Origin of the sequence: Photobacterium sp. MCCC 1A19761, assembly GCF_037389125.1 — a bacterium.
Lineage (GTDB): Bacteria > Pseudomonadota > Gammaproteobacteria > Enterobacterales > Vibrionaceae > Photobacterium.
On record NZ_JAZGTF010000029.1, the window covers coordinates 57,672 to 107,814 of the forward strand.

General features: G+C 55.6%; 43 protein-coding genes (1 of these 43 running past the window's edge). 24 read left to right on the forward strand and 19 right to left on the reverse strand.

Annotation, left to right across the window (positions count from 1 at the left end; all coding sequences use genetic code 11):
• Positions 1-1,086 carry the 5' portion of a 2-oxoacid:acceptor oxidoreductase subunit alpha gene (locus VV869_RS20170; protein ID WP_337736727.1) on the reverse strand. 756 nt of this gene lie to the left of the window's left edge, so only the first 1,086 of its 1,842 coding nucleotides appear in the window; its start codon is at positions 1,084-1,086; its stop codon lies off the left edge, out of view.
• Between the two features lie 282 nt (positions 1,087-1,368).
• Here VV869_RS20170 and VV869_RS20175 point away from each other — a divergent pair, with 282 nt between their 5' ends.
• From VV869_RS20175 to VV869_RS20195, 5 genes are all read left to right on the forward strand, one after another.
• Positions 1,369-2,319 carry a LysR family transcriptional regulator gene (locus VV869_RS20175; RefSeq protein WP_337736728.1) on the forward strand — a complete coding sequence of 317 codons (951 nt, stop codon included), beginning with the start codon at positions 1,369-1,371 and terminating at the stop codon, positions 2,317-2,319.
• A gap of 234 nt (positions 2,320-2,553) precedes the next feature.
• Complete coding sequence (locus VV869_RS20180) at positions 2,554-4,086, forward strand: long-chain-fatty-acid--CoA ligase (protein ID WP_337736729.1); 1,533 nt, start codon at positions 2,554-2,556, stop codon at positions 4,084-4,086.
• A gap of 208 nt (positions 4,087-4,294) precedes the next feature.
• Complete coding sequence (locus tag VV869_RS20185; protein ID WP_337736730.1) at positions 4,295-4,672, forward strand: STAS/SEC14 domain-containing protein; 378 nt, start codon at positions 4,295-4,297, stop codon at positions 4,670-4,672.
• A 232-nt stretch (positions 4,673-4,904) separates the two neighbouring features.
• On the forward strand, positions 4,905-5,573 hold the full coding sequence (locus tag VV869_RS20190) for an outer membrane protein (RefSeq protein ID WP_337736731.1): 669 nt from the start codon (positions 4,905-4,907) through the stop codon (positions 5,571-5,573).
• 135 nt (positions 5,574-5,708) lie between these two features.
• A complete protein-coding gene (locus VV869_RS20195) occupies positions 5,709-6,584 on the forward strand; it encodes a 6-carboxytetrahydropterin synthase (protein ID WP_337736732.1) in 876 nt (291 codons plus the stop codon).
• 84 nt (positions 6,585-6,668) lie between these two features.
• Here VV869_RS20195 and VV869_RS20200 read toward each other — a convergent pair whose 3' ends face one another.
• Positions 6,669-7,169, reverse strand: coding sequence for a DUF3016 domain-containing protein (locus VV869_RS20200; RefSeq protein WP_337736733.1), 501 nt, complete (start codon positions 7,167-7,169; stop codon positions 6,669-6,671).
• Positions 7,170-7,384: 215 nt separating this feature from the next.
• Between VV869_RS20200 and VV869_RS20205 the strand changes: the two genes are divergently transcribed.
• Entirely contained in the window at positions 7,385-9,547 is a 2,163-nt protein-coding gene (locus VV869_RS20205; protein ID WP_337736734.1) for a PAS domain-containing sensor histidine kinase, read from the forward strand.
• Here the strand turns inward: VV869_RS20205 and VV869_RS20210 are convergent.
• Complete coding sequence (locus tag VV869_RS20210) at positions 9,470-10,615, reverse strand: MFS transporter (RefSeq protein ID WP_337736735.1); 1,146 nt, start codon at positions 10,613-10,615, stop codon at positions 9,470-9,472. The two genes, VV869_RS20205 and VV869_RS20210, sit on opposite strands and share 78 nt — an antisense overlap.
• Positions 10,616-10,829: 214 nt before the next feature.
• On the opposite strand from VV869_RS20210, the gene VV869_RS20215 reads away from it, so the two are divergent.
• The 5 genes from VV869_RS20215 to VV869_RS20235 all read left to right on the forward strand — a co-directional run bounded on the left by VV869_RS20215 (position 10,830) and on the right by VV869_RS20235 (position 17,798).
• A complete protein-coding gene (locus VV869_RS20215; RefSeq protein ID WP_337736736.1) occupies positions 10,830-11,597 on the forward strand; it encodes an ATP-binding cassette domain-containing protein in 768 nt (255 codons plus the stop codon).
• Positions 11,598-11,639: 42 nt separating this feature from the next.
• Positions 11,640-12,506 carry an ABC transporter substrate-binding protein gene (locus tag VV869_RS20220; RefSeq protein WP_443147347.1) on the forward strand — a complete coding sequence of 289 codons (867 nt, stop codon included), beginning with the start codon at positions 11,640-11,642 and terminating at the stop codon, positions 12,504-12,506.
• 8 nt (positions 12,507-12,514) lie between these two features.
• Positions 12,515-14,509, forward strand: coding sequence for a Fe(3+)-hydroxamate ABC transporter permease FhuB (fhuB, locus tag VV869_RS20225; protein ID WP_443147348.1), 1,995 nt, complete (start codon positions 12,515-12,517; stop codon positions 14,507-14,509).
• Between the two features lie 239 nt (positions 14,510-14,748).
• Positions 14,749-15,510, forward strand: coding sequence for a (2Fe-2S)-binding protein (locus VV869_RS20230; RefSeq protein ID WP_337736739.1), 762 nt, complete (start codon positions 14,749-14,751; stop codon positions 15,508-15,510).
• A 59-nt stretch (positions 15,511-15,569) separates the two neighbouring features.
• A complete protein-coding gene (locus VV869_RS20235) occupies positions 15,570-17,798 on the forward strand; it encodes a TonB-dependent receptor (RefSeq protein WP_337736740.1) in 2,229 nt (742 codons plus the stop codon).
• Positions 17,799-17,906: 108 nt separating this feature from the next.
• On the opposite strand, the gene VV869_RS20240 is transcribed toward VV869_RS20235, so the two are convergent.
• Positions 17,907-18,776: a DMT family transporter gene (locus VV869_RS20240; protein ID WP_337736741.1), complete on the reverse strand. Its 870-nt coding sequence runs from the start codon at positions 18,774-18,776 to the stop codon at positions 17,907-17,909.
• Between the two features lie 250 nt (positions 18,777-19,026).
• Positions 19,027-19,740 carry an AraC family transcriptional regulator gene (locus VV869_RS20245; RefSeq protein ID WP_337736742.1) on the reverse strand — a complete coding sequence of 238 codons (714 nt, stop codon included), beginning with the start codon at positions 19,738-19,740 and terminating at the stop codon, positions 19,027-19,029.
• Between the two features lie 156 nt (positions 19,741-19,896).
• Between VV869_RS20245 and VV869_RS20250 the strand changes: the two genes are divergently transcribed.
• On the forward strand, positions 19,897-20,430 hold the full coding sequence (locus VV869_RS20250; protein WP_337736743.1) for a GNAT family N-acetyltransferase: 534 nt from the start codon (positions 19,897-19,899) through the stop codon (positions 20,428-20,430).
• A gap of 120 nt (positions 20,431-20,550) precedes the next feature.
• Here the strand turns inward: VV869_RS20250 and lhgO are convergent, their stop codons facing one another.
• From lhgO to VV869_RS20270, 4 genes are all read right to left on the reverse strand, one after another.
• Complete coding sequence (lhgO, locus tag VV869_RS20255; RefSeq protein WP_337736744.1) at positions 20,551-21,822, reverse strand: L-2-hydroxyglutarate oxidase; 1,272 nt, start codon at positions 21,820-21,822, stop codon at positions 20,551-20,553.
• Positions 21,823-21,843: 21 nt separating this feature from the next.
• Positions 21,844-24,006 carry a TRAP transporter permease gene (locus VV869_RS20260; RefSeq protein ID WP_337736745.1) on the reverse strand — a complete coding sequence of 721 codons (2,163 nt, stop codon included), beginning with the start codon at positions 24,004-24,006 and terminating at the stop codon, positions 21,844-21,846.
• Positions 24,007-24,066: 60 nt separating this feature from the next.
• Positions 24,067-25,080, reverse strand: coding sequence for a TAXI family TRAP transporter solute-binding subunit (locus VV869_RS20265; RefSeq protein WP_337736747.1), 1,014 nt, complete (start codon positions 25,078-25,080; stop codon positions 24,067-24,069).
• Between the two features lie 376 nt (positions 25,081-25,456).
• Positions 25,457-26,806: a sigma-54-dependent transcriptional regulator gene (locus tag VV869_RS20270; RefSeq protein ID WP_337736748.1), complete on the reverse strand. Its 1,350-nt coding sequence runs from the start codon at positions 26,804-26,806 to the stop codon at positions 25,457-25,459.
• A 901-nt stretch (positions 26,807-27,707) separates the two neighbouring features.
• Between VV869_RS20270 and VV869_RS20275 the strand changes: the two genes are divergently transcribed.
• The 3 genes from VV869_RS20275 to VV869_RS20285 all read left to right on the forward strand — a co-directional run bounded on the left by VV869_RS20275 (position 27,708) and on the right by VV869_RS20285 (position 31,309).
• Positions 27,708-29,315 carry an ABC-F family ATP-binding cassette domain-containing protein gene (locus VV869_RS20275; protein WP_337736749.1) on the forward strand — a complete coding sequence of 536 codons (1,608 nt, stop codon included), beginning with the start codon at positions 27,708-27,710 and terminating at the stop codon, positions 29,313-29,315.
• A gap of 271 nt (positions 29,316-29,586) precedes the next feature.
• Positions 29,587-30,936 (forward strand): DUF2254 domain-containing protein, encoded by a 1,350-nt coding sequence (locus VV869_RS20280; RefSeq protein ID WP_337736750.1) that lies wholly within the window; start codon positions 29,587-29,589, stop codon positions 30,934-30,936.
• A 91-nt stretch (positions 30,937-31,027) separates the two neighbouring features.
• A complete protein-coding gene (locus VV869_RS20285) occupies positions 31,028-31,309 on the forward strand; it encodes a hypothetical protein (protein ID WP_337736751.1) in 282 nt (93 codons plus the stop codon).
• 62 nt (positions 31,310-31,371) lie between these two features.
• On the opposite strand, the gene VV869_RS20290 is transcribed toward VV869_RS20285, so the two are convergent.
• The 4 genes from VV869_RS20290 to VV869_RS20305 form a co-directional block, all read right to left on the reverse strand.
• A complete protein-coding gene (locus VV869_RS20290; RefSeq protein WP_337736752.1) occupies positions 31,372-31,944 on the reverse strand; it encodes a histidine phosphatase family protein in 573 nt (190 codons plus the stop codon).
• A gap of 337 nt (positions 31,945-32,281) precedes the next feature.
• A complete protein-coding gene (locus tag VV869_RS20295; protein ID WP_337736753.1) occupies positions 32,282-33,535 on the reverse strand; it encodes an NAD(P)/FAD-dependent oxidoreductase in 1,254 nt (417 codons plus the stop codon).
• Positions 33,532-34,917: an FAD/NAD(P)-dependent oxidoreductase gene (locus VV869_RS20300; protein ID WP_337736754.1), complete on the reverse strand. Its 1,386-nt coding sequence runs from the start codon at positions 34,915-34,917 to the stop codon at positions 33,532-33,534. The genes VV869_RS20295 and VV869_RS20300 overlap by 4 nt, the downstream gene beginning before the upstream one ends.
• Positions 34,910-35,224 (reverse strand): (2Fe-2S)-binding protein, encoded by a 315-nt coding sequence (locus tag VV869_RS20305; protein ID WP_337736755.1) that lies wholly within the window; start codon positions 35,222-35,224, stop codon positions 34,910-34,912. The genes VV869_RS20300 and VV869_RS20305 overlap by 8 nt, the downstream gene beginning before the upstream one ends.
• Before the next feature lie 226 nt (positions 35,225-35,450).
• On the opposite strand from VV869_RS20305, the gene VV869_RS20310 reads away from it, so the two are divergent.
• The gene (locus VV869_RS20310; protein ID WP_337736771.1) at positions 35,451-35,792 is read left to right on the forward strand and encodes a LysR substrate-binding domain-containing protein; all 342 of its coding nucleotides are present in this window, start codon (positions 35,451-35,453) and stop codon (positions 35,790-35,792) included.
• A gap of 57 nt (positions 35,793-35,849) precedes the next feature.
• Here VV869_RS20310 and VV869_RS20315 read toward each other — a convergent pair whose 3' ends face one another.
• The 4 genes from VV869_RS20315 to VV869_RS20330 all read right to left on the reverse strand — a co-directional run bounded on the left by VV869_RS20315 (position 35,850) and on the right by VV869_RS20330 (position 38,930).
• Positions 35,850-36,632 carry a protein-tyrosine phosphatase family protein gene (locus VV869_RS20315; RefSeq protein ID WP_337736756.1) on the reverse strand — a complete coding sequence of 261 codons (783 nt, stop codon included), beginning with the start codon at positions 36,630-36,632 and terminating at the stop codon, positions 35,850-35,852.
• A 275-nt stretch (positions 36,633-36,907) separates the two neighbouring features.
• Complete coding sequence (locus VV869_RS20320) at positions 36,908-37,723, reverse strand: alpha/beta fold hydrolase (RefSeq protein ID WP_337736757.1); 816 nt, start codon at positions 37,721-37,723, stop codon at positions 36,908-36,910.
• Positions 37,724-37,778: 55 nt separating this feature from the next.
• Positions 37,779-38,147 carry a VOC family protein gene (locus VV869_RS20325; RefSeq protein ID WP_337736758.1) on the reverse strand — a complete coding sequence of 123 codons (369 nt, stop codon included), beginning with the start codon at positions 38,145-38,147 and terminating at the stop codon, positions 37,779-37,781.
• A gap of 81 nt (positions 38,148-38,228) precedes the next feature.
• Positions 38,229-38,930: a helix-turn-helix transcriptional regulator gene (locus VV869_RS20330; RefSeq protein ID WP_261603155.1), complete on the reverse strand. Its 702-nt coding sequence runs from the start codon at positions 38,928-38,930 to the stop codon at positions 38,229-38,231.
• A gap of 294 nt (positions 38,931-39,224) precedes the next feature.
• Between VV869_RS20330 and VV869_RS20335 the strand changes: the two genes are divergently transcribed.
• The 8 genes from VV869_RS20335 (at position 39,225) to VV869_RS20370 (ending at position 47,441) form a co-directional block, all read left to right on the forward strand.
• Positions 39,225-40,241 carry a TRAP transporter substrate-binding protein gene (locus VV869_RS20335; RefSeq protein ID WP_337736759.1) on the forward strand — a complete coding sequence of 339 codons (1,017 nt, stop codon included), beginning with the start codon at positions 39,225-39,227 and terminating at the stop codon, positions 40,239-40,241.
• A gap of 66 nt (positions 40,242-40,307) precedes the next feature.
• Entirely contained in the window at positions 40,308-40,865 is a 558-nt protein-coding gene (locus VV869_RS20340; RefSeq protein WP_337736760.1) for a TRAP transporter small permease subunit, read from the forward strand.
• Entirely contained in the window at positions 40,858-42,183 is a 1,326-nt protein-coding gene (locus VV869_RS20345) for a TRAP transporter large permease (protein ID WP_337736761.1), read from the forward strand. Before VV869_RS20340 ends, VV869_RS20345 begins: the two co-directional genes overlap by 8 nt.
• An 80-nt stretch (positions 42,184-42,263) precedes the next feature.
• A complete protein-coding gene (locus VV869_RS20350) occupies positions 42,264-42,767 on the forward strand; it encodes a gluconokinase (RefSeq protein ID WP_337736762.1) in 504 nt (167 codons plus the stop codon).
• Positions 42,760-44,253: an NADP-dependent phosphogluconate dehydrogenase gene (gene gndA / locus VV869_RS20355; RefSeq protein WP_337736763.1), complete on the forward strand. Its 1,494-nt coding sequence runs from the start codon at positions 42,760-42,762 to the stop codon at positions 44,251-44,253. Before VV869_RS20350 ends, gndA begins: the two co-directional genes overlap by 8 nt.
• 165 nt (positions 44,254-44,418) lie before the next feature.
• Positions 44,419-45,420, forward strand: a complete 1,002-nt coding sequence (gene gntR / locus VV869_RS20360) for a gluconate operon transcriptional repressor GntR (protein ID WP_337736764.1) — start codon at positions 44,419-44,421, stop codon at positions 45,418-45,420.
• Between the two features lie 168 nt (positions 45,421-45,588).
• Positions 45,589-45,894, forward strand: coding sequence for a hypothetical protein (locus VV869_RS20365; RefSeq protein ID WP_337736765.1), 306 nt, complete (start codon positions 45,589-45,591; stop codon positions 45,892-45,894).
• Positions 45,895-46,151: 257 nt separating this feature from the next.
• Complete coding sequence (locus tag VV869_RS20370) at positions 46,152-47,441, forward strand: cytochrome-c peroxidase (RefSeq protein ID WP_337736766.1); 1,290 nt, start codon at positions 46,152-46,154, stop codon at positions 47,439-47,441.
• A gap of 67 nt (positions 47,442-47,508) precedes the next feature.
• Here VV869_RS20370 and VV869_RS20375 read toward each other — a convergent pair whose 3' ends face one another.
• Both VV869_RS20375 and VV869_RS20380 read right to left on the reverse strand, forming a co-directional pair.
• Complete coding sequence (locus tag VV869_RS20375) at positions 47,509-48,147, reverse strand: DUF1190 family protein (RefSeq protein ID WP_337736767.1); 639 nt, start codon at positions 48,145-48,147, stop codon at positions 47,509-47,511.
• A gap of 489 nt (positions 48,148-48,636) precedes the next feature.
• Positions 48,637-50,143 (reverse strand): ATP-binding protein (locus VV869_RS20380; RefSeq protein WP_337736768.1); only part of this gene is annotated, 1,507 nt, incomplete at its 5' end.

A 50,143-nucleotide genomic window follows, 5' to 3' on the forward strand; every position in this document is an offset into this window, starting at 1 on the left:
GTTACGACCATACATGGCAAACATAAGATCGGACTGCTCTGTTTTCGTGGGTAACCCGGTCGACGGGCCGCCTCGCTGCACATTAATCACCACCAGAGGCAGTTCTGTCATCACCGCCAAGTTGAGTGTTTCGGCTTTTAAACAAAGTCCGGGACCGGAAGTGGACGTTATGCCCAAAGCTCCGGCATAAGAAGCCCCAAGCGCAGCACAGGCAGCCGCTATCTCATCTTCAGCCTGAAAGGTTTTGACACCGAAATTCTGATAGTTTGATAAGGTATGCAAAATATCCGACGCAGGGGTTATGGGGTAAGAGCCTAGAAACAAAGGGCGCTGCAATTTTCCTGCTGCGCAAATAAAGCCCAGTGATAATGCCTCATTTCCCGAAATCGTACGATACAGCCCGCTTTTCTCGGGTACAGCTTCCACTGAAAAACTTTCACCAAATATTTCTGTTGTTTCGGCATAATTGAAGCCTGCATTTAATGCCAGAATATTGGCTTCCATCACTTGATGGTTGTCCGAAAACTGTTCTTGCAGCCATTTGACGGTCGGGGCCAGTGGGCGGTTGTAGATCCACAAGACGATACCGAGTACAAAAAAGTTTTTGCTTCGCTTGACTTGTTTAGAAGGTAAATTCAGCTCCTGAAGCGACTGAACCGTTAAACGGGTAAAATTATCGACAATGATACGATGGTCAGCCAGGCTGCCATCATTTAAAGGGTTATCGTGATAGCCGGCTTGTGCAATGTTCTTTTTACTGAACCCTTCTTCATCTGCCAGGATTAAACCACCAGGCACCAAGTCGGTGATTTTGCTTTTCAGTGCCGCTGCATTCAGAGCGATCAATACTGAAAATTCGTCACCTGCTGTATAGATGTCAGTTGTAGAAAACTGCATCTGGAATGCGGAAACTCCCGAAATTGTGCCAGCAGGCGCCCTGATCTCTGCCGGATAATCAGGTAACGTCATCACGTCGTTTCCCAATGTCGCGGCGTGATGTGAGAACCGAGCACCGAGTAACTGAATGCCATCTCCTGAGTCACCGGCAAAGCAGATCACGTCACGCTCAAGTTGAATTAATGTCATGAAAACCTCCGAGTACGGGTAGGTGCTTTGGTGCGCTTGTTTGAGTGAATCAGTTTGTTTTATGTTTCTTTCAATATTTTAAAAGAATCACCACAACTAACTGATAAGAATGAATTATCTTTGTCAGTTTGGACTTGTCATGCTTTAAGGTACGACTGAACAATCTGGCGTGACGAGTAAGTCGTGCGATATTTCTGCGCTATATTAAAAAAGATCAGGTGGTATAAAAATACGCTGTATGTCACTTTACTAATGAAGATTTTTCACCAATCTGAGTCTGCGATGGATAAACTAAACTTGTTACAGCTCTTTGTCTCACTGGTTGAGCACGGCAGTTTTGTTGCCGTGGCCAACCAGTCCGGCCAATCACCCTCGACGATCAGCAAGGCCATCTCAAGACTGGAGAAAAGCCTGGGCGTGCGACTATTACACAGGACAACACGTCAAATACAACTGACTGAGGCAGGCGCCAACTACTTGCAAACTGCGCGTGAGGTCCTCGCTTTGCTCAAGAGCGGCGAAGCGCAATTGACACAAAGTTCGATCGCACCGACAGGTACGCTGAAGGTGAGTTTGCCCCATTCATTTGGGCAGCATTACGTGGTTCCTTTACTCCCTGAGTTTTGCCGGCGATATCCGGATATCAAGCTCGATCTCAGCTTCTCAGATGAATATACGGATATCGTGGAAGGCGGTATTGATATTGCGGTGCGCAGCGGAAAATTGAATGACAGCAGCCTGATCGCAAGACGACTTTGTCCTATTGATATGGGGATGTTCGCGAGTCCGTCCTATCTGGCGCAGTTCGGCAGACCCAATTCCCCAGAGCAGCTCACTCAGCATCGCTGGATACTGTACCGGTTCAGACAATCGGGACGCATACTTGGGATCACCTACCCCCAAAATGATCAAGCGGTTGAGATTCAGCCCGACTATCAAATTATTGTCGACAACGGATATGCGTTGGCACAGCTGGCCAGCCAAGGGGTCGGCATCGCATTGATGCCTCACTTTCTTGCGCGAGACCTTGTCAGAGAAGGCAAACTGACGCTGATTTCTCCACCGCAGCGTACGCCCGATCAAGCGGTATATTTATATTATCTCAGCCGGGACTATATGCCGATGAAAGTAAAAGTGTTTATTGAATATCTGGTCCAGATGCTTGAGGAGCAGGGAGAAACAGCTCACAGCAGCTGGATGTCGAGTCGCGCGACACAACCTTCGGAGTATTGAAGTCTATGATGTGGATGTCATACCGCTGTATCAGTGTAAATCACAGATTTGCACACGGTTGAGTCACCGGTGGTTATGCCGATCACAGATTATTAACAATCGGCTCAGTGTCCGTTGACAGCACGCCTGGGCTTCTTTAGTTATTATTTGGATAGAAACGCTAAATATCCCTGAATATCAGGGATATTTAATTTATATTTCAACGAAATTCAAACAATGACAAGGTAGTCACCTATGATGAATCTTGCTGCCGCGCTGCAAAGAAATGCCCGTTGTAAACCGGATAAACCTGCCGTGATCTGTGGCGATACCCGGCTCACTTATGCTCAGCTTGATGCGCTGGCCAGTCAGGTTGCCCACGGATTGGTCGCCAAAGGGATCCAGCCAGGGGACCGCGTGGCGCTGAGTTGTCCGAACCTGCCGTTTTTCCCCATCATCTACTACGGGATCCAGAAAGCCGGGGCGGTGGTGGTGCCGTTGAATGTCTTACTGAAAGAGCGGGAAATCAAATTCCACTTGGAAGATTCTCAGGCCAGGTTTTATTTCTGCTTCGAAGGCACCGATGCCTTGCCGATGGGGGCCGCCGGAGTCGCCGCTTTTGCACAAGTTGACGCATGTGAGCACATGATCGTGATGACGGCTGATCAGGCCCAGCTGTCGTACAACGGGCAACCGACGTTCTCCGCTTTTATCCAAGATCAGCCGGGTGAATTTGATTACCTTTCCCGCTCCGGGGAAGATACGGCGGTGATCCTGTATACCTCCGGTACGACCGGGCTGCCCAAGGGCGCCGAACTGACGCAAAGCAACATGGTCTGCAACGCGCTGGTGACGGAAAATTTGATGGCGGCTCAGGGCGATGACGTCCACTTGGTGACCTTGCCGTTGTTCCACTCCTTTGGCCAGACAGTCAATATGAATGCGGCGGTGCTGGCTGGCTCGACCATGGTTCTGGTGCCTCGCTTCGAGCCGCAGACGGTGCTTGAGCTGATCAAAACGCATCAGGTCACGGTGTTTGCCGGTGTGCCGACCATGTATATCGCCCTCAATCATGCCTTTGCCGATCATGATGTCTCTTCGCTCCGGGTGGCGATCAGCGGCGGCTCATCAATGCCGAAAGAGGTGATCCACGTATTTGAGCGTCAGTTCCGGGTGCCGATCCTTGAAGGCTACGGCTTGTCGGAAACCTCGCCGGTGGCGTGTTTCAACCACTTGGATCGCGAGCGGATCCCGGGCTCGATTGGTCAGCCGATCCAGGGGGTAGAAATCCGTTTGTTCGATCTCGAAGGCAACCCGGTGCCCGTCGGTGAAGACGGCGAAGTGGCGATCCGCGGCCATAATGTGATGAAAGGGTATCTGAACCGGCCGGAAGAGAGCGAGCGGTCGCTGCGCAACGGCTGGTTTTTCACTGGAGATATCGGGCGTTATGATGAGCAGGGCAATCTGTATATTGTCGATCGGGTGAAGGATATGATCATTCGCGGTGGATTCAACGTGTATCCGCGCGAGATTGAAGAGGTGTTCATGACCCATCCGGCGGTGTCGATGGTGGCCGTACTCGGGATCCCGGATCAGGAATACGGTGAAGAGATCCGGGCCTATGTGGTTCTGAAAGAAGGGGCATTTGCCACGGAAGCCGAGTTACAGGCGTGGGGGAAAGCGCAGTTCGCATCTTATAAGTATCCGCGTAGTGTCGTGATCCGCCAGCAGTTGCCGATGAGTGCCACGGGGAAAATCCTGAAAAAAGATCTCCGCGCTGAAATTTAAGTGACGGTGTCACTCATTGGGTTCGGCCACATCAGCTCGTCATGCGTCAAGCCTCCGGCAGAGTACCTGCCGGAGGCTTTGTTGTTTCCGGGGACCACGCTGTCTTCCCGTATCCGTATTACACTGAAAAGAAACCCGGAAGATGTGGCATACAGAGTCGTGTGGCTTGCACATTTCAGCCGGAAACCAATGTGTTTGAGGAGGTGTAATGAGTAACTTACATGGTCTGTCAATGGATATTGAAAAGGTGAACGGGGTCGTCTTTATGGAATTTAAAGTGATTGGCACCCTGACGCATGCCGATTACGAGAAAATCACCCCGATGGTGGATGAGGCGCTGGAAGGGATTGATAGCCCGGTGGTGAATGTCTATGTTGACGGGACGGACTTTGAAGGCTGGCAGTTGCAGGCGGCCTGGGATGATCTCAAGCTGGGCCTGAAACACGGCAAGAAATTCAACAAAGTGGCGTTTTACGGCAATAGCCGCTGGCAGGAAGTGATGACCAAGGTCGGCAGTTGGTTTGTGGCGGGGGAAATTCGCTATTTTGACGATCCGCTGGAGGCGCTGGGCTGGTTGCGAGCCTGATCCCAGGACCACTGGGATGTGATTATAGTATTGATATAGCGAATGAATTAAGATACCCGGTAATTGGGGTATGGCAGGCGTTGTGCCTGCCATATTTTTGCGCGCTTTGGTTGCCATGAATCCGGCGACCACGGATTAGGCGACCACAAATGAGATGGCTCCGAGTGAGATAGCTTCGAATGCAGTCGCTCCGAATGAGGTTGCCACGGAAGTGAGACAGAACAGGTTTATCATGGATAAAAAGACAGTCGCGGCAGGATGTGTATTGGCCCTGCTTCCTCTGACCGGTTGGGCACAAACGCCACAACCGCAGGCAACAGCCACCCCGGCACAGGCACCTTATTCGTATTTTGCCAGCCTGAAGGGCGGCATGAGCCAGATCAGTAACTCCGATCAGTTGGTGATCAGCGAGACGAATAAGCAGGAAGCTGACACCACGCGTAGCGAAGGATTCGGCGGGTTGGATATCGGGATTTTTTCTCCGGATGGTCGGAGCCGACTGTACTACAGCTATGAGCATCACCGCTCGGAGAGCGAATTTGCCAATGATCTGAGTTTTGAGACGGTGGCGAACCTGCATCTGCTCAGTGGCGATTACATGTTCCGAAACGGACAGGACATTCGGCCGTTTGTCGGGTTGCACTTCGGCTATGCCTGGGTGGAGTCAGAGTCAGATCTCCATGGCGGGTTCGATGTCAGTGGAACCGTGTTCGGTGTCCAGGCCGGGGTCAACTGGACCGTGATGGATCAGTTTGCCATGGAACTGGGGGTTCGCCATTCCCGCCTGCCGGCAGACATTAAAACCTGGGACGGGGTTGACAGTAACGGCAATGCCGTTCGCTTTGAGTCTCAGCAAAACGGCGTTTCTTCCATGTACGCCGCGGTGAGTTATCGTTTTTAGTCGGCAATGCCCGGCTTGCCTGACGCAGCGGACGATCTTCGCAGGGATGGTTGTGTCCATAGGTTTACTACCGGCTTGAGCTGCGTATAATGCCGCTCTGGTTTTATGACAACGATTATCAATAAGGACTTCAGTTTGAAGCTATTTGTCAGAGATCTAACCGTGATTGACGCCTCATACCTGTGTGGTCAGCGGGGGATGGTCGGGGAGAGCTGGATTCTCGATGTGGTGATGTCGGGTGAGCTGAACGAAATGAGCATGGTGCTCGATTTCAGTCGGGTCAAAAAGCAGATCAAGCAACTGGTTGACACATATGTGGATCACCGCCTGATTGTGCCGACCCAGAATGCCCGGATCCATATTGCAGGCAGTCAGCCGGGGTATACCACGGTGGATCTGTTGCGTGACGAGAAGAGTATTCACCTGCATTGTCCGGATCAAGCGTATTGCTTCATTGAAGATGAGGCGGTGACGATTGAGTCGGTCACCCGCCACCTGCATCAGGTCCTGAAGGGGAACCTGCCGGAGAATGTTCAGGGGCTGGAACTGAAGTTACGCCATGAACAACTTGACGGTGCGTTTTATCACTACAGCCATGGTCTGAAAAAGCATGACGGCAACTGCCAGCGGATTGCCCATGGCCACCGTTCGCCGGTCGAGTTGCTGGTGGATGGTCACCGGGATGCGGCGCTGGAGCAGCAATGGGCCCAGCGCTGGCAGGATATTTACCTGGGGACCCGGGAAGATCTGGCCGAGCTGAGTGAGCTGAATTTAAGCCAGCATGCGGCGGCAGCGACGCCGCAAACCCATTACGGTTTCCGTTACACCGCACCGCAGGGTGAGTTTGAGCTGGCGATTGCCAAAGCGGAAACGGAGATCCTCGAGACTGATACCACGGTTGAGCTGCTGGCCCATTACATTGCCGAGCAAGTCAAGCCGCTGGTGGCTGATAAAACCCTGGAAGTTGTCGCTTACGAAGGGGTGGGCAAAGGGGCGATGGCGACGCGTTAAGCCGCCGGCCGACACTTCAGAAAAACCGCAGACCGTGAGCGACGGGGCTGCGGTTTTTTTATGCGCCGGATACCGGATGAACCTTCAGTTACGGAACGTCTTTTGAATCCAGCGCTGGATCATCACTTTTTCATACATCAGCGGAGCACGATGGCTCAGCCCGGTGACGCTGGACTGATAGTTGAGGTCTGTAAGCCAGACTTTGTCTGATTTGACGACGGTCTCCCCCTCCAGCAATTGATAGCTCAGGCTAATCGCCGGTGAAGAGATAATGGTCAAGATCCGCAGGGGTTGGCCGCTGGTGTTGATCCGGACATCACCGGCCAGGTCCAGGTCGACAACCGTGATTTCCAGGGTCTGTTCGGCTGTCAGAAAGCGCTTGGCCGCATCCTGAAAATAAACCGAAAGCGTTTCAAAAACCTGTTGTTCGAAACGGCTCTGGCTCCCGGCTGTTGTCCGCATATCACGATACTTGTCGGGACTGGCCCAGGTGATCGAGACAGGCGGCATGTCAAAGGTTTCATCAGCCCAGGACGGCGTGGCGAGCCAGAGCAGGCAGGGGAGCAACCAGTATCGTCGTTTCATGTGCGAGCGTCTCCGACTGTGGGGTATATGACTGCTGCCGGGATGTGCAGCGCCATGATGATTTCGGTTTTGTGTCATCGTTAAGTGTATCAAACCCCCGGTAAGCCGTTTCTCGACACACAGACAGTGACCTAGCTTGTTGTTATTCCGGGCGTTGCTCGACTTTACGCCCTCCGCCCAGCACACTAGGGGCATGGTATTGCGTGGATCAAGGAATGATGTTGTCCCGTCGAATGAAACGCTTGCTGGTGGCTGTCGCGTTTGTGTTACTGATGGCTGCCGGTGTTCAGGCAACTCGCGAGTTGTGTCGTCAATGGCTGCTGGAAGCAGCGCAGACGGCCGGGGAGGATCGGCTGCTCAGTTATGTCGGCGATATTCGCCGGGCATTGCAGCGTTATCACTATTTGCCTTATCTGGTGGCTGAGCACCAGGACAGCCGCCGCTTGCTGGCCGGTGAGCAGGAAGTCCGGGCGCAGGTTTCGCTGTATCTGGCGCAACTCGATAAAGCCGCCAACACCAAAGGCTGGTATATCCTGACCGCGGCGGGAGATCTGGTCGCCTCCAGCCAGCAGCCGGCTCACTGGCGGGATGCCGACGGCCGGTTGATTGCCGACACGTTGCGCCAGCAGGGCGGGGATGTGGTAACCCTCAGCAAAATGGTGGACGGCCAGGCCCGGTATTTTCTCGCCGCCCCGGTATACACGCCGTCAGGGATCATCGGCATTGCGGTGGTGAAAGTGGGGCTCGGCACGCTGACGGAGTCCTGGCTGGCAGAAAATGAGCTGGTGCTGATCAGCGATCCGGCCCATACCTTTTTCCTCTCCAGCAGCGAGAAATTCAGTGCCGCATGGCTTAATGACGCGGCCAAAAGCTGGCCCGACAATCCCATGCAGGCGATCCGGCTCTATAGCGGGGCCAATCTGGCGACCTGGCAACTTGGCCAGGCATCGTATCTGGTGCAAACGGTGGCGCTTGATGATCTGCACTGGAATATTTACTACCTCACCCCGCTAGCCGAACTGAATCAAACCGTGTTCTGGTTCGGGATCAGTGCGGCGATGATTTTTATTGCCCTGTTGGGACTCGGGTTGTTCGTGGCCGAGCGGCGGCAGAAGCTGCGCTCCAGGCAGCAGTTGCAGCAATTGGTGGCTGAATCCGAAGCCCGGCTGCGCCGGATGTTCAGCAAAACCCACGTCGGACTGTTGCTGGTCGACAGCCGGGGCAAGATCAGTGAAATCAATCCGACAGCCATGCGTTATTTCAGCCTGTCGCCTTCAATGATCCGCCATCTGTTGGCCTGGCAGTTATTTGAAACCCATACCGGTAACTCGACGGTCATGCTGCTTTTGAAAAATCTCACCAAACCCCAGGAATGGGGGGAGATCTCCGGGGTGGAGGCGATGGCCCAGCGCAGCGACGGTTCGCGCTTTCCGGTGCTGTTTTCGCTGAGTACGTTGCCCTGGTATGGCGAGACCCAGTCGCTGATCACCGTGATCGATATCAGCAAACGGAAGAAGGCCGAAACTGCCTTACGGGCGGCCAATGCGTCGTTGGAATTACGGGTACAGGAGCGGACCAAAGCGTTGCAGGCAGCGCAGGAAGAGCTGGTGCAGACCAGCAAAATGGCCGCTCTGGGCCGAATGTCGAGCGCCATTACCCACGAGCTGAACCAGCCGCTGACCGGGCTCAAAACCTTGCTCTCGAGCAACGCGCTGCTGATCGAGCGGGGGGAGACCCAGCGGCTGATGGCCAACACCCAATTGGTGAATATCTTGCTGGATCGGATGGCGAACATGACCAGCCAGTTGAAGACGTTTGCCTTCAACCGGCCGGAGCAGTTACGGCCAACGTCGTTGCCCGAAGCGTTGCAGCAAGTGCTGCGCATTCATCAGCAGCGGCTGGACAGGGTGCAGGTTCGGATCCGGATCCCGGCTCAGCTGCCGGCAGTGCTGGGGGAGCCGCAACGCCTGATGCAGGTGCTGGGCAACCTGATTAGCAACGCACTGGATGCGATGGCCGAAACGACTGAACCGAGCCTGGTGGTCACGGCGGCCGAACAAGGGGCGCAGCTCGTGATCCAGGTGACCGATAACGGCACCGGGATCAGCGAGGACAAGCTGGGCAGCATGTTTGAGCCATTCCAGACCAGCAAAAAAATGGGTGAAGGTCTGGGGCTGGGGCTGTCGATCACCGCTAACAGTATGCGGGATATGCAAGGCAGCATCAGCGCGGCAAACAACACGGATGCGCGTGGTGTGCGCCAACCCGGGATGATGTTTACGCTGGTCCTGCAACAGGCCTTAGCGGCTGACTCGAATGGCGATCCCGAGGATCAGGCCGGCAAAGCCGAGGCAGAGCCCGATCGGCAACTGAACTGAATAGCTGCTGGTTGCTGCCAGCAATGCGGCCAGCCCGTAGCCCACGGTATGGGACATCGCCAGATACCCGGCAACCAGGCCATGCCCGCCGGGTTGGGCCTGGGTGGCCCGGGTTGTGTAGGCCGGTACCAGCATGGCGGCACCGGCCGAGAGAATGGCCATGGCCGGGATCAGGGCCATCCAGGACGGAAACAGACACAGGGCAAAGCCTAGGGTCAGCGCGACCGCACCACCGCGATACAGGGTATGGCTGTGCAGATGTTGTTTTTTGAGCACGGTGAGCTGTACCAGCAGGGTCACCGCGGCACTGAGGGTCAGTAACAGCCCGATCGCGCGGGTAATTTCCGGGGTCGACCATGTCGTGAGCGCCGCCAGGAGCGGCGAGAGTGTGTATTGCAGCAAGGAAATCGTGCAGCCCAGGGCAGCGCCGGTCAGCAGGAAAGGCAGTAACGCACCGCCGGGCCGGCTGTTGGCTGTTTTGTCGGCCGGTGACGGGGCGCTCGGAAGCGCCGGTACCTTCAAGGGCAGTGCCAGGACCAGCGCGATCGCCGGGAACACCGTCATCAGGACAAACGGTGCCAGTGGATGCCACGCAATGGCAAGCATCGCCAGCAACGGACCGGCCAGGCGACCGGTGCTCAGCCCGGCGCTGATGGTGGTGACGGCCTGAAGCCGGTGGGCTTCGCCGCAACTGGCGATGGCCCAGTGCTGGGCGGCCGGGACCATTCCGGCCACGGTACAGCCGTAGATGATCCGTGCCAGCGCCAGACCGGCAATGATCCCAGCCTCCGGCCAGCGGTTCTGTCCGGCCAGAATCACCCCGACCAGTAACCCGCCGAAACTCACCAGTAAACCGCACAATGCCGTGAGCACCACCGGCTTGGGACCAATTCGATCGCTCATCCGTCCCCAGAACGGCGCGGCAGGCAAAAATAAGACACTGCCGAGGGCAATCAACACCGACCAGGTGCTCAGGCTGAGCCCGGACTGTTCGACCAGCACCGGGAGAGAGACCAGCAAACTGCTTTGACCGATCCCCATCAGGGCAGCAATGGCGGCAATGAACAAAGGTCGGGCTCCTCGGGGGAGGTCTGCTGTAGGTGTTTCGGTTGCACGAGCATTCGCCATGGTGGAGAGATCTCAGCTTGATCAGTCAGTGAATGACAGCGGTAATGATATTTTTTACAATGAAAATACAAATTATTGCTATTTATATCAAGGTTGTTAGGCCGTAAGGGAAACAACGGCTCCTTGAAGCAGACACGGAGTACACAAATCCAAGATGTTTACCTTAGTCGATGCCGCATTCCAGGCCGGTGAGCGAACCATTCTCCATCCGACATCCTTGTCATTTGCCGAGGGGCAGGTGACCACCCTGCTGGGCCATAACGGCAGCGGAAAATCCACATTAATCAAATTGCTCAGCCGCCAGCAGGCACCCAGTCAGGGCCAGGTATTGCTGCAATCGCAGCCGGTTGCGGCACTCAATGCCCGTGAGTTTGCCCTAAAAGTGGCCTATCTGCCGCAGCACCCGCCCCTGACGGACGGCGTAACGGTACGCGAACTGGTGCGTTTCGGTCGCTATCCCTGGAAAGGGGCGCTGGGGCGCTACTCTGCGGAAGACGAGCAACTGGTCGACGACGCCATTGAGCGGGTGGGGCTGGTGAAATTTGCCAACCGGTTTGTCAGTACTTTGTCCGGCGGGGAGCGCCAGCGCGCCTGGGTGGCGATGCTGCTGGCCCAGCGCAGTCAATGCATTTTGCTGGATGAGCCGACCTCGGCGCTGGATGTGGCGCACCAGTATGAGTTGTTGTCGCTGATCCGCGAACTGAACCAGAGCCTCGGGCTGACGGTGATTATGGTGCTGCATGATATCAACATGGCCGCGCGGTTCAGCGACCATCTCATCGCGATGCACTCTGGTGCGGTGCTGGCTTCCGGCGCGCCGGAGGATTTGATGAAAGAGACGGTTCTGGAATCGGTTTACGGGGTGCCGCTCGGACTGTTCAACCATCCGGAAACCGGTCAGCCCATCAGTTATGTACGCTAAGAAAGGAAACGACAAGTGCGTGTGATTTTTGCAATTTTATTGATGTTCAGCGCCGGGGTTACGGCGAAAACCTACCAGCACGAGCTGGGCACCGCGGAATTTTCAACGCCGCCGAAAAAGGTGGTGTCCCTGGATTGGGTGTTGACCGAAACCCTGCTGACGCTGGACGTCGCCCCGCAAGGCATTGCCGATGTTGCGGGGTACCGGGAATGGGTCAGCGTGCCGGTGTTGCCGCAGGACGTGATTGATATCGGCTCGCGTCGTGAGCCGAATCTGGAGCTGTTGGCGCAGATCAAGCCGGATGTGATCCTGATGAGTCAACACCTGGCCCCGGCGTACGAGAAGCTGTCGGCCATCGCGCCGACTCTGGTGTACTCGGTCTATTCCGAGAAAAAAGCGCCGTACCAGGAGGCGGAAGCCATGACCCGTCAGCTGGGTGCCCTGTTCGATCGCGAGGCACAAGCGGAGCAAGTGATTGCCGCCACGCGTGAGAAACTGGCAGAAAATGGCCAGCGTCTGAAGGCGGCCGGCAAAGCCAGCCATCCGCTGCTGTTGGTGCGGTTTATCGGCGATAAACATTTGCGGATTCACGGTGAAGGCTCCCTGGCGGTGAATACGCTCACCCGCATGGGGCTTGAAAGCGGCTGGCACCAGGACACCAACCTGTGGGGCTTTTCGTCTGCAGGGATGGAGAAACTGGCGCAGTTGCAGCAAGCCAGCGTGGTGTACTTCGGCCCGGTTGATGCCAAAGTGCAGCAAGCGGTGTTCAAAACGCCGCTGTGGCGTGCACTGGCCTTCAGCCGGGAGCAGCGGGTCTATGAGCTGCCGGCGATTTGGTCGTTTGGCGGCCTGAAGGCTGCGGAGCGGCTCAGTGATCAGGTGACCCAGCTGTTGCTGAGCGGACCGTAGGGCTGATGATGCAGGGAATCGAAACGGCGCCGGGCAAGATTGCTCCGGCGCGACAACAACGCTGGATCGGCGGCGGGTTACTGCTGGTGTTGGGGATATTGCTGTATCGCGCCCAACCGTATCCGCTCAGTGCCGATCAATGGCTGAATGCGCTTTTTAGCCCCGATGAAACGGACTATCGCCAGATCATCGTTCATTTCACGTTCCTGCCGCGGCTGGTGATGGCATTGCTGTGTGGTGCCGGGCTGGCGGTGGCCGGGTGTCTGATGCAGTACGTGCTGCGCAATCCTCTGGCATCGCCGACCACGCTCGGGGTTGCGGCGGGTGCCGAGCTGGGCCTGGCTGCCAGCTTGTTGTTTGTTCCGGCATCACTGGGGATCGGCCATTACTGGTTTGCCTTTCTCGGTGGCGTCGCGGCGACCTTGCTGGTCTTTCTGCTGACGGCCAAGCGCGGATTTGCCCCCTTGCAGATGGTGCTGGCCGGGATGGTGGTCAGCCTGTTTTTCGGATCGCTCAACATGATGTTGCTGCTGATCCATGAGCAGCAGTTAACCAGCGTGTTCATCTGGGGCGCCGGGGCACTGAATCAGAACGACTGGCAAGGCGTGATGTCGCTGCTGCCCTTGTTGCTGATCCCGGCCGGGATCCTGGTGCTGCTGCTGCGTCCGCTGTCGGTGCTGCAGTTGGGGGAGGAAGTCGCCTCCTCGGTGGGCGTGAAAGTCGCGCATCTGCGGGTGGTCAGTCTTGGACTGGGGATCTTTATCACCTCTGGGATTGTCAGCCAGGTGGGGATCATCGGTTTTGTCGGGTTGGTTGCTCCGGCGTTGGCGAAGTTGTTGGGGGCGCGGCACTTGTGGAGCCGGCTGCTGCTCAGCAGCGGCGTGGGCGCGATGTTGCTGCTGATCGCCGATCTGGTGATCCAGCCGCTTTCCGGCGTTGGCGGTGAGCTGTTGCCGACCGGTGCGGTGACGGCGCTGATTGGTGCGCCGTTTCTGCTGTGGTTGCTGCACCGTCAGGCGTTTGTCTCCAGCCTGAAAGCAGAAGAAGAGCCGACCCGGCATTATCACCCGCGATCGTTTCGGCTGATGCTGACAGTACTGGGTGTCGTCACGGCCGGGGTGCTGCTGCTGGCAACGTTCGCAGGGAACAGCCCGGCCGGATGGCAATGGGGCGTGTCTGAGACCCTGCTGGATTTGCGTTTGCCCCGGGTTCTGGTGGCGCTGCTGGCCGGTATGGGGCTGGCCCTGGCGGGGACGGTGATCCAACGGGTGACCGGGAACGCGATGGCCAGCCCGGAAGTGATGGGCATTAGCGCCGGGGCAGCTCTGGCGTTGGTGCTGGGGGCGATGGCCGGCTGGACGGTCCAGCGGGTTGAGCAGATGGCGCTGGGCACCGCAGGCGCCCTGATTGTCATGGGCCTGATCTGGCTCAGTGGTCGGCGTCACCGGTTCGCCCCGACACAGATGCTGCTGACCGGGATCGGGATCAGTGCCGCGCTCGATGCGATGATCCGTATTGCGATGTCTTCCGGGCAGGAGAACCTTAAAGCGCTGCTGACCTGGCTGTCTGGTTCGACGTATCTGGTGGCCGGTCAGGATGTGGCCCTGATGCTTGCCGGCGTGGTGCTGATTGGCGGTGCACTCTTACTGCTTCAGCGCTGGCTGGATGTGATCAGCCTGGGTGAAGTGATTGCCGGCTCGATTGGCCTCAGCTGTCAGCGGGTCCGTCAGGCCCTGATGTTATTGGCCGCGATGCTGACGGCGCTGGCGACGATAGTCGTCGGCCCGCTGAGTTTTGTCGGTCTGCTGGCCCCACATATGGCGCGGTCGCTGGGGCAGTATTCTGCCCGGCAACAGTTGGTGGTGGCCTGCCTGCTGGGTGGCAACATCATGATGCTGGCCGATTGGGTCGGGCGCAATCTGTGGTTCCCCTGGCAGTTCCCGGCGGGTTTGCTCGCTTCGGTGATCGGCGGCGGCTATTTCCTCTACCTGCTGCGAAAGTAAATGATAATTCAATTAATTGTTATCAAAAGCCGACATCTTGTCGGCTTTTTTATTGATGAAACGGATGGATGAGCGTGGATGGGTTCAATGAGCTTGATGTTAATAGGGTTATAAATCATTTGCATTAACAAATAAGACTGATTAGCATTTGCGACCGGATTAAAATGTAATGCTGTTGAGTATCAAGCAGCTATCAACGAAAGCCGAAGTATCAGCGCAAGCGGGGAGCAGAGAACGGCATGCAGGCCAGTTTTGAAAACGTGTTCCCTATGCTCGCGCAGGCCGACAGTACCCATGACAAGATGGCGTTGCTCAATCCGGCCTGGACTTGGCAAGCACTCAGCGGCCCGAATTGCCTGACCCTGGAAGCGTTGCTGGAAGGTTCCTGGATTGCCGAACAGATCGAAGCATTTCAGGTTCGTGAGCAGGCCCCGACGCAAAAAGTGGCTGCCACGCTGGTGCAAAAACGGCTGATGGCTTCAATTTTGTCACCGCTGGTGGCCTATTTCCGGGTAACAAACCGCTCACCATTGCAGCGCACAGAGCGTCTGGTTTTCGACACCCAGCAGTGGCAATTGGGGGGGCGTCACGCCGCGAGTAACGGGGATGTCCCCGATTTTCTGCCCTGGCTGGATGGTTTGACCCAACAGTTTTTTGCGCTGTTTCGCCGTCGTTTCGGTGTTGCACCGCAGGTGTTCTGGGGCAATTGCGCGCTGGCCATCGCCTCGCCCTGGAGTCAACTGCTTCGCTTTCCGGAAGTGGATGGACGGGCGGTACACCTGGATGTCAGCCGTTTCTTCCGCAGCCTCTCACCGTCACTGCAATCCGGACTGGAATGGCTGCCGCTGGAAGTGGCGGAACGCCATGTCTGTGTTCCCCGGCGCCAGAGTTGCTGTTTGAAATACACCCTGCCCGGTATGGGCGAAAAGCTGTGCGGGACCTGTAATCGCCGCACTGCCGAAGCACAGATTCAATTGGTCGTTGCGAATTTGACGGCCTGATTTACGCAGGTTTCCTGCGGGCTCTTCAACTCATGTAATTCTAAAAAGAAGTGATCAAAATGAAATCAAAGCAATCAAGGACGTTCGTGGTCAAACCGCTTCTTGCCGCCATGGCACTGGCCGGTTCGGCTTATTCCCTTCAGGCCGTTGCAGAGGAAGCGGTCGATGAAACCATGGTGGTGGTGGCCAGCCATGCACCGAAAAGCATCGGGGATATTCCGGGAACGGTCTGGTACGTCGATAGCGAGCAGATTGAACAGGAATACCGCGGCGGTAAAAACCTGGGTGAAATCCTGGCCGCGGCGGTGCCTTCACTGGATGTCAGCAGCCAGGGCCGCACCAACTACGGCCAGAACTTGCGTGGCCGCGCGATGCTGGTGATGATTGACGGCGTTTCGCTGAACTCTTCGCGCTCAATCAGCCGTCAGCTGGACTCGATCGACCCGTTCAATATTGCACGGATTGAAGTCCTTTCCGGGGCAACGTCGATTTACGGCGCCGGTGCGACTGGTGGGGTGATCAACATCGTGACCAAGCAGGCGGACAGCGATGAACTGCAGTTTGAAAGCTATGTCAGCACCACCTCGGGCCTGAACAGCAGCGATGATTTTGATTACAAGCTGGCACAGTCGATCAGCGGCGGCAATGAGCGGGTGAAAGGCCGTGCGTCGGTGGTTTACGGGGAAACCCGCGGTTACTACGATGCCAATGGCGATATCGTGGTACCGGATATTACGCAAGGCTCTCTGCAGTACAATGAGATGGTGGATGTGATGGGGAGCCTGACCATCACACCGTCAGAAACCCGCACTCTGAGCCTGCTAGCTCAGTATTACAATAGCCAGCAAGATAGCCCGTACGGCATTTACTTTGGTGAAGATCTAGCCGGAGCACCGAAAAATATTACCGGGAATAAGCCGGACACCAGCCTGATTGATGTGCGCAAAGGCTTCGAGTCGGATCGCCAGGGCGGGACGGAGCGGGTGATGCTGAACGCCAGCTATCACGACGCTGAATTCCTGTCGCACGAGCTGATCATGCAGGCTTCGTACCGTAGCGAAGAGCTGTCGTTTATTCCGTTTATCTACGGGAAATACCTGGCAGCGTCTGAGCAGACCACGGATGTGCTGAGCTTACGTGCCGCGCTGATCAAATCCTTCGATCGCCTGACCCTGACTTACGGGATCGACAGCTACATCGACAAGCTGGAGAGTAATCAGGCTATCTTTGATCCGCAAACCAGCTATGCAAGTGGTGGTCTGGTGAACCGCACCATGGCAACCATTGGCCGTTACCCGGGCACCGAAGTGTCGTCTGTCGCCGGTTTTATTCAGGCAGGTTTTGATATCACGGACGACTGGACCGTTGAAGGTGGCTATCGCTATCAGTACATGGATAACAAGGTTGATGACTTTGTCAGCGCCGATATCCAGCAACAGATTGCGCTGGGCCAGGGCAGTTCGGCTGACGCGGTTCCGGGTGGCGAAACTGACTACAACATCGGCCTGTTCAATCTCGGCACCATCTATCGCTTCACTCCGCAAAGTCAGGTGTGGGCGAACTTCTCCCAGGGCTTTGACCTGTCTGATCCGGCGAAATACTACGGTGTCGGGACTTACAGCGCGGCGGATGCCAACGGTCATTACCCGCTGACCGCAAGCGTGAATGTCAACGATTCCAAGATGAAAGGGATCAAGACCAACAGCTACGAGATCGGCTACCGGATGCAGGAGGATGCGCTGAGCCTGCAAGCGGCGCTGTACTACTCTCAGTCAGACAAAGTGGTCAAGTTTGACAAGAAGACCCTGAACGTGAATGTTCTGGATGACAAAAAACGCATTTACGGTGCGGAAGCGATGGCGTCTTACTGGCTGACCGATCAACTCCAGGCCGGGGTGAATGGTCACTACGTCAAGTCTGAGCAGCAGAACAGCGACGGTGAGTGGAAGAAGCTGTCGATCCGTTACGCCAGTTCGTCAAAAGCCGGTGCCTGGCTGGGTTGGTATGAAGACGACTACGCTGTGAAACTACAGAACCAGACCTTGTTTGATCTGACCGATGATGCAAAAGGCAAGGTTGACGGCTACAGCGTGTTTGATCTGGTGGGGACGGTCGCGCTGCCGGTGGGTAGCCTGGGCTTTGGGATCCAGAACCTGCTGGATGAAGACTACAGCACCGTATGGGGACAACGTGCACGGGGCTGGTACACTTACTACGCACCAGCGGAAGTCTTTGATTATAAAGGCCGTGGCCGCACTTATACTCTGAACTACCAGGTTCAGTTCTAAGCGACGATACGCTTGGCGTTCCGCAAATCATCCCCGGTCAATTGGCCGGGGATTTTTTTCGCTGGACGATGGGAAAGGAGAGCCGGATGAGCCGCGATGTTGGGGGGCTTAAGCGTTCTCGGGTCGGGACAGACGCCGGATACGCTTGGGCCAGTTGTTTACCAGCGCGCCGGTCAGGATCAAACCCAGCGCAATGACAATATTCATCGACCAGCTATGAAGCCCGGCCAGTGCCAGTAACACTGAAGAGATCAGCGGGGCACTGAAGCTGAGCGAGGCCAGCAGGGACTTGTTCCCCCGCTTCAGCCCGAGATCCCATAAGTAAAACGCCCCGCCGACCGGTCCCAGACCCAGCAACAGTGCGCCGAGCCATTCCGTGCCGCTCAACTCCCAGTGACCGTTTTCCAGCCCCAGATGCGCCAGCAAAGACAGGATCGCCACTGCCGCCGACAGCCAGCCAATGTCCTCAACTGAGTTATCTGAGCGCGAGAGATACCAGGAATAGCCGGACCAGATCAGCGCGCAGCACAGAGCCAGCAGATAGCCTGTCCAGTGGGCCTGATCCAGCGCCAGGCTACCGTCGCCGAGGATAATCAACGCAATTCCGATAAACCCGAGACATCCGCCGATCATGGCTCTGCCCGCTGTTTGGCGGTTGGCGACGAACAAGGCCAACAGCAACGGCCAGATATAGACCATCAGGCTGACGTCAATGGCGGGTGCCTGCCGTAACGCCAGGAAGTAGCAAAAGTGAAAACCAAACAGGCCGATGATGCCAAAGAGCCACTGGGATCGGGTTAAACGAGGCAGGGCAAATACCGGCTCTCGACGACAAAGGCGTTTGCCGAACATCAGTAGCGCTGAGATGAAAAAACAGATTGAGAGCAGTTGAAAGGGGGGGATCCCCGTGGTCAGGGTGCCGAGCAAGGCAAGCATGCCCCACAATAGTACGGCTGAAATACCGAATATGGTTGCCATCTGATGGTTCCTTTAAATGTTCAAGATGACAAAATCTTAGGGCCTTTCGGGTTAGCTGGGTGTGCTGAAAAGACGCTTTTGTTGGTCGGAAAGCTGATTGTGCTACCGGGGGCCAAGTTAAGAAGATCTGGTCAAGAAGAGCAGGCTAAGAAGAGCTGGTTGCGGAGACTTGGTTGAGAAGAGCGGTTGAGAAGAGCGGTCGAGAAGTGTCAGTTAAGAAGGCCCGTTGAAGAAGAGCAGCTACAAAAGGTCAGGTCGAGAATGCCGAGGGCGGCTGGCCGTAATAGCGGTGAAAGCGACGGCTGAACGCGGACAGATCCCGGTAGCCGACTTGCTCGGCCACCAACCGGACCGGCAGGTCGGTGTGGGTGAGCAAGGCTTTGGCTTTTTCCATCCGCAGTCGGGTGATGTATTGCTGCGCCGTCTGGCCGGTGCTGGCTTTGAAGACTTTCTTAAACTGGGTCAGGCTCAGGCAGGCTAGACCGGCCAGCGTGCTGAGGGAATGTTCGGCGCTGAGATCGCGCGTGATGACTTCGATGACCGGCTCCAGCCGCGGGTCGCGTTTATGCGGGCAGGTTTGCTCGGCCAGTAACAGGCAGAACAAGTCAAAGGTGGCTTGCTCTAAGACCGGGTTGACCTGATGCGCCAACTGCACCCCGATATACTGGCAATACGCCAGCAACGGCGGGCTGACCGTAAACTTGGCTGACGGGGCATTGCGCAGATTTTCCGGCAACCGGGCTAAATCGGCAACCAGGAACCGTGCCTGCTCACGGGCACGAAAATCATGTTGCTCACCGGCCTGAATCGTGACGCCGTCTCCCGGACTGACTTTGCCGTGATAATCCCCGACTTTGATCTCAATCGTGCCATGCAGCGGCAGTACCAGTTGGTGGTACTCATGGTAGTGGCTGCGCGTCTGGTGGGTATAGGCTCGAATGGACAGGCGATTCAGATGTGACACGGGGGCTCCTGTAAAGGTTGTAGATGATCCTGACAAGCTTGGTATACGGCCGGGGAAATATGATTGCTGATATGTCTTTGGTTGCACTGGCTTTCTATGCCATTGCCATGTTAAGACTATCATTTATCGATTGTGATATCTGAATCAAGGAAAGATATGCTCGAACTGAATACGCCGCAGTTACATATGCGCCAAATCCAACCGATGGACTGGTCTTTGTTTGCTGAGCTACATCAAGAACCGAGTGTGATGAAATATGTCGGCGATCCGCTGCCGCTTGCTGAGCTGGAAATGAAATTTACCAGCCGCTTGCCACCCTGGCAGGCGGGTGCCTCACACTGGTTGTGCCTGGTGGTGATCGAAAAGGACACGCAGCGGGCGGTCGGGATCACCGGATTTTTACCGGATGAAACCGTTGCCGGGCAAGCGGAAGTCGGGTTTATGCTGCTCCCGGGCCATCAGGGCAAAGGGTATGGCACGGCGTTGTTGTCGGCGGTGGTCGGTTATGCCCGGCAGATCGGAATGACGGCGCTGACGGCCACGGTGACCGAAGGCAATGATGCTTCGTGCCGGGTGTTGGAGAAATGCGGTTTTGCGTTCGTCGAGCGGATCCCGGATGCCTATGAGATTGGTGGTCGCCCATATGCCGATTTGATTTATCGCTGTCCGCTCAATCGATACGCGGCCTGAGTGCAGGCCTCGGCATCAGAGCGTGACGAAAGCAAACGGGGCGTTCAGGCGGACGATATGTCCGCCTGAACGTCTGAATGCTTGAACGCCTGTGCGCTTAGTTATGTCGGCCGAGGGCGATCAGGCCGGTTCAGACGCCGATTCAGACGCCGGCTCCGCTGCCGCTTCCTTTGGGATATCGCCCACCTTGGCTTCGACCTTGCCGCAAATGTATTCGCCGATCGGGATCGCCGAGGTCGCCGCCGGTGACGGCGCGTTGCACACGTGCAGGCTGCGCGGAGTTTCTGCAAACAGAAAGTCGTGCACCAAAGTACCGTCTTTCAGCACCGCCTGGGCGCGGATCCCGGCCGGATACGGCTGCAGGTCCCCGAGTTGGATCTGCGGGCAGTATTTGTTGACCAGCTTGAGATAGCCCGGTTTCCACCATGAGTTCTTGGTTTCAATCAGGCCGGTTTTCAGGTGTTTGGCGGTGACTTTCCAGAAGCCGCTGAAACGCAGCATCTCGCTGACATCTTTCAGGCTGAGGTTCAACCGGCCGTAACCTTCCCGCTTCCAGCCCTGCACCGCGTTTGGTCCAACGGTCACACTGCCGTCGATCATCCGGGTCAGATGGACGCCGAGAAACGGCAGGTCCGGATCCGGGATCGGATAGATCAGGTGATTAACGATCTGATTGAATTTCGGCGCCAGGCGGTAGTATTCGCCGCGATAGGGAATGATCTGAAAATCGGTGGCGAGGTTCAGCATTTTGGTCAGGCGATCGGCCATCAGGCCGGAGCAGCTGATCAGAAAGCGGCTGTGCAGTGTCAGGGGTTGACCGTCGCTTTTACACGAGACGGTGATCTGGCGGTCGTCTTCCGCCAGCCCCACCACTTCCGTGCGCCGGGCAATTTCACCGCCAAGCGTGAGAAATTCCTCGGCCATTTTCTCGGTGATCTGGCGATAGTTGACGATGCTGGTCGAAGGCACCCAAATGGCGCCCAGCCCGGTGATGTTGGGCTCTTTTTCCGCCAGTCCGGCCTGATCCAATAATTCGACGGCAATGCCGTTTTGCTGGCAACGCTCAAACAGAGCATGCATGCGCTCGACTTCCTGCACATTGGTTGCCACCAGGAGTTTGCCGCAGTTCTCCACCGGAATTTGGTGTTTGTGGCAAAAATCGAGGGTTTTCTCGACGCCGGCTTTACAGAAATTGGCTTTCAGGCTGCCCGGCGCGTAATACACCCCGGCGTGGATCACGCCGCTGTTGTGACCGGTCTGGTGACGGGACAGGCCGTCTTCTTTTTCTACCACCAGGATGGATTTATCCGGATGGCGCTGGCGCAGTTGCCAGGCCGTTGAGATGCCGACGATCCCGCCGCCGACAATGATGTAATCATAAATTTTAGTCACAGAATGATGCTCCCTGCCTGTTTAGCTTGATGACGTTGAAGACGATGCCGCTGATGACGCTGGCGAAGACGGGGAAGCGGTCATTGCTTCCTGCCGTGCCTGACGCCCCGTAAACACAAACAGCGCGATAAAGGCAGCGGTCGCGGCCAAGCGGATCACCAGCGGAATTTCCGGCCATACCAGCGCCAGGCCGATGGCGATCAGGGCGATGCGCAGCAGCCAGTTTAGCGTGCCTTCCAGGTAGCCTTCTATAGCCGCGATCAAGGCGTAGGTGCCAAAGACGGCAAAAATGCCGACGCTTAACACCGAAGCCCAGTCCCAGCTGACCAGCGAGGTATAAGCGATCAGCAGCGGCACCAGATACAGGCCCTTGGCAATCTTCCACGCAGTCAGGCCGGTGCGCATTGCCGGGGTCCGGGCAATGGTTGCTGCAGCGAATGCAGTCAGGCAGACCGGCGGCGTCACGTTACTGTCCTGTGAGAGCCAGAAGATGATCAGGTGGGCGGCCAGCAGTGCCAGCGCGACCTTTTCCATCCCCAGCCCTTGCTCCAGCAGGGTCCCCATAAAGTCGGCCGGTACCATGGCGAGCAGTGCCTGGGCCTGTGCTGCGGGCATTGGTTGCGCCAGCGCCGCCAGCTGATCTGGCGCGGCCAGCATGAAGATAGCGCGAGCCTGCTCCGGCAACTGACCGTTGACCATCATTTCAATCAGCTGACTCTCTGCCATCAGTTGATACAATGCCGGGGCAGACAGCGTGCCGAGGACAATATAGGCCGCGGTTACCGGCAGACCCATGCCCAGGATCAGCGAGGCCAGGGCGATCAGTAACAGCATCACCACCAGGCTGCCGCCGGCCCAGTCGTTGATCATCAGGGAGAAGGTGTTGCCGATCCCGGTGGTGCTGATCACATTGATCACCAGCCCGATGCCGATCAGCAGCACGGCCGTGGTGGCCATATTCCGGGCGCCCTGAGCCATGGCTTCAATGATCGCAGTCAGCCCCATTTTGTTCGGAGAGAGCCAGGACGCGACAATGACGGAGATGATGGAAATCCCGGCGGCATAAGTCGGGGTAAAGCCACTCACGAGCAGGTAGACCAGTACCGCCAGCGGGATCAGGTTATGCCAGCCCGAGAGCAGTACCTTGAGCAGCGGTTCGGTTGAGGCCGTGACCTGATGAACACCGCTGCGCTTGGCTTCAATGCGCACGAAGAAGGCGACGGAAAGGAAGTAAATCAGCGCCGGAACGACAGAAACCGCAACAATGCTGACATACGGCACCTGGGTGTAGGAGGCCATGATAAAGGCGCCTGCGCCCATCACCGGAGGCATCAGCTGACCGCCGGTGGAGGCTGCGGCTTCGACCCCGGCAGCAAAGCGGGCCGGGAATCCGGCTTTGCGCATCAGCGGAATGGTGATCACCCCGGTTGAAACTGTATTGGCGACACTGGAGCCGGAGACCGAGCCCATCAGGCCGGAGGCAATCACCGCAATAAAACCGGGACCGCCGATGATTTTTCCGGCCGCGGCACGGGAGACATCAATGATGTAATCCCCGACGCCCGAGCGCACCAGAAAGGCCCCGAACAGGATAAACATGAAGACAAAGCTCCAGCTGATCCGCGAGATTGAGCCGAACATGCCTTCCGAGCTGAAGAAGCTGCGATAGAGCAGGGTTTCCATGCTCAGGCCCGGAAAGTGGAAAATCCCGGAGACCCACTGCCCCCACAACACCACGTAACTCAGACACAGGACAATCAGTACCGGAATAAACCAGCCGATGGTGCGGCGGATCAGCTCCAGGACTATGGCGATGGATAGCAAGGAGAAGAACCAGTCGCTGGCGACAAACTTCACGCCGCGTGCATAGAGGGCATCTTCCGCCAGCGGAATATAAATCAGGCAGGCCAACGCTGCCAGAGCGATGAGGAGATCACCGCCCAGGGCCAGCTTGCTTTGTTTCAGGCTGCGGTGGGCGGGATACCAGAGGGCGCAGATAATCGCAAAACCGGCGAAGTGAGTGGCCGAGACCCAGAGCTCGGGCAGGGTGGCCAGGGTGTTAAACCAGATATGCAGGGCGGAAAGGAATACCCCGATGACCGTGATTGTCGTGGTCAGCCAGGGAAAATCAGTTCGGGTCGGCAGTTCAAACTGCTGGAGTTCTTGTTCTGTGGTCGTGCTCATGGTCGGCTCCTCAACCCCGGCGGCAAGAGCCATCGCCGCCGGGGAACACTGGGTCGGCAATTACTGGGCAATCAATTCAGACGGGACATTGATCCCCATTTCCTGATAGAAGCGTGCCGCGCCCGGGTGTAGCGGTACCGGCAGGCCGTTGATGGCTTGTTCAATCGCCATGGCTTTGGTGGCTTTGTGGATGCCGTTGAGGAAGGCCAGGTTCTCGTAAATCGCCTTGGTCAGCAGATAAACATCATCGTCCGAAATGTCTTTTCGTACCGCCAGGAAGTTTGGCTGGGTGATGGTGTTGACCGCTTCGGTCTGGCCCGGATAGGTATTGGCCGGAATGGTGTAGCGGGACCATAGCTTGTACTGGCTGTTGGCTTGCTTGAGCTGCGCGTCGGTGAATGACAGCAGCTTGATTTTCTCGCCCATGGCCGCAAACGCGCGGGTCACCGCACTGACCGGCACGCCTGCCGGGGTGTTCATGCCGTCAATCGCGCCGTTTTGCAGTGCATCGGCGCTGGCACCATAGCCGAGGTAGGCCAGGTTAAAGCTATCCGGATTGATGTTCAGACCGGAAAGGATCTGACGTCCCGACCCTTCGGTGCCGGAATTTTTCTTCCCGATGGAAAATTTCTTGCCGTCCATTTGGTTGAGGTCGGCAATCGTACCGGTTTTGGCCAAATCGGCTCGGACGGTAAAGTGCTCGACGTTTTGCCACAGCATGGTGACTGAGCGGAGATCTTTCTGCGGTCCGCTGTTTTTGAAGCCGCCTTCGCCATTCCAGGCCCAGGCACCGTACAGACCTTGCAAAATCGCAAACTGGGCTTCGTTTTCATTGAGCAGTTTCACGTTCTCGCCCGATCCGGCGGAGCTGATGGCAGCCAGTGAAAAGTGGTGTTGCGGCTCGAGCTTGATCTTACTGAGGGTTGCAATGGCGACCCCTACCGGATAATAGGTACCGCCGGTGGACGCGGTCGCCATGATATAGCTGCGGTTCTCGGCGGCCTGAGTCGCGGCGCTCGCAAGGCCCAGGGTGGTTGCGATCACCAGGGATTTCAATAAGGTCTTTTTCAACATACACATACGCTCCATGTAAGCGGCCGGATTGGATAAATGGTCTCGTAAAAGTACCGGCCTGGGGTTAGCAATTCTGTAACAGGTGCTGAGCTTCAATAGCAATACAGGAATAGCAAAACAGGTGCCAAAATTTAACTAATTGATAAATATGAATTAAATTCAATTTTCGTCGCGGATGAGCAAAAAATTGCTCATTTGACGTCGAACCGATAAGCAAAAAACAGCCGATGCTTGCATGGAATCATGGTGGATTGTTACAGAGTTGTTGGTATTTTCGGCGCGAAAGTGTGAGGGCGCTTGCAAATTGGGTCCCGGGCTATCGGCGATTTTTTGCCGATGGCCCGATGCACAAAAACCGCGGCGTGCGGTTGGGGACTCAGGTGTAATCGCTGCGGTTGAGGCCGTATTTCTGCATTTTCTGATTCAAGGTCCGGCGTGGCAGATCCAGTTCATCCATGGCATCGATAATACTGCCCTGATGGCGTTGCAGGCACTCGTGGATCACTTTGCGTTCGAAGTTCTGCACCTGGATGGCCAGTGGCAGGGTCGCTCTGGAAGGCTCAGTGGTCAGGTTCGGCCGGGATGCCAGGATCTCTCCGACGGTCAAACTGGCATCCAGGGCAAACCGGGTGGCGATATTTTTCAGTTCACGGACGTTGCCCGGCCAGGCGTAGCGCATCAGCGCGAGCTGGTCACTCGGACTCGGCAAGCGGGTGTCCGGATTCATCTGGTGAATGTAGTGATCAAACAGCAGCAGGATATCCTCGCCGCGCTCGGCCAGCGGCGGCAGATACAGCTGGGCCACATTGAGACGATAGAACAGATCCTGCCGAAATTCCGGATGATGATGGAGATCTTCCTTGGCGGCGGCGATCACCCGCAGATCGATGTGGATCGGCGTATTGCCGCCGACCCGCTCAACAGTATTTTCCTGTAAGGCACGCAACACTTTGACCTGCATATTCAGCGGCATACTCTCGACTTCATCGAGAAACAGGGTGCCCTGATCGGCATATTCGAGCTTGCCGATCCGCCGTTTGACCGCCCCGGTGAATGCCCCGGCTTCGTGGCCGAACAATTCGCTCTCGAACAGGTTTTCCGGGATCGCCGCACAGTTAAGCGGGACAAACTCGTGGCGGTTGCGCGGACTGACCTGATGGAGGCAATGAGCTACCAGCTCTTTACCGCAGCCGGTTTCGCCGTAAATAATCACATTGGTGTCGATCGCGGCGATTTTCAGCAGTTGCTGGCGCAGATGAACCATGGCATCGCTGCGGCCGATGAGGATTTTCTCCAGTCCTTGTGCCTGCGCCAGATACTGGTCGCGATCCTGCTGTTCAAGCTGGCGCTGACGGGTTTCGCAGGCACGGGCGACGGTGTCGAGTAGCCGGGCCGGATCGAACGGCTTTTCGACAAAATCAAACGCGCCGTCACGCAGCGCCCTGACGGCCATATCCACATCGCCGTGACCGGTGATCAGGATCACCGGGATCCCCGAATGGCGCGCCAGAAGTTTGGGCAGCAAGGCCATCCCGTCAATATCCGGCAGCCGGACATCACTGATGATGATCCCCGGAAACCCGGGGGGAAGCTGATTGAGGGCCGAATTGCCATCGGCAAATTCCAGCACCTGGTATCCGTCCAGCTGTAACCACTGGCTGGTGGCCTGACGCACGATTTCATCATCTTCAATGAGGGCAAGCGGTATGTTATCCGGTAAAGGCATGTGGGGTACTTCCGTGTCTGGTACTTCTGTGTCGTGAAAAAGGCCGTCGAAACCTCGTCACTTTCCGTCGTTTTTCAACTTGTTGAGAAAAACATTAAAAAAACTCGGTGCGCTTGGGAAGGGAAAGACGCTGATTCTGTGGCCTCATCACACCGGAATTCCGGTTCGATGGCTGGACGCCGCCTGAATTGTGGGCTCAAAGTTGTGAACTGAGCCGAATATTGAGCAAGTTTGGGTCAGTCGATTTGTAGTGAGGGGAAAAGCCTGGCTACAATAGCGCCATCATTTCCCCAGGAGTTTACGCCACGATGAACAACTAACATCTGACATTCTTTTTTAAGTTTGAATTTTCAGGGTTAGTGGGCGTAACTTCGTCTTGGCCGCGATTGCGGCATGCATGTTTTCCCAGTCATTTGTTCGCAACTCAGTGTTCACTGCAGCAAGGTGTTCGCAACCAAGTGTTCGCAGCAAAGTGTTTGCAACCGAGTGTTTGCAACCGAGTGTTTGCAGCAAAGTGTTCGCAGCAAGGTGTTCGCAACCAAGTGTTCGCAGCAAAGTGTTTGCAAATAAAATTGTTCGCGACCAAAGCTCGTGGCTGCTGATTATTGGTGCTCAGGTTGAGAAACCGATGCGCAGGCGTGTTGGCTGCCTGATGGCTGTGCGACCTGTGGTCTGCACGAACTATGCTCTGCGCGAACTGTGGTTTGCGTGAACTGTGGTCTGTGCGAACTATGGTTTGCGTGATCTCTGCTCAGCGTCATAAATGGCGTGCGCGACTACCCCTGATCTGTTTTTTTGGTGCTCTGGCGTATGACTCAGAACCTGCCGGTTTCGGTGACAGGCTTTTCGAGTTTGATTGAATCGTCCCTGAGCACCCGCAAAAGATTTTCAGGAGGTGCAGATGGCGATGTCTGCTTCAATCATGACCGCCCAGGAGTTGGCGGTTTTTCACAACAACGGCGAAGCGCTGTTTTCCGGCGTGAGTTTTTCACTTGAACATCAGATCACCGGTCTGGTCGGCAAAAACGGCGCCGGTAAATCGGTGCTGGCCGGCATTTTATCGCAACAGATCCAACCGGATGCCGGTACTGTCCGCAGTTCAGCCAACATCGGCTGTCTGGCGCAGCTCACCGATGTAACGCAGCGCCGCGAGATGGGAAGCGTTGCGGCATTTCTGGGGTTAGAGACCAAGCTGCAGGCCCTGGCGCGGATCGAGCACGGCAGTTGCGTGCCCGAAGATTTTGAACTGGTCGGTGATGACTGGGAGATCCGCGAAGTCCTTCGCGCTCGGTTGAGCGCCATCGGGCTGCCGCCGGATCCGTTTCAGCCTTGTCAGGCGCTTAGTGGTGGCGAATTGATCCGCTTGCAGCTCTGGCAGTTGTTTGAAGGCGACTACGACTTTCTGATCCTGGATGAGCCGAGCAACCATTTGGATCAGGCGGGGCGATGCTGGTTGATCCAGCAGTTGCACCAGTATCGCGGCGGGGTGCTGCTGATCAGCCACGATCGCCAGCTGCTGCGGGAAGTGGATCGTATTCTGGAACTGACGGCTGAAGGGATATGTCAGTACGGCGGTAATTACACGGATTATGCCGAGGAGAAAGCGCGGCAGCAGGGCGCAGCAAGTCGGGCGCTGGCCAGTGCGGAAAACCAGGTAACGCAGTTGCGTCGCCAACACCAGCGCAGCCAGGAAAAAGCCCAGCAACGGGCGGTGACGGGTAAGAAAGAGCGGCGCTCCGGCAGTCAGCCCAAGATGTTGCTCGATGGTAAGCGAGAAGGCGCACAGCTGTCCGCCTCGGCGCGCAAGGTTCAGTTCTCCCGGCAACTGGCGGTGGCAGAAAAAAGAGTCAGCGAGCACAAGGCCCGATATGTTCAGGACAAACCACTGCAACTGAAGGTCAATGCGGCCGAAAAGCGGCTCTCGGCGGTGCTGGATGTGACGCAACTGACACTCCGCTACGGACAGCATGCGCCTATCAGCTTCAGGTTAACTTTTGGCGATCGGGTACATCTGACCGGCCCGAACGGCTGCGGCAAGTCGACCTTGCTCAAAACCTTGCTCGGCGAGTTGCAACCCACGGCGGGGGAGGTCCATTGCCGGGCCAGCCTGTGTTACCTGGATCAGCATTTTAGTTTGCTGGACGAAGCTCAGACGGTGCTGGCCAATTTGCAGCGGCTGTGTCCGGATTATACGGAGACTGAGCTGCGCACCATGGCTGCCGGGGTCGGGTTTCGTCGGCAGCGGGCGGAATTACCGGTCGGGCGGCTCAGCGGCGGCGAGCGCATGAAAGTGGCGCTGTTGGTCATTAGTCATCAGCCGGGCGAGACCTTGTTGCTGCTCGATGAGCCGGATAATCACCTGGACCTGGTGGCGAAACAGATGCTGGCCCGGGCGCTGCGTGACCACCAAGGTCCGATGATTCTGGTGAGCCATGATCCTGATTTTGTGGCAGATGTGGGGGTTCAGGATTGCCTGGCGCTTGAGTCGCTTGAAAAAGTATCACCCTGACCAGCCTGGGTTCAGGTATGGCCGATTAGGATGAACTTGAACTTCAGAGTTCTCGCTAATTGTGTTTTGAGTTACAAGTTTTTGGCCCGGCCGGCATTGGACCGGGCTTTTTTCTATCCGCAGTTTCGCCCGCCTTTACATTCGCTTGCCGAAAAGCGCCTCACGCTTGCCCACGAACGTCTTCTTGCCGGGACCGCGACCAGCTTTATGCCTGTGATGAACCAGCTTTGCTACTGTTAATAGATGCTTTTCACCCGAGGTTAGCCGCACCGTGAAAATACAATTACAAAATTGGTGGGAAGGCGTACGAACCAGCTTCTGGTTTGTGCCGGGCGGGCTGGTGTTGATCGCCATGGGGACAGCCCACAGCTTGATTGTATTCGACCAACTGATCGAACTTGCGGTGCTCCGTCAGTTCAGCTTTCTTTATTTTGGCGGACCGGAAGGCGCCCGGGTGATTTTGTCCACGCTGGCGGGGTCAATGGTCACGGTGGCCGGGGTGGTGTTCTCAATCACGATTGTGGCGCTGACGCTGGCGTCTTCCCAGTTTGGTCCCCGTTTATTGCGAAACTTCATGCAAGATACCGGCACTCAGTATGTGCTGGGGATCTTCATCGCCACGTTTATTTATTGCCTGTTTGTGCTCAGCGCCGTCAATACGGAAGGGGAGAAGGTATTTGTCCCTTACCTGTCCGTGAATGTGGCGCTGGGACTGGCGGTGCTCAATGTCGGGGTGCTGATCTATTTTATTCATCATGTGTCGGTGTCGATTCAGGCCGATCAGGTGGTGGCGACCGTTTATGATGAGCTGGTGGCCAGCATTGAACAGTTTTTTCCGGAGCCGTTGCAGTATGAATCGCAACCCTTGGCGGTCCCTGACTTTGTCGAACAGACGTCTGCAATCCAGCCGATCACCGTTACGGGTGACGGCTACCTGCAAGCCGTCGATTATGCGGCCTTATTGCAGTCGGCGGCTGAATCTGACTGTTTTTACGATGTCCGTTTTCGACCCGGCGATTTTATTACCCACGGAGAAACGCTGGTGGCGGCGATCCCGCGTGATCCCGAACACGCATCTGTATTCGATCCGGAGACGCTGGAGGCCGAAACGCAGCGAATCCGGCAGGCCTTTGTTTGTGGTGCTTTACGCACCGCTGAGCAAGATCCGGAATTTGCCCTCAACCAGATGGTCGAAATTGCCTTGCGGGCGTTATCACCGGGGATCAACGATCCTTTTACCGCGATAACCTGTGTTGATCGACTGGGGGCGGTGCTGAGTTTGCTCACCCGGCGCCAGTTTCCGCACCCATTGCGATGCCAGGAAGCGGGGCCGGTCTGTTGCCGGTTTCGTTGCGTCAGCTATACCGGGATGGTGAATGCGGCGTTTGATCAAATCCGTCAGGGAGCAACCGGCAATGTTGCGGTTTCGATCCGGCTACTGGAAGCTTTAGCAACGGTCGCTAAGCATTGCCGAACATCCGAGCAGCAACAGGCGGTAGGACATCAGGCTGAAATGATTTGGCGTGCCGGTCAGGATGCCGTAACCGAGCCGGAAGACCTGCGGGAAATGCAGTCCCGCTATCACCAGGTGGTTGAGTTATTGCAATGGATGGTCCGGTAAAGTTGCGGATGTTATCAGCGGCAGCGCGGTGAACCGGCAGCAGACAACGCATGAAATACGTACTGAACACACATGCAGCGAGGAGGAACGAATGGACAGACAAGCTTTTATCGACAAACTTCATGCCAAGCTCGATGAGTGGAATGCAGAGATTGATAAGCTGGAAGCGAAAGCCAATCAGGCTAAAGCGGAAAGACAGGCGGAATACCGTGAAGAAATCCAGGAACTGAAGCAGAAAAAGCAGGATGCAAAAAACAAACTGGATGAGGTCAAGGCGTCCAGCGACGCAGCCTGGCAGGATTTGAAAGCCGGGGCGGAAGAAGCGTTTGAAACGATGAAAGAAGCCTTTCAGTCTGCGCGCAATAAGTTTTAGAGATCTGGCGAGCAGAGACGAAAAAGCCGGTTCTGTACCGGCTTTTGCACACGTTCGTGGAGTTAGACGTTGCCAGTCTTTCCAGACACATTGAGCAGCTCGATGGTCCCCCAGAACCCCCGAGTTTGGGATTGAATTTTCCATCCCCGCCGGACCAGCTCTTTTGCGATCCATCGATTTGCCAGGCCATGACCAAACACCGTGATATCCGGCGTTGTCGAAGATTGCTCTGCCAAAATATCCACGGCTTTCTTTAACCGTATCCGACCGAGGTTCAGTGGCTCGCTGTTCCCGGATAGCCCAAGAAACCAACAGAGCCGGGAAACGATCAACCACTGCTGGATCGACAGGGTGAGTGGTAATTTGAAGCGGGGGATATCCATTTCGCGTAATTCTCTTAAAACCCGGTCTGAATGTCGGCCCGAGCATAATTGTGCGGAGTGGCGCGCTCTGGTTAAATCACTCGAAACGATGTAGCTGTCACGAACCTGATGCCGCAAATGTTCAGGCGGCCTGCTCTCGGCATCTATTTCAGACTGGTTGTAAGCTCTGACCCATTGAGCGAAACCAGCCGGACCGACGCGATGGTTCGATGCAGCTGTGGGCTTCCCGTGCCGCACCAAGGTTATTTTCAATGAAACCTCCATGTTGATGCTTTATACGATGGATGATGTGAGCGCAAGCGCGCTTGTCATCGGTCGTCCTTAATCATTGCTTTACCCGCAATCGCCTCGATCACTTTACATGCAGGGCTAAAAAATAAAATCTCTTTAGTATGTTACGTCATTAGGGGATAAAGCGGCAGAATGACGATATGGGATGAGAATGGCTCTGAGCATGCGTTGTCAGATAAAAAGGCCACCGGGTTCAGTGACAGGCACTGAACCCGGTGGCCGGGGGCTTGAACGGCTGAACCTACCGTGTGTTTCACGGATAACGGTCAATCAGCTCGGTTGTTCACCCCCGCAGTTGCTATAAAGAATGGGCGAGCTTGTGTTCGGCAATCATGATGCCTTCATCATTGAGGAAACGCTCATAAGAGAACGGTTCAATATCAATGGTGGTCGGCACGGCCCGGACTAGCTCATCCAGGAGCTGCCCGGTGATCGCCGAGGTCAGCATCCCGGTACGGAAATGGCCGCAGGCATTGAGATAGCCTTCAATCCCCGGGACAGGACCCAGGATCGGCAGTTCATCCGGCGATCCCGGTCTCAGGCCAGCCCAGCAACGTTTGATGTTCATATCGCGCAGTGCGGGGATCGATTTCATCGCACCCTGTGCCAGCTGCTTGATGTATTTCACATCGTTGGTGGTATCAAACCCTCTTTCCTCGGTGGTAGAGCCAATGAGGATCTCCCCGTTGTCTTTCTGTGCGATGTAGCAGTCACTGGTGGTCAGGCAACCGTTGAGCAGCTTCGGCAGTTTTTCGGTAATGATCACCTGGCCTTTCACCGGGAAGACAGGTAAGGCGTACCCGGTTGCCCATTGGCTGATGGTTTCGGCCCAGGCACCCGCGGCGTTAATCATCATCTTGCACGGCAACACACCTTGTTCTGTTTTCACGGCGGTGACCCGGTTCCCCTGGCGTTCAATCCCGGTCACTTTGGTGTTCAAAAACAGCTCAACCCCATTTTGTCGGGCCGCTTCAAGGTAGGCTTCATTCAGACGATACGGGTTGATTTGGTGATCGCAGTCGAATTCCATGGCTCCGACGGCATCGCGTGAGACGTTTGGCTCTTCGTCATGCAGCTCAGCCTGAGAGAGCCAGCGTACATGCGCCTGACGATCCGGGATGGCTGCAGCGATATGCTCCGCGTACAGGCGGTCATACTGGTCGAACAGGACAAATTTCAGACCGGTACGCTCAAACTTGAAATCCACGCCATGGTTTTCGAGCAGCTCATCGTACAGCGCTGGGTACATCGCATTCGACATCATCGACATATTAAAAAACGGCTCGGGCATGATGTGCGGGTTCAGTTCCGGTGCATCGGTCGCCCCGGATTCCCGCATCTGCTTCGAGAGGGTTTTGAACAGAATAACCCCGCAGCCCAGCCCCGTGGATTCACCCATGGCCCACAGGCCGCCGGCCGATGCCCGTGAAGCGTTGCCGGGATACTTGTAATCAACCACCGCAATCTTCAGATCTTTCTGACGGCTGAGGAAATACGCCACCGAGGCACCAATGACGCCACCACCACAAATGACCACATCATACGTTTTCATGAATTATCCTCCAGAGCAGCGAACGGGATTGGATCTAACGGGAACCTTGGGCGGACCAGACCTTGATCCTGGCCGAATCCTTCTTCCTTCAAACGGTCATAACAGTAATGGGCGCAGGTTTTCCCCTGGCAATCGCCCATGGTGACGCGAGTGCGCATTTTCAGGGTCACGATATCTCGGCAACCTTGTGCAATGGCTTCATCAATGGCACGTCGTTTCACCTGTTCACAACGGCAGATCACCGTGTCTTCATCCGGCAGTGACAGCAATCCGGATTCTCGGTAGCCTGCGGTATCAAACGCCTGACGGAAACGGTAATAACGTGTCAAATTGCGGCGCATGGCGTGGATCTGTTGCTCTGCTTCGGTGTGGCTCAGTTTGCCCAGTTCAGCGGCGATAGCCTGTGCAGTGATCCGGCCTTCCAGCATAGCGGCATCAGCACCGGCCAGCTTGGCACTGTCCCCGGCACAGAATACGCCGTCCACGCTGCTGCGTTGCCAGTCGTCCGTGGTCGGAATCGCGCCACTCATGTGGTCATATTCAACGTTGAGTCCCATTAACTGAGCCAGTTGCGAGCGGGCCGAGAAACCGTAACCCACCCCAAGCGTGTCGACGTTCAGGGTCACGGCTTTGGCCTGATCCGGCTCCCATTGATCGTTGTACGGCGCAATGGTGACTTCGTTGAGCTGCTCGACCCCCGAGGCTTTCACCAGTCCCCAGCCATAATGCAGCGGGATCTTGTGTTGCTTGAGGTACAACATCATGGAGAGCCCATTGAGCGCCTGTTGTGGCCGGTTGAGTAGGCCTAAGGTTTCCTTGGCGATAGAAGCAAACTTCGCGGCTTCGCAGATGGCTTCGACCTGGCACCCGGCTTTATGCAGCTGGCAGGCAACCAGCACCAATAACGGTCCGGTCCCGGCGATCACGACTTTGTGCCCCGGTCTGACCAATCCACTTTTCAGCTGAAGCTGGATGCCGCCGAGTAACATGACCCCCGGCAATTGCCAGCCCGGAAACGGCACACTGCGCTCCTGACATCCGGTTGCCAGAATCAGTTGGTCGTACTCGATGGTGGAGAGTTGATGGTCATGGGTCAGCAACAGGCTGTTGTTGCCTAATGGCCCCAGCACGCGGGTTTGCGTTCTCAGATCAATGAACGAGCGATATTGCTGATAGTTCTGCTGGATCTTATCGATCGAACCTTGCAGCTTTTCATCCAGGTGCGGCATATCCAGGGTTTTACGCCACGGACCACGATAGATGACCCCGCCGGCCTTCGGCGCCTCTTCAAGGACAGTGGTGTGGATACCGAACTTTGCCAGTTCAGTCGCGGCTGACATGCCCGCAGGGCCAGCCCCGACGATAACAACCTTCTTAGCCATGCTTCACCCCCTGATCCAACACGTTATTCCGACCGGTTTCGATGTTCATGTCGGGTTTGACAATCGTCTGACAGGCGCGCTGTTTGTGTCGGCCGTCAATGTGGATCAGGCAACAGTGACAAACGCCCATCCCGCAGTAAGCACCGGACTCGGCACCATAATCATTTTTCATGATCTGACGAATGTTTGAGGCTAGGAGTGCACTCAATACACTTTCTCCTTCAACCGCCGGAATCGAGATGCCGTTGACCTGGATCGAAAACGGTTTGTCGATTGCTTCAGTGATGTCTTGTGTTCTTTTAATCATTATCTTCCATACCAACTAGTGAATTCGAATGTGAAATCCGGTGCATACTAACACCATTAATTTTATAAGGTTATGACAAGCGCATTTTTTTTAACAAAAATGCAAACCTGAATCTCATTTTGATAGTGGAATGTGATGAAGTTGCTATTTTCTTTGGTGAAATGAAATGGTTCGCGCGCAGACTGCGGGAGGACGCTGTTAATACCCTGAGCTGTCGCATAACTGCCTGCTGCTCAATCGCGGGCGCCGCCAGACATACTGGTACTTTGCCAATGGCCGCCAGCAGCGCAAAGTGCCGGTGTGCGGCAATGTCACCTCGAAAGGGGGAACGCCGTTGCTGGCAGCATTGCTCGGCGATTGCGGGATTGCCCAGTTATCGAGCTGGATGGTGGCGGATTACGTGCGACGCGGGGAGCTTGTGGTGCTGTTGGACGACTGGGTGCCAAGCCTGAGCGAAACCACCAGCGGCCATGTTTATGCGATGTATAAAGCCAGCGCCTACCCGAATCCGTTGATCCGCCTATTCATTGACTTTCTGGTCACTCGGACCCAAGACGCGGTGCTTTAGGCATGCGCGCCTGGTGCTTCGCAGGCACCAGGCGTTCGAGTAAGGTGTCGGTCGGCGTTAGCGCTGGGCCATTTTGAGCAGGGTTTCCATCTGGCTCGGGGTCTGGATCATCGTGTCATTGCGCGACGCCCGCAGGTCGTGAGTAATGACGTGCAGGGGCAAATTCGGGTCCTGGCGCATGGCCATTGCGGCAATGGTCTGGCCGGTACGTCCGACACCGGCGCGGCAATGAATGACAGGCAGCAGTTTGGTCGCATCATGCACGGCGCGGCTGCGGCGAGATTCATAGAAGGCGATTTTTTCCCGGGTGATTGTTTCAATCAGGGTCACCAGGTTCGCGGTTGCCGCCGGGCTGATAGTTTGATGATCCGGCCAGTTATGGACATGAACGACCGGGATCTCAATCGTGGCGTCGTAGCCGGCCACCGTGAGCTGGTAGCAACGGGCTTCGATACCGTCGCCGAGCGCTTCGGTATTGAGCGCACTCGATTGGGTTTGAATGCGGCCGAACGTCGCAGCCTGTGAAAAGTAATCCGGTAATTCATTGTTTTGCATATCGTTGAGACTGGCCAGCACCACGAGCACCGGAGTCCGGTTCTCCACCAGCATCTGGAAATGCGCTTCCAACTGGTGCGCAAACGGATACTGCGAAGCAATGGCCAGGTGGCGCTGGTTAATGGCGATGCGGTTGGCATTCAGCCCATCCCGGATGCGGGTGTCGGCACAGAAGCCGAGGTTGAAGCGGTCACGCTCCGGGTCAAACGTATGGCATCGCGCGCCGCCGCGAATAGCCATGAGTTGCAATGCAGCTTCGGTCAGATTGTTATGGGTTGTGTTCATTCTCTACCGGTTTAGTCAGTTGTTACTTCGCCTAAAATACCGCATTTTCGGGGCCATTGGCATCCCGGTTGTCCCCATGTTGTGCTCAGCGTTGAAAATAAAACCAGGAGATCGCCGATAACCCCGGATAGGGTCGGAGCCGACCATCGCATGTATCTCTGGTATCTCTGGTATCTCTGGTATCTCTGGTATAGGCCCTTCCCGGACATCAGTTTCCAATAGCCCGTCAAAAAAAGGCACCACTGCCGTGATGCCTTGGATTGTGAGACGAGCCATTACGCGGGGGACGTACTGAATGCCTGAGTGCTGCTGGATTCAGTGCAATGCTGCAACAGAAACGGGGTGATACCGGCGATGCTGAGTGCGGGGGCCTCATTGAGGGCGTCATGCCCGGTGCCCGGAAGGTTGAATAAATCTGCCTGCGGCACAAGCTCACCCAGTGACAGGGTATGTGCCCGGGTACAGAGGTGATCCTGATCGCCGCGCACCATCAGCGTAGGCGCGCTGATGTGACGGACTGCCTCGCCGGGATAGGCGGTTGTCTCCGTCCACAAAGCGACCACGGCGGGCACCAGGCGCTCAAAGTCTGGCTCGGGGTTCGTGGCTTCATATTGGGCCACGTTGTCCGGAAACAGGGTGCGCCACTTGTTCGCGGTCATGGCGGCGTATATATCCAGTACCGGATCATCAGAATCCAGTTGGTGGTGGGCGCCGATGGTGACTAAAGCTCGGATCCGCGAGGGCTGCGCCGCCGCCAGCCGGAGTGCGGTGATCCCGCCGTCGCTAAAGCCAATGACGCTATAGTGCGTGATCTCGAGCTGATCCAGGACGGCTTCAACATCGGCCTGATACTGACGATACGTCAGCGGCGCATTGCCAAGGGTCGACTTGCCGTGGCCGCGAAAATCGATCCCGATCAATTGAAACTGCTCAGGCAAGTGTTCCACGATGGCGTTGAAATCCATCATGTTACCGAGGCCGCCGTGCAAGAGCACCAAGGGCTCGCCTGTTGGGTTGCCGGCAATTTCGACGTAAATGTCCGCCGCATTGATCGGAAGGGATTGCCCCAGGGTGTGGGTAAATCCGGTCATGTGTGTCTCCTCAGCGCCCGCTTTCGCAGCGGGCACAGATTCAAATGATGTGTGATTAGTTCGGCAGCAGGTAGCGAATACGGTGCTGGTCAGGATCGGTGATCAGAAATGTCAGGCCAAATGGCATCTCGGTCGGCGATTGCGCGATATCAACGCCCTGAGCCGCCAGACGCTCGCAGGTGCCGAGGAGGGTATCGCGATCCGGCATCGGGAAGCAGAGCTCGCTGCGGGCCTGCGTGGATCCCGCACAGGGCGGCACGACTTTGTCCTGGTGCCACAGGCCGAGCATGGCGCCTTCATTGAGGGCGAAAAGAGCAAAGGTCTCTGTGGCTTCCAGTGGCGCTGCGCCGAGCAGTTGCTGATAGAACGCCAGGCTCTGTGTTAAATCGCGGACATATAAAATCGTGGTTTGAGGTGCTGTCATGATGTTCTCTCCTTGATGATTAGGGACGGAGAGAGCATACGCCGTCGGACTGTCAGTTTTTGTCAGGAGCCTTCGACCCTGTCAGTAACCGAGTTGGGCGGTCGGGATCCCGGATGCCTGCCGCCATTGCCGCAACAGCACTTTGCGTGGGTGCGGATAGCGCTCGGCCTGCGGGGCGAAGCGGGCAATACGGTCGAGGCGAAAATGGCGAAAATCTTCGCGCTGTTCACACCAGGCCACCAGAACGTAGCATTGCTGAAAGACGCCAATCAGCAGCGGCCAGACACAGCGCTGGCTCAGCTTGCCCTGACCATCCCGGTAGTCCAGGTCGATCTTCGCCTGGTGCCGGATCGCAGCTCTGAGAAGGGCCATGTCGAGCGGCAGATCGGTCATCGCCGGAAGCGGACCGACACGCATGATCTCATCATCGGGTTGCCAGGTATGCGATTGCGGTAATACGGCTGCAATTTTGGCGATGGCGTGCCGTGCACTGGCGCTGAACTCGCTGTCGGCCTGTTGGGCGATCCACTCTGCGCCCAGGCGCAGCACTTCCAGTTCATCCGGGGTAAACATTAATGGCGGCAGGGTAAAGCCGGGTTTCAGCACATAACCCAGACCGGCTTCGCCGTCGATTTCCGCCCCCTGGCCCTGAAGTGTCGCGATGTCGCGATAAATGGTACGCACACTGACATTCAGCTCGCGGGCAAGGTAATCGCCGGTGACCGGGTATTTGTGGCAGCGGAGCAGCTGGAGCAGATCGAACAGGCGTTGGCTTCTGGACATGACGGATGGGGTGCTGATGTAAAGATTTATTAACAAGGATACCGTATTCATCATCCCTACGCGAGGGGGCCAGCTTTTTACCACGCAATCGATTCCATACCCTGAAGTCTACCGAGTTCACACTTTTTGGCTTAATGACAAGCCTGTTGTTAATTGTCACACAACCTGTGATCATCATCACGGACGTTACTTGGTTGTTACCGGTAACATCCGCTCCAAGTTACCGGTAACATCATCATGATTAAAAAGCGTCACCCGCCGGTTGTTGTGAAACTCAAAAGGATACCCACCAAGATGAAAAAAATGACGAAAACGCTCATCGCTGTCACCCTCACTGGTCTGTTTGCATCCTCTGCGTTTGCAGCCGACTACAAACTGAAAATTCAGTCGTCAGATCCGTCCGGCGATCTGAACTTCAAAGTGCAGCAAAAGTGGGCGGAGCGGGTCGAGAAAATGTCTGACGGCCGGATTGACATCGATCTGCTGCCGGTGGGCGCGGTGGTAAAACACACCGAAACGCTGGGCGCGATCAAAATGGGTATCCTCGATGGTCATGTAACGGCAACCGGTTATTTCTCCGGTAAAGATCCGGCATTCGGCCTGATTGGCAACATGGTTGGTGCCTGGTCCGATACCACGCAACTGCTGCAATACATGAACTACGGCGGCGGCAACGAGCTGATGACGGAGCTGTACGCGCCGTATGGCGTGAAGTTTGTCGGCGCTTCTACGACCGGGGTGGAATCATTCATCTCGAAAGTACCGCTGGACGGCGTGGCTGATCTGAAAGGCCTGAAACTGCGTGCGCCGGAAGGGCTGGTACAGCAGGTGTTTGCCGCTGCGGGTGCAACGCCGGTGAACCTGCCGGGCTCTGAAGTGTTCACCGGCCTGAGCAAAGGGGTGATCGACGCGGCGGACTACACCGTCTTTTCGACTAACCAGAAAGCGGGCATGAATGACATCGCCCAGCATCCGGTTCAGCCGGGCTTCCACTCCCTGCCGCTGATCGATATTTCAATCAGCCAGAAAAAGTGGGACAAGATGCCGGCCGACCTGCAAACCATCCTGACCACCTCGGTGCGTGATTTCTCTTACGACATGACGACGCAATTGAAGATTGCCGATCAGGCTGCGGTCGCCGAGGCGAATCAGAATCCGGACATCACCATTCATAACTGGTCTGACGAAGAGCGCCGCAAGTTCCGCGAAATTGCCAAAACACAATGGAAAGTATTTGCTCAACGTTCGCCAAATGCCGAGAAAGTGTATAACTCGGTAACAAACTTCCTGGAAACCAACGGCCTGCTGTAATTGCCCTGCCGTTAACGTGCTAATCGAGAGAGGGCAGTTCTGCCCTCTATTTTTGGAACCCATACCATGAACGACCAAACCCCGCATCCGCCGGTTGAACCGGAGGAGCAGCCGCGTAATCTGCTAGACAAACTGGTGCTGAAAATCGGCAACCTGCTCAGCCTGTTCTTCCTGGTCACCGTGGCCATCTCATTTTACGAAGTGCTGATGCGCTACGTGTTTGATGCGCCGACCACCTGGGTGCATGAAACTGCGTCGTTTATCGGCGGCTCCCTGTTTGTGATCGGCGGCATTTACGCCTTTGCCAGCAATAAACATGTCCGTGTGGTGCTGATCTACGATGCGGTGTCCGGCCAAACCCGCAAATACCTCAATCTGATCCACCATCTTGTCGGTCTGGCCTTTGCGGGCATGATGGCCTACAGCGCATTCGTCATGGCTCAGGAAGCCTGGTTTACCCCGTGGGGCGAATTGCGGTTGGAAACCTCGGGCTCGGTGTTGAATGCACCGTATCCGGCACTGCTCAAGGGCCTGATTTTTATTACCTTCTGTATTCTCGTGATCCAATTTGTATTGCACCTGATTCAAGAAATTGCAGGGCTGGGGAAGCGTAACGATGTTTGATTTGTCTTCAATGGGTATTGGCTGGGGCAGTCTGCTGATGCTGGTCATGATGATCGGTCTGTTGTTGACCGGCATGCAGCTGGCATTTGTGACCGACTTTGTCGCAATCTTCTTTACTCTGGGCTGGTTTGGCGTTGATGCGCTGCCGCTGATTGCGAGCCGCACCTACAGCTTTGCTTCCGGTTACGTGTTCCTGGCGGTACCGATGTTTGTGCTGATGGCGGCCTTGCTCGATCGCTCCGGCATTGCCCGCGACCTGTTTGACGCGATGAAGTCGGTCGGGCGGAAAGTGCGCGGCGGGGTTGCCGTGCAGACTTTGCTGGTGGCAGTGCTGTTGGCCTCGATGTCCGGGGTGATCGGCGGCGAAACCGTGCTGTTAGGGATTTTGGCGCTGCCACAGATGTTGCGTCTGGGCTATGACCGTAAGCTGGCGATCGGCACCACCTGTGCCGGTGGTGCGCTGGGCACCATGCTGCCGCCGAGTATCGTGTTGATTATTTACGGCATGACGGCCAGCGTGTCGATTGGCGATCTGTTCAAAGCCTCGTTTGTACCGGCCCTGCTGCTGGCAGCCAGCTACATCGGCTACGTGCTGATCCGCTGTAAGCTCAATCCGGCGCTGGCACCGCTTCCAAGCGACAGCCTGAACGGCGAGGCCGAACCGGATGAAGAGATCAGCTATTTCAAAGCACTGTTTTTCCCGCTGCTGTCAGTCGCTGTCGTGCTGGGCAGTATTTATACCGGCGTGGCGTCGGTGACGGAAGCCTCGGCACTGGGTGTGGTCGGGATTATGATCAGTGCGCTGATCCGCAAAGAAATGTCCTGGAGCATGCTGAAAGACAGTGCGGTCGCGACGATGCGGACCTGCGGCATGATCATGTGGATTGGTATCGGTGCCAGCGCGCTGGTGGGCGTTTATAACCTGATGGGCGGCATAGATTTTGTCGAAGAGACGATTCTGGCCCTGAGCGGCGGCAGTGCCTTTGTCACGCTGATGATCATGATGGTGATTTTGCTGGTGCTGGGCATGTTCCTCGATTGGGTCGGCGTTGCGCTGCTGACCATGCCGATCTTCGTGCCGATCATTACCAGCCTGGGTTATGACCCGGTCTGGTTTGGCGTGGTGTTCTGTCTGAACATGCAGGTCTCTTTCCTGTCACCACCGTTTGGCCCGGCGGCATTCTATCTCAAGTCGGTGGCCCCGAAAGACATCAGTCTGGGTGAAATCTTTAGCTCACTGCTGCCATTTATCGCCTTGCAGGTCTTCGTGCTGAGTTTAGTGATTCTGTTCCCTCAGCTGGCCATGTGGTGGCAGTAGCAGCAACACATTCGAACTTTCTTTTTTAATTTGACATCGGTGTCCCTGATTCGCTCAGGGACCGGGGGAAGTATTGTCCAATGAAACCGAAAAAAGTACTGGTCATGGGGGTTTCAGGCTGCGGCAAGAGCTTGATTGGAAGCAAGATTGCGGCGGCGTTGGGACTGACCTTTTTTGATGGCGACGATTATCATCCGCCGGAAAACGTCGCCAAGATGCGTGAGGGGATCCCGCTGACGGATGCGGATCGCTACGGCTGGCTGAGAACCTTAAATCAGCTGTTTGTTGAGCGGGACACCGCCGTGGTGGCGTGTTCGGCGCTGAAAGCGCATTACCGCGATATCTTGCGTGAGAATAACCCGGAGCTGGTGATTGTTTACCTGCAAGGGACATTCGACACCATCTGGTTACGCCATCAACAGCGGGCCAATCATTATTTCAATGGCGAAGCCATGTTGCGCAGCCAATTTGAAGCGTTGGAAGAGCCCGTGGCGGGCGAAGCACTGTTTATCGATATCCGTCAGGATGTGGATGCTGTGGTGAGCGCGGCCCTGAGCGCAATTGAGGAGACGTGCCATGCATAATGCAGAGATTGCGATGATTGGGCTGGGCGTGATGGGCAAGAGCCTGGCGCTGAACCTGGTCGATCATGGGTTTCAGGTTGCTGGCTTTGATCTCAATTCCGACAATGTCGCCCGTGCCCAGCAGGAAGCAGCGACGCTGGCAGCGATGCCGGGGAAAGGACGTTTTCTGGCGGCAGCGAATCTGACTGAGTTGCTGGCACAACTGGCGACGCCCCGGGTGATTGCGCTGAGTGTCCCGGCCGGGGCGGTTGTCGATCAGGTGACCGATGAATTGCTGGCCGCCGGGTTACAACCGGAAGATATCGTGATTGATACCGGCAACAGCCTGTGGACCGATACCGAAGTTCGCGAGCGCCGCTACCAGGGCAAGCTGCGTTTTTTCAGTACGGCGGTGTCCGGTGGTGAAGCCGGGGCCCGTCACGGCCCGTCTCTGATGGCCAGCGGCGATCCGTCGGCCTGGCAGTATGTGAAACCGATGTGGCACGCGATTGCGGCGAAAGTTGATGCCGATGGCATGCCGGTCGGACCGTTCGATGACGGCGAAGCGTGTGCGGCCTATCTTGGCCCGGCGGGGGCCGGTCATTACGTGAAAATGGTGCATAACGGCATTGAATATGCCGACATGCAGCTAATTTGCGAAGTGTACCATTATCTGTCGGAAGTGCTGGCGATGCCCGCGGCGGACATCGGCCAGGTGTTTGCCCGCTGGAATCAAGGGGTGCTGAACAGCTACCTGATGGAAATCAGCGCCGATATTCTGCAAACCCGGGATCCGGAAACCGATCGGCCGTTCGTGGAAGTGGTGCTGGATAAAGCCGGTCAGAAAGGGACCGGACTGTGGACGGCGGTCAATAGTTTGCAGGAAGGCACGCCGGCCCCAACCATTGCGCAGGCGGTGTTTGCCAGGGCGATGAGCAGCCAGAAAACACAGCGGATCACCGCCGCGTCGCTGTTCAAGGCGCAGGCTAAGTCTGCAAGTGTGCCCGATCGCGAAGCGGTGCTGGATGATCTGCATGATGCGCTGTATTGCGCCAAGCTGGCGGTTTATGCGCAGGGGTTTGACCTGCTCAAAACCACCTCCGAACGTCAGGGCTGGCAGCTCGATTTTGCCGCAATCGCTAAGATCTGGCGCGCCGGGTGTATCATCCGGGCGATCTTCCTGCAGCAGGTGACGGCCGCGTATCAGCAGAACCCTGCGCTGGAAAACCTGTTGTTTGCCGAGCACTTCCGGACCGAGTTGGCTGAGAGAGCAACTGGCTGGCGCAGTGCGGTGGCGAACGCGGCCCTGCAAGGGGTGCCGATGCCGGGGATAGGTTCGGCGCTGAGTTACTTCGATGCGCTGCGCTGTGCGGTATTGCCGGCGAATCTGTTGCAGGCCCAGCGCGACTACTTTGGCTCGCATACTTATTCGCGGACGGATCAGCCGGAAGCGGACAAGTTCCATCTCACCTGGAATGCGACGCCACGTGTGCAACAAGCCCAGTAAACACAACGCGCCCACCCGGGCGCGTTTTGCTTTCTTTGTTTCTGGTAACCTGGTTTCTTTGTTCAGGTTATTTGTTTTCTTTGATCCAGGTAACTTGCGCGCCGTGCTAAAACCGGATAAAAATCAGGTACAATGTTACCAGTAACATCAAGATGATAGAGCATCATGGCGGTCAAGAAAAAACGTCCCACCTTACAAGATATTGCCGATCAGGTTGGCGTCACCAAGATGACGGTCAGCCGGTGCCTGCGCGATCCGTCTCAGGTTTCCGAAGCGTTGCAGGAAAAAATTGCCGCTGCGGTGGAAGCGCTGGGCTACATTCCCAACCGCGCGCCGGATATTCTCTCCAATGCCAAGAGCAATGCGATTGGGGTCTTGGTGCCCTCGCTGACCAACCAGGTGTTTGCCGAAGTGATCCGCGGCATTGAATCGGTTACGGCCCCGGCCGGGTATCAGACCATGCTGGCGCACTATGGCTACAGCCCGGAGCTGGAAGAGCAGAGTATCGCGTCGCTGCTGTCCTACAACGTGGATGCGATGATCCTGTCGGAGAGTGTGCACACTGAGCGGGCGCGTAAAATGCTGCAAACCGCGGCGATCCCTGTGATTGAGATTATGGATTCCGTCTCACCGAGCATTGAGCAGGCGGTCGGTTTTGATAATCTGGCAGCCGGTCAGGCGATGACCGAAGCCATGCTGCAACGCGGTTGCCGGAAAATCGCCTATTTTGCCGCCCGGATGGATGAGCGGACCCGGCTGAAAATGGCCGGTTATCGTCGGGCCATGGAAGCGGCAGGAATTGAGCCGCTGACGATTCAGACCGAAGAAGCCTCTTCCTTTACGCTGGGTGCGCGGCTGCTCGGCCAGATGTTGGCTCAGCATCCGGATGTCGACGGCATTTTCTGTACCAATGATGACCTGGCGATTGGTGCTGTGTTTGAATGCCAGCGCCGGGGCATTGCTGTTCCAGGGCAGATTGCGATTGCCGGGTTTCACGGCCATGATATCAGTCAGACCATGCTGCCGCGCTTAGCCACCGTGGTGACACCGCGAGAGCAGATCGGCAAGGTGGCTGCCGAGCAGTTGCTGGCGCGGCTGAAAGGGCAGACTGACTGGCCGGCGCGGATCGATTTGGGGTATCAGATTGAGCTGGGAGAAAGCCTGTAACCGGGACGGTGTGGACGTTTTCTTCGGTGAAAGTGTTTGTTCTTCGGTGACGGTGCTTGAGCTGGCCGCTTCAACAGGGCGGCTTACTGGCGGCGGACGATTTGACAACGTTGGGTCCCTGGCCCATCATGGACACACTTTCACTGTTCGGTAAGACAAGGACCGCCCATGACGATTTCCGCGCACCATTCCGGGGTTCAACTGCTGAACCAGGCGCAGGGTATGGCTAATTCGGCCGCCCGAAAAATCCATGATGCCAGTCTGCCGGCTGCACCGTCTGAAAATCCTGGCGCACCGGCAAATGCCGCAACGCCTCAGCCATCTCCTGCCGAACAACGCGCTGCAAGCCAACGTCCCGAACCGGTGAATGCCGCGGTGGATTTGCTTCAGGCCAAGCTGTATAACCAAGCCGGCGTCAATGTGATCCAGCGGTCTAACGAGATGACCGGCACTTTGCTGAATACCAAGGTGTAGACTGGATCGCTCAGCCTGATTTCCTGCCATTATTCTCTTTTTCTTCTGTCATTCGTTTCTTTTCTTCTATCATTTGTCTCCTTCATGTTGGGACATGAGCCCTGCTGACCTTTGTGGAACCCCGCGGCGCGTTCTCTCATGAGTCAGACTTAAGACCCGCTGTTGCCTGCTAGAGTCAGTACAACGGGGCGGTAGGCTTTCTGTCTAACAACCCATACATAATAAAAATATAATTTGGCTAGGTAGGAGTGTTTCTGATGAATACTTCTGAGTGGATGCTGTTGGCCGTCGTGCTGACCTCTGCGGTATCGTGCCGGGACAATACCGATGTGAATGAAGTGATTGTTGATAATAGTGTGGTGGGGGCAGATGCTACCGGTGGCGCTGCAAGTCCGCCGGCATCCGGGCCGGAAACACCGCCTGTTCAGGACGACACGCCGCCGGAGCCGCGGCTCGATATTGATGGGTTGCCGCTGCCGGCAGTGGCTGAAACGCCCGATTATGAAGCCTATCTGATGGCGCAGCCGCGCTATTATACGGCGACCACCTCGCCGTTTGGTGATGTCCGCTCTCAGGACAACACGCCATTCTCCAACCGGGTCACCAATGCCGGTGCCAATCTGGGCCGAATGCTGTTTTATGATGTTCGCTTGTCGGCAAATAATACGGTGGCTTGTGCGTCCTGCCATCAACAACAGCACGGGTTTACGGATCCGGCCAAACTGAGTACCGGGTTTGATGGCGGGAAAACCGGGCGTCATTCCATGAGCCTGACCAATGCCGCGTATTACAAAACCGGCAAGTTTTTCTGGGATGAGCGCGCCGATAGCCTGGAAGTGCAAGTGCTGATGCCTATCCAGGATCCGGTCGAAATGGGGATGAACCTGTTTGATCTGGAAGTGAAACTGGGGCTGACCAGTTTTTATCCGAAACTGTTTGAACAGGCTTTCGGCGATGAGGCGATCACCAGTGAACGCATTGCCCTGGCGATGGCCCAGTTTGTCCGGACCATGGTTTCCTACCAGTCGAAATACGATCAGGCATTTGCCGCCGGAGCATGGAACGACCCGGACTTTGCCGCCGTCTTTACCGAGCAGGAGATGCTGGGCCATCAGCTATTCTCCGGGTTTCCCGTCGGCAACAGTGCCTCGCTGGGCTGCATTGAATGTCACCAGACTTCGGCGCATACCCTGGATCGCTCTCATGTGAATGGCCTGGATGCGGATAATAGTCAGGATGCGGGGGCCGGTGGCGGGTTCTTTAAATCACCCTCGCTGCGAAATGTCGAAGTCGGCGCACCCTATATGCATGACGGCCGGTTCGCGACCCTGATGGAGGTGGTGGAGTTCTACAACAGCGGTGTGCAGCCCCATCCCAATCTCAGTCCGGATTTACGCCAGGGGGGCCGTACCAACGGACCGCCGGTGAAAATGAATCTGACTCAGGAAGAAAAAGAGGCGTTGGTGGCGTTTCTCAAGACCCTGACGGACGAAACCTTCCTGAGCAATCCGATATTCAGCGATCCATTTGCCGCTCAGGAGAATTAAGCTTCCAGTCCTGAAAACAATACGGCCAGCATTGTAGCTGGCCGTATTGGGTTGGAAGGCTGGTTTTTCAGCCGCCCCAGCTTTTGCTGCCGCCGGAGGAAGAGCGGCTCCAGCTGGATTTGGCTGAGACGGTCGAGCCGAAGCCACCGCGCGAGATAGTCCGGCTGACCGTCGGCTTGGGCTTCATGTGATCCTGCGAGACCCGAACCTTGGTTTTGCGGTAGCTGCTTCGGCCGTAGTCGTAGCCGTCTGCTGTGGTCCAGCGATCGTAGAAAATACTGCCGGGATAGTAAGACCGGAACATCGGCTGGGAGTAATAGTGGCGATCACTATCGAGCAGGCGGCTGAACATAAACCCGGCCATGGCTGGCATAAACCAGTTATTGTTGTTCGGCGTCTCAATACAGGCATTGACACCGAACTCGGCGCTACAGTCATATTCAGTGCGGTATTTGGGCGCGGTGCGGGCTGCTTCTTCCAGAGCGAACTGATACGCTGCCCGACACTCCTGACTGTAGTTGGGGTTATCGTTGACACAGTCATCCAGGCTCTGATAAATCGTCGCATCTTTCCCGCTGTCACTACAACCGGTTAGCATGGCACCGGCAAAGGCGACCGTGACCGGTGCGGCCCGCCCCACACGCCAGTTTGTTTGCATGCCGAGCTTGCGCATGCTCGGCAAAACGACCTGTTTGCTTCGTTTCATGCCGATCTCCTAGTAAGTTATACACATACCCGTAGTGCAGGTAGGTGTGTGCAGTGACTTAACATATTGTTCTAAAGGTGCTTTCATCTATTGTCTTCCTTGCAATTTTTCATTTTTGTTAAATAATCGAATTTGGGGCTCAAAACGGGCTCTTTTTAGCAAATTTTTCCGGGAGCAAAATTCGATGATTTGTGCTGTTACCGGCCCAACATCACACTAGTAGCTCCTCTGAAAGTATGCTTGTGGGTGAGGGAATAAAGTATCATACCCATTTCAGAGTTATCCCTTGTTTGGTTGTACCGATTTCATACTCATATAGTAAGTTATAGGTGAAATCCTCACCAACACTGAGTACTATAGTGCCATACTGCTAAGTCGGTTTTGGACAAAAAATGAGCTAGGTTCATTGCCCTAGCTCGTCAAAAATTGATTAGGGTAAGTAAGTATAAAAAATACCAGAAATAAAAACAGAGATTTGCTTTCTTTTTTCTAACCCCAAAGATATTTAATATCAATATCGTCGCTGTCTGGTCTGCTACCGTCAGACATCTCATAGAACTGAACGACCATTGGAATATCAAATGATGTTCCTGTAATCACTGAACAACCCTTTGACAGATTAGGAATCATTTGTCGGGATAGTTCGTCGAGTGAGCTAATTGTGTTCTCTAGTAGCTTTAGATCGCGGTCATTTACTAAGCGATGAATGAAGAAATTATGCAATTGAGACATTATCGTCGGTGAAATATCGGCAGGTCGCTGGCTAGATAAAGTTAAGAAAAAACCAAACTTTCGACCTTCTTTGATGATTTCTTCGAACAGTTCCAATCGATAGTCTTTCCAGCTCTCACTTTCTCTATTCGACTGAGTCGAAAGGATATTGTGAGCTTCATCAATTATCATATGGAAGGTTTGCGTAGGCGGACTTTGGTTTATAACCTTCTGTTTGTGTGCACCGTAATAATACTTAGCGAGCAACAGAGGCAATACCTTCTTAATCTCTTGATTGGTTTTTCGTAGAGATATTACTGATAGTAACTTGCTTGAAGGTTGTTCATCTCCAACATCGAACACACGGTCTAGTGCAGTTAATGACGCTTCTACTCTCTTCAATAGAGGCTGTATATGATCGAATTGAACGTAACCGCTGACAAGGTCAGAGAGCAATTGAGTGTTAATCCTCAGCTTCAGCTCATTAAAGGGTGACAATTGTCCAACATTGATAGCATTAATATCATCTTTGCAGTGAGCTATATAAGCAGGATCTGTATCACCTCCATCAAGATACTTGGGATGAGCTTTGCTTGGAAAGTATAGCTTGCCATCTTTGCCAAACCAGCCCATTTGACCAGCTAATTGTTCTAAGTCTTGTGAGTTAACAATCTTTGCTATCTCACTTACTAGATCCACGAACTCTTTTTTTGGTGCGGTACTAGTTAGAGCTCGTTCGAGTGTTAATTTGACGTAATTCTCTAGGCTGTTCGGGGTATCTTTGAACCTATTACGACCAGACACTATCCGCTTCAAGAATGGTTTTTGAGTGTTCTCAGTTGCTTTGAATAATATGCCGAATAGCTCTTCATCCCAAAATACATCACTCGTTAGTGGAAATTTGTCGCCATCGTCGTTACGAGTGTCGAGTTGGTATACCTTCTTGAAATCACCGTTTGGTATTAGCTGGTTTTGTGTGTACTCACCGTTAAAGTCAATGACAATGAAATGACTATTGCCTTTAAATTTGTCCAGCTTGTTATTGAATAGAGTTGTGTAAAGATTTGTTAGCGTATTCGACTTGCCGCTACCAGTATTGCCAAATACACCAATGTGAGTGTTGAATAACCTAGCCCAAGGTAGTGACACTGGTATTTCTTCAGTGAGTGTTTCACCGACTATGAACTTATCGTCTGGCTTTCCAAAGATCGATTTAACTTGATTATCGCTCATGAGGTAAGCTATATCACGAATCATCGGGAGATGCTTAACTCCTTCATAAAAT

Excerpts from the sequence above, each read along its gene's own strand:
- VV869_RS20175 (WP_337736728.1), top strand. The coding sequence starts at position 1,369 with ATGGATAAACTAAACTTGTTACAGCTCTTTGTCTCACTGGTTGAGCAC.
- VV869_RS20180 (WP_337736729.1), top strand. The coding sequence starts at position 2,554 with ATGATGAATCTTGCTGCCGCGCTGCAAAGAAATGCCCGTTGTAAACCG.
- VV869_RS20185 (WP_337736730.1), top strand. The coding sequence starts at position 4,295 with ATGAGTAACTTACATGGTCTGTCAATGGATATTGAAAAGGTGAACGGG.
- VV869_RS20190 (WP_337736731.1), top strand. The coding sequence starts at position 4,905 with ATGGATAAAAAGACAGTCGCGGCAGGATGTGTATTGGCCCTGCTTCCT.
- VV869_RS20200 (WP_337736733.1), bottom strand. The coding sequence starts at position 7,169 with ATGAAACGACGATACTGGTTGCTCCCCTGCCTGCTCTGGCTCGCCACG.
- VV869_RS20205 (WP_337736734.1), top strand. The coding sequence starts at position 7,385 with ATGATGTTGTCCCGTCGAATGAAACGCTTGCTGGTGGCTGTCGCGTTT.
- VV869_RS20215 (WP_337736736.1), top strand. The coding sequence starts at position 10,830 with ATGTTTACCTTAGTCGATGCCGCATTCCAGGCCGGTGAGCGAACCATT.
- VV869_RS20220 (WP_443147347.1), top strand. The coding sequence starts at position 11,640 with ATGTTCAGCGCCGGGGTTACGGCGAAAACCTACCAGCACGAGCTGGGC.
- fhuB (WP_443147348.1), top strand. The coding sequence starts at position 12,515 with ATGCAGGGAATCGAAACGGCGCCGGGCAAGATTGCTCCGGCGCGACAA.
- VV869_RS20230 (WP_337736739.1), top strand. The coding sequence starts at position 14,749 with ATGCAGGCCAGTTTTGAAAACGTGTTCCCTATGCTCGCGCAGGCCGAC.
- VV869_RS20235 (WP_337736740.1), top strand. The coding sequence starts at position 15,570 with ATGAAATCAAAGCAATCAAGGACGTTCGTGGTCAAACCGCTTCTTGCC.
- VV869_RS20240 (WP_337736741.1), bottom strand. The coding sequence starts at position 18,776 with ATGGCAACCATATTCGGTATTTCAGCCGTACTATTGTGGGGCATGCTT.
- VV869_RS20250 (WP_337736743.1), top strand. The coding sequence starts at position 19,897 with ATGCTCGAACTGAATACGCCGCAGTTACATATGCGCCAAATCCAACCG.
- VV869_RS20260 (WP_337736745.1), bottom strand. The coding sequence starts at position 24,006 with ATGAGCACGACCACAGAACAAGAACTCCAGCAGTTTGAACTGCCGACC.
- VV869_RS20265 (WP_337736747.1), bottom strand. The coding sequence starts at position 25,080 with ATGTTGAAAAAGACCTTATTGAAATCCCTGGTGATCGCAACCACCCTG.
- VV869_RS20270 (WP_337736748.1), bottom strand. The coding sequence starts at position 26,806 with ATGCCTTTACCGGATAACATACCGCTTGCCCTCATTGAAGATGATGAA.
- VV869_RS20275 (WP_337736749.1), top strand. The coding sequence starts at position 27,708 with ATGGCGATGTCTGCTTCAATCATGACCGCCCAGGAGTTGGCGGTTTTT.
- VV869_RS20285 (WP_337736751.1), top strand. The coding sequence starts at position 31,028 with ATGGACAGACAAGCTTTTATCGACAAACTTCATGCCAAGCTCGATGAG.
- VV869_RS20295 (WP_337736753.1), bottom strand. The coding sequence starts at position 33,535 with ATGAAAACGTATGATGTGGTCATTTGTGGTGGTGGCGTCATTGGTGCC.
- VV869_RS20300 (WP_337736754.1), bottom strand. The coding sequence starts at position 34,917 with ATGGCTAAGAAGGTTGTTATCGTCGGGGCTGGCCCTGCGGGCATGTCA.
- VV869_RS20305 (WP_337736755.1), bottom strand. The coding sequence starts at position 35,224 with ATGATTAAAAGAACACAAGACATCACTGAAGCAATCGACAAACCGTTT.
- VV869_RS20315 (WP_337736756.1), bottom strand. The coding sequence starts at position 36,632 with ATGAACACAACCCATAACAATCTGACCGAAGCTGCATTGCAACTCATG.
- VV869_RS20320 (WP_337736757.1), bottom strand. The coding sequence starts at position 37,723 with ATGACCGGATTTACCCACACCCTGGGGCAATCCCTTCCGATCAATGCG.
- VV869_RS20325 (WP_337736758.1), bottom strand. The coding sequence starts at position 38,147 with ATGACAGCACCTCAAACCACGATTTTATATGTCCGCGATTTAACACAG.
- VV869_RS20330 (WP_261603155.1), bottom strand. The coding sequence starts at position 38,930 with ATGTCCAGAAGCCAACGCCTGTTCGATCTGCTCCAGCTGCTCCGCTGC.
- VV869_RS20335 (WP_337736759.1), top strand. The coding sequence starts at position 39,225 with ATGAAAAAAATGACGAAAACGCTCATCGCTGTCACCCTCACTGGTCTG.
- VV869_RS20340 (WP_337736760.1), top strand. The coding sequence starts at position 40,308 with ATGAACGACCAAACCCCGCATCCGCCGGTTGAACCGGAGGAGCAGCCG.
- VV869_RS20345 (WP_337736761.1), top strand. The coding sequence starts at position 40,858 with ATGTTTGATTTGTCTTCAATGGGTATTGGCTGGGGCAGTCTGCTGATG.
- VV869_RS20350 (WP_337736762.1), top strand. The coding sequence starts at position 42,264 with ATGAAACCGAAAAAAGTACTGGTCATGGGGGTTTCAGGCTGCGGCAAG.
- gndA (WP_337736763.1), top strand. The coding sequence starts at position 42,760 with ATGCATAATGCAGAGATTGCGATGATTGGGCTGGGCGTGATGGGCAAG.
- gntR (WP_337736764.1), top strand. The coding sequence starts at position 44,419 with ATGGCGGTCAAGAAAAAACGTCCCACCTTACAAGATATTGCCGATCAG.
- VV869_RS20365 (WP_337736765.1), top strand. The coding sequence starts at position 45,589 with ATGACGATTTCCGCGCACCATTCCGGGGTTCAACTGCTGAACCAGGCG.
- VV869_RS20370 (WP_337736766.1), top strand. The coding sequence starts at position 46,152 with ATGAATACTTCTGAGTGGATGCTGTTGGCCGTCGTGCTGACCTCTGCG.
- VV869_RS20375 (WP_337736767.1), bottom strand. The coding sequence starts at position 48,147 with ATGAAACGAAGCAAACAGGTCGTTTTGCCGAGCATGCGCAAGCTCGGC.